Origin of the sequence: Paraburkholderia phymatum, assembly GCF_038900715.1 — a bacterium.
Classification (GTDB): Bacteria; Pseudomonadota; Gammaproteobacteria; order Burkholderiales; family Burkholderiaceae; genus Paraburkholderia; species Paraburkholderia phymatum_A.
Window position 1 is genome coordinate 1 of record NZ_JAYMRZ010000003.1, and the last position, 55692, is coordinate 55692.

56 protein-coding genes (1 of these 56 only partly in view) are annotated in these 55692 nt (G+C 61.3%); 29 read left to right on the forward strand and 27 right to left on the reverse strand.

Going from position 1 to position 55692, the window contains the following annotated elements; translation table 11 throughout:
* Nucleotides 1-322: 322 nt before the first annotated feature.
* Nucleotides 323-778, reverse strand: coding sequence for a M35 family metallo-endopeptidase (locus tag VSR68_RS06345; RefSeq protein WP_342939003.1), 456 nt, complete (start codon nucleotides 776-778; stop codon nucleotides 323-325).
* Between the two features lie 277 nt (nucleotides 779-1055).
* Nucleotides 1056-1574: a PAAR domain-containing protein gene (locus tag VSR68_RS06350; protein ID WP_342939004.1), complete on the reverse strand. Its 519-nt coding sequence runs from the start codon at nucleotides 1572-1574 to the stop codon at nucleotides 1056-1058.
* A 920-nt stretch (nucleotides 1575-2494) separates the two neighbouring features.
* Here VSR68_RS06350 and VSR68_RS06355 point away from each other — a divergent pair.
* Entirely contained in the window at nucleotides 2495-2929 is a 435-nt protein-coding gene (locus VSR68_RS06355; protein ID WP_342939005.1) for an HIT family protein, read from the forward strand.
* Between the two features lie 27 nt (nucleotides 2930-2956).
* On the opposite strand, the gene VSR68_RS06360 is transcribed toward VSR68_RS06355, so the two are convergent.
* A complete protein-coding gene (locus VSR68_RS06360; RefSeq protein WP_342939006.1) occupies nucleotides 2957-3460 on the reverse strand; it encodes a hypothetical protein in 504 nt (167 codons plus the stop codon).
* 687 nt (nucleotides 3461-4147) lie between these two features.
* On the opposite strand from VSR68_RS06360, the gene VSR68_RS06365 reads away from it, so the two are divergent.
* From VSR68_RS06365 to VSR68_RS06380, 4 genes are all read left to right on the forward strand, one after another.
* On the forward strand, nucleotides 4148-5302 hold the full coding sequence (locus tag VSR68_RS06365; RefSeq protein ID WP_342939007.1) for a porin: 1155 nt from the start codon (nucleotides 4148-4150) through the stop codon (nucleotides 5300-5302).
* 264 nt (nucleotides 5303-5566) lie between these two features.
* Complete coding sequence (locus tag VSR68_RS06370; RefSeq protein WP_342939008.1) at nucleotides 5567-5989, forward strand: hypothetical protein; 423 nt, start codon at nucleotides 5567-5569, stop codon at nucleotides 5987-5989.
* 224 nt (nucleotides 5990-6213) lie between these two features.
* Nucleotides 6214-6552 (forward strand): sugar ABC transporter ATPase, encoded by a 339-nt coding sequence (locus VSR68_RS06375; protein WP_342939009.1) that lies wholly within the window; start codon nucleotides 6214-6216, stop codon nucleotides 6550-6552.
* Nucleotides 6553-6680: 128 nt separating this feature from the next.
* Nucleotides 6681-7190 (forward strand): metal-dependent hydrolase, encoded by a 510-nt coding sequence (locus VSR68_RS06380; RefSeq protein ID WP_342939010.1) that lies wholly within the window; start codon nucleotides 6681-6683, stop codon nucleotides 7188-7190.
* A 40-nt stretch (nucleotides 7191-7230) separates the two neighbouring features.
* Here the strand turns inward: VSR68_RS06380 and VSR68_RS06385 are convergent, their stop codons facing one another.
* Nucleotides 7231-8403 carry an FAD-binding oxidoreductase gene (locus VSR68_RS06385; protein ID WP_342939011.1) on the reverse strand — a complete coding sequence of 391 codons (1173 nt, stop codon included), beginning with the start codon at nucleotides 8401-8403 and terminating at the stop codon, nucleotides 7231-7233.
* 131 nt (nucleotides 8404-8534) lie between these two features.
* Nucleotides 8535-10034: an L-piperidine-6-carboxylate dehydrogenase gene (gene amaB / locus VSR68_RS06390; protein WP_342939012.1), complete on the reverse strand. Its 1500-nt coding sequence runs from the start codon at nucleotides 10032-10034 to the stop codon at nucleotides 8535-8537.
* Between the two features lie 337 nt (nucleotides 10035-10371).
* Between amaB and VSR68_RS06395 the strand changes: the two genes are divergently transcribed.
* Nucleotides 10372-11010: an XRE family transcriptional regulator gene (locus VSR68_RS06395; protein ID WP_342939013.1), complete on the forward strand. Its 639-nt coding sequence runs from the start codon at nucleotides 10372-10374 to the stop codon at nucleotides 11008-11010.
* 28 nt (nucleotides 11011-11038) lie between these two features.
* Here the strand turns inward: VSR68_RS06395 and VSR68_RS06400 are convergent, their stop codons facing one another.
* Together VSR68_RS06400 and pcaQ are read right to left on the reverse strand one after the other, a co-directional pair.
* Complete coding sequence (locus tag VSR68_RS06400; RefSeq protein ID WP_342939014.1) at nucleotides 11039-12166, reverse strand: 4-hydroxyphenylpyruvate dioxygenase family protein; 1128 nt, start codon at nucleotides 12164-12166, stop codon at nucleotides 11039-11041.
* 131 nt (nucleotides 12167-12297) lie between these two features.
* Nucleotides 12298-13353: a pca operon transcription factor PcaQ gene (pcaQ, locus tag VSR68_RS06405; RefSeq protein WP_342939015.1), complete on the reverse strand. Its 1056-nt coding sequence runs from the start codon at nucleotides 13351-13353 to the stop codon at nucleotides 12298-12300.
* Between the two features lie 108 nt (nucleotides 13354-13461).
* Between pcaQ and pcaH the strand changes: the two genes are divergently transcribed.
* Both pcaH and pcaG read left to right on the forward strand, forming a co-directional pair.
* Complete coding sequence (gene pcaH, locus VSR68_RS06410; protein ID WP_342931293.1) at nucleotides 13462-14166, forward strand: protocatechuate 3,4-dioxygenase subunit beta; 705 nt, start codon at nucleotides 13462-13464, stop codon at nucleotides 14164-14166.
* A 3-nt stretch (nucleotides 14167-14169) separates the two neighbouring features.
* Nucleotides 14170-14760 (forward strand): protocatechuate 3,4-dioxygenase subunit alpha, encoded by a 591-nt coding sequence (gene pcaG / locus VSR68_RS06415; protein ID WP_342939016.1) that lies wholly within the window; start codon nucleotides 14170-14172, stop codon nucleotides 14758-14760.
* Nucleotides 14761-15013: 253 nt separating this feature from the next.
* Here the strand turns inward: pcaG and VSR68_RS06420 are convergent, their stop codons facing one another.
* The 3 genes from VSR68_RS06420 to VSR68_RS06430 form a co-directional block, all read right to left on the reverse strand.
* Complete coding sequence (locus VSR68_RS06420) at nucleotides 15014-15268, reverse strand: H-NS family nucleoid-associated regulatory protein (protein ID WP_342931295.1); 255 nt, start codon at nucleotides 15266-15268, stop codon at nucleotides 15014-15016.
* Nucleotides 15269-15607: 339 nt separating this feature from the next.
* Entirely contained in the window at nucleotides 15608-17260 is a 1653-nt protein-coding gene (locus tag VSR68_RS06425; protein WP_342939017.1) for an acyl-CoA synthetase, read from the reverse strand.
* A 360-nt stretch (nucleotides 17261-17620) separates the two neighbouring features.
* Complete coding sequence (locus VSR68_RS06430) at nucleotides 17621-17929, reverse strand: hypothetical protein (protein ID WP_090866828.1); 309 nt, start codon at nucleotides 17927-17929, stop codon at nucleotides 17621-17623.
* Nucleotides 17930-18355: 426 nt separating this feature from the next.
* Here VSR68_RS06430 and VSR68_RS06435 point away from each other — a divergent pair, with 426 nt between their 5' ends.
* From VSR68_RS06435 to VSR68_RS06445, 3 genes are all read left to right on the forward strand, one after another.
* The gene (locus VSR68_RS06435) at nucleotides 18356-19255 is read left to right on the forward strand and encodes a DUF72 domain-containing protein (RefSeq protein WP_342939018.1); all 900 of its coding nucleotides are present in this window, start codon (nucleotides 18356-18358) and stop codon (nucleotides 19253-19255) included.
* A gap of 188 nt (nucleotides 19256-19443) precedes the next feature.
* Nucleotides 19444-20907: a hypothetical protein gene (locus tag VSR68_RS06440; protein WP_342939019.1), complete on the forward strand. Its 1464-nt coding sequence runs from the start codon at nucleotides 19444-19446 to the stop codon at nucleotides 20905-20907.
* Between the two features lie 20 nt (nucleotides 20908-20927).
* Entirely contained in the window at nucleotides 20928-21749 is an 822-nt protein-coding gene (locus VSR68_RS06445) for a hypothetical protein (RefSeq protein WP_342939020.1), read from the forward strand.
* A gap of 8 nt (nucleotides 21750-21757) precedes the next feature.
* On the opposite strand, the gene VSR68_RS06450 is transcribed toward VSR68_RS06445, so the two are convergent.
* The 4 genes from VSR68_RS06450 to VSR68_RS06465 form a co-directional block, all read right to left on the reverse strand.
* A complete protein-coding gene (locus VSR68_RS06450) occupies nucleotides 21758-24202 on the reverse strand; it encodes a penicillin-binding protein 1A (protein WP_342939021.1) in 2445 nt (814 codons plus the stop codon).
* 227 nt (nucleotides 24203-24429) lie between these two features.
* Nucleotides 24430-25905 (reverse strand): monocarboxylate uptake permease MctP, encoded by a 1476-nt coding sequence (gene mctP, locus VSR68_RS06455; protein WP_342939022.1) that lies wholly within the window; start codon nucleotides 25903-25905, stop codon nucleotides 24430-24432.
* Nucleotides 25902-26099: a DUF3311 domain-containing protein gene (locus tag VSR68_RS06460; protein WP_342939023.1), complete on the reverse strand. Its 198-nt coding sequence runs from the start codon at nucleotides 26097-26099 to the stop codon at nucleotides 25902-25904. The genes mctP and VSR68_RS06460 overlap by 4 nt, the downstream gene beginning before the upstream one ends.
* 201 nt (nucleotides 26100-26300) lie before the next feature.
* The gene (locus tag VSR68_RS06465) at nucleotides 26301-27191 is read right to left on the reverse strand and encodes a LysR family transcriptional regulator (protein ID WP_342939024.1); all 891 of its coding nucleotides are present in this window, start codon (nucleotides 27189-27191) and stop codon (nucleotides 26301-26303) included.
* A gap of 157 nt (nucleotides 27192-27348) precedes the next feature.
* Between VSR68_RS06465 and VSR68_RS06470 the strand changes: the two genes are divergently transcribed.
* The 7 genes from VSR68_RS06470 (at nucleotide 27349) to VSR68_RS06500 (ending at nucleotide 33161) form a co-directional block, all read left to right on the forward strand.
* Entirely contained in the window at nucleotides 27349-28074 is a 726-nt protein-coding gene (locus VSR68_RS06470) for a pirin family protein (protein WP_342939025.1), read from the forward strand.
* A gap of 43 nt (nucleotides 28075-28117) precedes the next feature.
* On the forward strand, nucleotides 28118-28528 hold the full coding sequence (locus VSR68_RS06475; protein ID WP_342939026.1) for a DoxX family protein: 411 nt from the start codon (nucleotides 28118-28120) through the stop codon (nucleotides 28526-28528).
* Nucleotides 28529-28853: 325 nt separating this feature from the next.
* A complete protein-coding gene (locus tag VSR68_RS06480; protein WP_342939027.1) occupies nucleotides 28854-29990 on the forward strand; it encodes a porin in 1137 nt (378 codons plus the stop codon).
* A 177-nt stretch (nucleotides 29991-30167) separates the two neighbouring features.
* Nucleotides 30168-30302 (forward strand): hypothetical protein, encoded by a 135-nt coding sequence (locus tag VSR68_RS06485; protein ID WP_087737313.1) that lies wholly within the window; start codon nucleotides 30168-30170, stop codon nucleotides 30300-30302.
* Between the two features lie 203 nt (nucleotides 30303-30505).
* Nucleotides 30506-31537: a fatty acid desaturase gene (locus VSR68_RS06490; protein WP_342939028.1), complete on the forward strand. Its 1032-nt coding sequence runs from the start codon at nucleotides 30506-30508 to the stop codon at nucleotides 31535-31537.
* Between the two features lie 32 nt (nucleotides 31538-31569).
* Nucleotides 31570-31917 carry a non-heme iron oxygenase ferredoxin subunit gene (locus VSR68_RS06495; RefSeq protein ID WP_342939029.1) on the forward strand — a complete coding sequence of 116 codons (348 nt, stop codon included), beginning with the start codon at nucleotides 31570-31572 and terminating at the stop codon, nucleotides 31915-31917.
* Nucleotides 31914-33161, forward strand: coding sequence for an NAD(P)/FAD-dependent oxidoreductase (locus VSR68_RS06500; RefSeq protein WP_342939030.1), 1248 nt, complete (start codon nucleotides 31914-31916; stop codon nucleotides 33159-33161). The genes VSR68_RS06495 and VSR68_RS06500 overlap by 4 nt, the downstream gene beginning before the upstream one ends.
* 56 nt (nucleotides 33162-33217) lie before the next feature.
* Here the strand turns inward: VSR68_RS06500 and VSR68_RS06505 are convergent, their stop codons facing one another.
* Nucleotides 33218-34255 carry a LacI family DNA-binding transcriptional regulator gene (locus tag VSR68_RS06505; RefSeq protein WP_342939031.1) on the reverse strand — a complete coding sequence of 346 codons (1038 nt, stop codon included), beginning with the start codon at nucleotides 34253-34255 and terminating at the stop codon, nucleotides 33218-33220.
* A 128-nt stretch (nucleotides 34256-34383) separates the two neighbouring features.
* Here VSR68_RS06505 and VSR68_RS06510 point away from each other — a divergent pair, with 128 nt between their 5' ends.
* Entirely contained in the window at nucleotides 34384-35211 is an 828-nt protein-coding gene (locus VSR68_RS06510; RefSeq protein WP_342939032.1) for an SDR family oxidoreductase, read from the forward strand.
* 65 nt (nucleotides 35212-35276) lie between these two features.
* Here the strand turns inward: VSR68_RS06510 and VSR68_RS06515 are convergent, their stop codons facing one another.
* Entirely contained in the window at nucleotides 35277-36194 is a 918-nt protein-coding gene (locus VSR68_RS06515; RefSeq protein WP_342939033.1) for a LysR family transcriptional regulator, read from the reverse strand.
* A gap of 797 nt (nucleotides 36195-36991) precedes the next feature.
* Between VSR68_RS06515 and VSR68_RS06520 the strand changes: the two genes are divergently transcribed.
* The 3 genes from VSR68_RS06520 to VSR68_RS06530 all read left to right on the forward strand — a co-directional run bounded on the left by VSR68_RS06520 (nucleotide 36992) and on the right by VSR68_RS06530 (nucleotide 39165).
* Nucleotides 36992-37192, forward strand: a complete 201-nt coding sequence (locus VSR68_RS06520; protein WP_342939034.1) for a hypothetical protein — start codon at nucleotides 36992-36994, stop codon at nucleotides 37190-37192.
* A 143-nt stretch (nucleotides 37193-37335) separates the two neighbouring features.
* Nucleotides 37336-37848, forward strand: coding sequence for a phasin family protein (locus VSR68_RS06525; RefSeq protein WP_342939035.1), 513 nt, complete (start codon nucleotides 37336-37338; stop codon nucleotides 37846-37848).
* A 249-nt stretch (nucleotides 37849-38097) separates the two neighbouring features.
* Nucleotides 38098-39165 carry a hypothetical protein gene (locus VSR68_RS06530; protein WP_342939036.1) on the forward strand — a complete coding sequence of 356 codons (1068 nt, stop codon included), beginning with the start codon at nucleotides 38098-38100 and terminating at the stop codon, nucleotides 39163-39165.
* A 90-nt stretch (nucleotides 39166-39255) separates the two neighbouring features.
* On the opposite strand, the gene VSR68_RS06535 is transcribed toward VSR68_RS06530, so the two are convergent.
* Together VSR68_RS06535 and VSR68_RS06540 are read right to left on the reverse strand one after the other, a co-directional pair.
* On the reverse strand, nucleotides 39256-39594 hold the full coding sequence (locus tag VSR68_RS06535) for a DUF4148 domain-containing protein (protein WP_342939037.1): 339 nt from the start codon (nucleotides 39592-39594) through the stop codon (nucleotides 39256-39258).
* Between the two features lie 102 nt (nucleotides 39595-39696).
* Complete coding sequence (locus VSR68_RS06540; RefSeq protein WP_342939038.1) at nucleotides 39697-40389, reverse strand: TetR/AcrR family transcriptional regulator; 693 nt, start codon at nucleotides 40387-40389, stop codon at nucleotides 39697-39699.
* A 71-nt stretch (nucleotides 40390-40460) separates the two neighbouring features.
* On the opposite strand from VSR68_RS06540, the gene VSR68_RS06545 reads away from it, so the two are divergent.
* Nucleotides 40461-41090, forward strand: coding sequence for a glutathione binding-like protein (locus VSR68_RS06545; RefSeq protein WP_342939039.1), 630 nt, complete (start codon nucleotides 40461-40463; stop codon nucleotides 41088-41090).
* A gap of 31 nt (nucleotides 41091-41121) precedes the next feature.
* The gene (locus VSR68_RS06550) at nucleotides 41122-41475 is read left to right on the forward strand and encodes a VOC family protein (protein ID WP_342939040.1); all 354 of its coding nucleotides are present in this window, start codon (nucleotides 41122-41124) and stop codon (nucleotides 41473-41475) included.
* A 49-nt stretch (nucleotides 41476-41524) separates the two neighbouring features.
* Here the strand turns inward: VSR68_RS06550 and VSR68_RS06555 are convergent, their stop codons facing one another.
* Together VSR68_RS06555 and VSR68_RS06560 are read right to left on the reverse strand one after the other, a co-directional pair.
* Nucleotides 41525-42412, reverse strand: coding sequence for a 2-dehydropantoate 2-reductase (locus VSR68_RS06555; RefSeq protein ID WP_342939041.1), 888 nt, complete (start codon nucleotides 42410-42412; stop codon nucleotides 41525-41527).
* Nucleotides 42413-42505: 93 nt separating this feature from the next.
* A complete protein-coding gene (locus VSR68_RS06560) occupies nucleotides 42506-43396 on the reverse strand; it encodes an alpha/beta hydrolase (RefSeq protein ID WP_342939042.1) in 891 nt (296 codons plus the stop codon).
* Between the two features lie 267 nt (nucleotides 43397-43663).
* On the opposite strand from VSR68_RS06560, the gene VSR68_RS06565 reads away from it, so the two are divergent.
* Nucleotides 43664-45052, forward strand: coding sequence for an MFS transporter (locus tag VSR68_RS06565; protein WP_342939043.1), 1389 nt, complete (start codon nucleotides 43664-43666; stop codon nucleotides 45050-45052).
* Here VSR68_RS06565 and VSR68_RS06570 read toward each other — a convergent pair.
* From VSR68_RS06570 to VSR68_RS06580, 3 genes are all read right to left on the reverse strand, one after another.
* Entirely contained in the window at nucleotides 45049-45309 is a 261-nt protein-coding gene (locus VSR68_RS06570; RefSeq protein ID WP_342939044.1) for an H-NS family nucleoid-associated regulatory protein, read from the reverse strand. The two genes, VSR68_RS06565 and VSR68_RS06570, sit on opposite strands and share 4 nt — an antisense overlap.
* A 69-nt stretch (nucleotides 45310-45378) precedes the next feature.
* Nucleotides 45379-45609: a hypothetical protein gene (locus VSR68_RS06575; protein ID WP_342939045.1), complete on the reverse strand. Its 231-nt coding sequence runs from the start codon at nucleotides 45607-45609 to the stop codon at nucleotides 45379-45381.
* A 256-nt stretch (nucleotides 45610-45865) separates the two neighbouring features.
* The gene (locus VSR68_RS06580) at nucleotides 45866-46684 is read right to left on the reverse strand and encodes a hypothetical protein (RefSeq protein ID WP_342939046.1); all 819 of its coding nucleotides are present in this window, start codon (nucleotides 46682-46684) and stop codon (nucleotides 45866-45868) included.
* Between the two features lie 80 nt (nucleotides 46685-46764).
* Here VSR68_RS06580 and VSR68_RS06585 point away from each other — a divergent pair, with 80 nt between their 5' ends.
* A complete protein-coding gene (locus VSR68_RS06585; protein WP_342939047.1) occupies nucleotides 46765-47106 on the forward strand; it encodes a helix-turn-helix transcriptional regulator in 342 nt (113 codons plus the stop codon).
* Between the two features lie 216 nt (nucleotides 47107-47322).
* On the opposite strand, the gene VSR68_RS06590 is transcribed toward VSR68_RS06585, so the two are convergent.
* On the reverse strand, nucleotides 47323-49113 hold the full coding sequence (locus VSR68_RS06590) for an acyl-CoA dehydrogenase (RefSeq protein ID WP_342939048.1): 1791 nt from the start codon (nucleotides 49111-49113) through the stop codon (nucleotides 47323-47325).
* A gap of 181 nt (nucleotides 49114-49294) precedes the next feature.
* On the reverse strand, nucleotides 49295-50308 hold the full coding sequence (locus VSR68_RS06595; RefSeq protein WP_342939049.1) for an AraC family transcriptional regulator: 1014 nt from the start codon (nucleotides 50306-50308) through the stop codon (nucleotides 49295-49297).
* A 506-nt stretch (nucleotides 50309-50814) separates the two neighbouring features.
* On the opposite strand from VSR68_RS06595, the gene VSR68_RS06600 reads away from it, so the two are divergent.
* Both VSR68_RS06600 and VSR68_RS06605 read left to right on the forward strand, forming a co-directional pair.
* Nucleotides 50815-51306: a hypothetical protein gene (locus VSR68_RS06600; protein WP_342939050.1), complete on the forward strand. Its 492-nt coding sequence runs from the start codon at nucleotides 50815-50817 to the stop codon at nucleotides 51304-51306.
* 284 nt (nucleotides 51307-51590) lie between these two features.
* Entirely contained in the window at nucleotides 51591-52745 is a 1155-nt protein-coding gene (locus tag VSR68_RS06605; RefSeq protein ID WP_342939051.1) for a patatin-like phospholipase family protein, read from the forward strand.
* Between the two features lie 73 nt (nucleotides 52746-52818).
* Here the strand turns inward: VSR68_RS06605 and VSR68_RS06610 are convergent, their stop codons facing one another.
* Both VSR68_RS06610 and VSR68_RS06615 read right to left on the reverse strand, forming a co-directional pair.
* Complete coding sequence (locus tag VSR68_RS06610; protein ID WP_342939052.1) at nucleotides 52819-53163, reverse strand: hypothetical protein; 345 nt, start codon at nucleotides 53161-53163, stop codon at nucleotides 52819-52821.
* A 129-nt stretch (nucleotides 53164-53292) separates the two neighbouring features.
* Nucleotides 53293-54846 (reverse strand): hypothetical protein, encoded by a 1554-nt coding sequence (locus tag VSR68_RS06615; RefSeq protein ID WP_342939053.1) that lies wholly within the window; start codon nucleotides 54844-54846, stop codon nucleotides 53293-53295.
* 810 nt (nucleotides 54847-55656) lie between these two features.
* On the opposite strand from VSR68_RS06615, the gene VSR68_RS06620 reads away from it, so the two are divergent.
* A protein-coding gene (locus tag VSR68_RS06620) for an ABC transporter permease (protein WP_342939054.1) crosses the window boundary here: on the forward strand, nucleotides 55657-55692 show its 5' portion. The gene runs 684 nt beyond the window's last position; only the first 36 of its 720 coding nucleotides appear in the window; its start codon is at nucleotides 55657-55659; the stop codon falls past the right edge of the window.

Here is a 55692-nt window from a genome sequence, read left to right on the forward strand (position 1 = left end):
CCATCTGCACCTCATCAGGAATTGCAGGATTCACGCATCAATATGCCAGGTCCCTGCAATTCCCACAACACCATTTCCGACTCAAAGCCCCACTGTAGAAGGCTCCGCTGATTGTTCAGGGTCGACTGATTAAGTCGCGCAGCCTCCGAATTGCTCACCGTCGTGGTATTTGGCTGAAATGCGATTTGTATTTGCTCCGGCGGTAGATTTACTGATCCCTTGCATTCGGCAAAAGCGCTGGATGGATATATGACTGAAGTTAAGATAATTATTAACGGAATTAAAATTCGCGTTTTCATTTATTCAGACTCCTCGATCTCAATCAAACCGGAAAAAGCGGTTCGCCATACAGAACATAACCCGCGAGAGTATCTGCATTATGCAGCGCTTGCTCGGGATTATTGCGGCTCCATTCCGCCGCCGTAGGGTCGATCCCGTATCGAGAATCACTGCTTGCAAAGGTATCAACGAAGTGGGTCACTTCGTGAATAAGCGTGGATAAACGTGAGTCCGCGTACATATTTTGATCTCTTAATCCACTGCAAAACTTCATTCCTATACTTATTAAACGCCGCTCCGTATTCGGACCGCATACATGCGCTGCCTCTCTCTCGATGTTTTTGAGATTCGGCGTGCATCCTAACATTCTGTCCAATTTCGGATCAGAGCGCACAAGACTTGTAGGCGCAAGAGACTGAAGCGCTGCCAAATGACCGGAAAATCCGATAAGAAGGTACTGCCTAGTAACTTCGTCGCCCCGATTAAACCAATACATCATTCGTTCTTTCGTCTTAGTATCGTTGCGATTCAAATCAGCGATGCGTCTCTCTACGGCGACAACAGCCCATTTTAGAAGTCGCCTTGTCATCTCCCGAAACTCACTATCGGTCATATTTGGGCAAATTGGCGTTGTGTCAATGGAGACATACACCACTGAGCCAGGATTCGTATTGCTAACGGCCAGAATGCACCTCAAACCACTCGACGTTTTCTTCTTGCTTCAAACGATATTTGTTCGTCGAGTCACCATTATCATTCTTACCGAAACCAAACATTTACTGGTCCTCCGCTATTTCCAGCTTCAAACCGGTAGCCGCGTCTGTAATGAGACGCACGGTCGCGCCTTCGCTATCGGTGACACCTGACGCCAGTACGGCACCCGTCCTGCTGCTCACGAGCCGGTAAGCCACACCCAGCAAAGGCTCCCCAGTAGTCTGGTCCCGCAGCACGAACCGCTCATCGAAGGCCGGAGCGGCAGGCGGATTGGGCGTGGATACTGCCGTCACAGACACGTCGCGGTCCATGCCGTAGAACAGTGACATGCGACCCGATGCCAGTACGCGGTTCTTCCTGCACGGACATCCCACATGATCAAGGTCCAGCACCATCGGCTTGCCTTCGTCAAGCCAGGTACGTGCGGTGCCGTAGATGGGGTACGCACCCTTGCAGTTCCCGCAGGTCGCCATGTCGCCGTCGCGACATAACGCTTGGCCATCTTCGTACTGCGTCGATGTTCCCCTCATCACACATCCCCCGGTCGTCGTTCTATCTCCCGCTTTGACAAGTCGTTCCATACATTCTCCCTGTGCTGTTTCTTCGATGTGGAGCGTTAGTTCTTCGTGATGTGCGTCTTCCTGCGCCCCTGTTGTTATGCCATCACTTTTATGCCCCGGCAAAGCTCGCCGCGATTCGAGCACACGACAAGGCAAGCCGGTATCAGAAGAATTCGAAAATTGCCCGAGCGGGCGAAAGCTATGCGCTCCGCGTCCGAAAGCCGTCAGAAAAAAGGCCCGCTTATGGCGGGCCCAGGGAAAGCGACGAAAAGGTGCAAGCCGCCGTCACCGCAGCGGGCAGCACGGCGATCGTCCATCACGTTGCGCCGCATGTGACGGCGATTTTCTGCAAGCGCAGTTAAGTCAGGGCGCCTGCGGCTCCTTCTTTCTGCACGCATGCCGAGCGCGCCGGTTATCAACACTTTTCGTGGGTAAGGCTGTGAGTAACCTGCGCATGAATGCGACAAGTCGTTGATGCGGCTCGGAATATAGAGACTGCATCCGTCTGCGCTTTCGTCATCTGTCGATGGGCTTGTGCAGCGTGTATCGGCAGTGGGGTTGTCCACACTTTCTGTTCAAAAGGCTGTGAGTAACCTGGGCAAGACCGAAGCAAGTCATTGATGCGACTCGATTTGCACACGATGCACGCGCCGCCGCGTCGCTCGTGAACCCTTGCCTGCGCCGATGCGCAACACCGGCTTTGTCCACAGAATTCGTGGGTAACGATGTGGACAACCTGAGCACACGCCACGCAAGTACCGGGCGCGAAAGAGAAATCGATGCGCGTTGCGGATCGATGCAACGAGTCGATGCAACAGGTCGACGCGTTGAGTCGATGCGCCGGCAAATGCGATACGCGCGATCTCGTCGGCTAAAATCTCCGGACCATTCATGCACGGCCTTCGACCCACAGCCGATGGGCCCGACCACCGGAGACTCCCATGCCCTACGATCAGCAGAACCCGTTTGCCCGCATCCTGCGCGATGAACTGCCGTCGATCCGCATCTATGAAGACGAGCACACCGTCGCGTTCATGGACATCATGCCGCAGGCCGAAGGTCACGTACTGGTTCTGCCGAAAGAGCCTGCCGCCGAGCTCTTCGAACTGTCCGAGGACGCAACGGCCGCCGCGATCCGCACGACGCGCAAGGTAGCCATCGCCGTGAAGGCCGCGCTCAATCCGCCCGGCATGATGATCGCGCAACTGAACGGCGCCGCTTCCGGACAGACGGTGCCTCACGTGCACTTCCACGTGATTCCGCGCCACGACGGCATCCCGCTCAAGATTCACGCAGCCGAACGCGCCGACCTCGATGAATTGCGCGTGCTGGCCGAGCGCATCAGGACGGAGCTGGGCAAGAGCGCGTCCGCCTGAGCACAACTCGCCACGATTAAAGCGGCGTCAACCGGGTCGGCGAAACTCGTTCTCGACCCACGACGCCGCGCTCGCCCTGCTGAGCTTGAAGTTCGGCGCGACTTTGACCTGCGCCAGTTGCTCGCCGAGTGCATCGAACGCGGTGAGCAACGCATAAGGGTCGTCCTCGTCGGGGACGATATCGAGCGTGACTTCGACGCTCCCGTCACCCGATTCCACCGTCAGCCGCTTGTGCAACTGCGCGTGCAGTTGCTGCTCATGCCGGCGCAGCACTTCCGATGCCGTCTTCACCAGCGTATTGAAAGCGCCGACATCGAGCGGCTTGGGATTCTTCTTGTCGCGGCCCATCGTCCACGGGCCCACCAGCGCAGGCTCAGCCTCGCCGTCCTTGATCATCTCGACGGCCCAGCCGTCGTCGTCCTCGTTCTTGATGATGCGCGCGGTCCAGCCGTTGTCGCACCACAGGCGGTCTTCATGCACGGCTTCGGATGCGTTGCCAGCGTCGGATTCGGGAAGAAGCGTATCGGTCATTGCGGGGATGCTCGCGTTTCGTCGGGCGCCATCGGGAGATTTCGGCGCGAAGGCACGCATTCTACCCGCGCATGCCGTCGCCAATCCGGCCAAGGGCGATGCCTATAACGACAGGACAAGAAAACGATGGCCATTCGCGGCGCTAATAAAAGGTTCAATTGAATTGCTATCGATTTACGAAATAATCCATTCCCCTTTATTCAAATGACCCGACCCGAATTTGAATAAGGCAAAAAAAAGCGGCCCGAAGGCCGCATAAAAACAGATGAAAAAGACAACCCTTGGTCAAAGGGGTGAAACGAATTCTATAAGGTAAGCACGACCGCTTCGAGCCCATTCGCTGGAACAGTACCTTTCCAGAAATCGCATGAATCGATGCTTGCGGATGCCGCTGAAAACGGTTTACAACGGGTTAACCCGAGCAATTTCGGTCCTTCATCGTCGCGCTAGCGCAACAATCGACTGGTTGACAATGTCACACCCAATGCACGTCGGCTTCAAAAAATCCTTTAAACAAAAATACTTAGCCACGTTAATTCATCTATTCCCGATTCTGGAAAGTATTGTTGCACCGGATGGAAATAAGCGAATGCATATTGGTAATACACTTCGCTCCGGATCGACAGCACGCATTGCAGCACGTGTTCTGTATTGCGATCTCCACGCAAAGTCTCGGAGTAATAAAGCATGAAAAAAACCCTTATCGTCGCGGGCGTTCTAGGCGCATTCGCAGCAACGGCCAACGCGCAAAGCAGCGTGACGCTGTACGGCACGCTGGACGCCGGCCTCGTCTACACGAACAACCAGGCTGGCCACAGCAACTGGCAGCAAGGCAGCGGCACGGTTTCGGATACGTACTTCGGCCTGCGCGGCAGCGAAGACCTGGGTAACGGCCTGCATGCAATCTTCACGTTGGAAAACGGCTTCGACCTGAACAACGGCGGGCTGAAGGAAAACAATACGTTGTTCAACCGTCAGGCTTACGTCGGCCTGCAGAGCAACCAGTTCGGCACGCTGACCCTCGGCCGCCAGTACGACTCGATGGTCGACTACCTGGCGCCGCTATCGGCAGCAGGTTCGGGCTTCGGCAACAATCTGGCCGGCCACCCGTTCGACAACGACAACCTCGACAACTCGTTCTCGATCAAGAACGCAGTCAAGTACACGAGCGCGAACTACGCTGGCCTGCAATTCGGCGGCCTGTATGGCTTCTCGAACGAAGCTAACGGCTTCGCTGACAACCGGGCATGGAGCGCGGGCGCTTCGTACAAGAACGGTCCGCTGAACATCGCGGCCGCTTATCTGCAACTGAACAACGCGGGCAGCAACAACACCAACGGCGCGATCTCGGCGGGCCAGGGCGGCGCGGCGCAACTGGCGGCACAGACGCAACGCTCGTATGGCGTCGGCGCGAACTACACGTATGGTCCCGCAACCGTCGGCCTGCTGTGGACGCACACGCAACTCGACAACCTGCAGAGCGCGAACGTCGGCGGCACGTTCATCAACGGTCTGGCGGGCACGAACCTGCACATGGACAACTACGAAGTGAACGGCCGCTACGAGCTGACGCCGGCTCTCGCGTTCGCCGCTGCGTACACGTTCACGGACGGCAGGGTGTCGGGTTCGAACGGCTCGGGCTCGCCGAAGTGGCACACGGTTTCGCTGCAAGGCGACTACTCGCTGAGCAAGCGCACCGACGTCTACCTCGAAGGCGTGTACCAACATGCTTCGGGCAACCTCGGCAATTTCGGCGAGAACGTCGCGGCGATCAACACGCTGACGCCGTCGTCGACGCAAAACCAGACCGCCGTGGCAGTGGGTCTGCGTCACCGCTTCTAAGCAGGTATCGCGAAGGCGGAGGCGGAAGATCAACCGTCTCCGTCCTCGACGAGAAACCGAAGACAAACGCGCGCGTGCAGTCCGACGCGCGCGTTTTATCTTTCACGCGGCAACTTTCGCCTATACTCGCCGCCGCTCGACACATTGTTTAACACATTTCCTTCGGCTTACTAATAAATGCTCTTCGATTGTCGTTAAATGCGTACACGCGCAGGAAGTCTCTGACAGAAGACGCGCGCGACTCAAAACAACATCGGAGAGCGTATGACGACGACATTGAAGCGGGCAACCGCGCTTGCCCTGATGCTGGCCGCCAGTTCGGCGGCCGAGGCGGGTTTCGATTGCAGCGGCTCACACGGCGGCTGGCGTGTGCAAACATCGGATAGCTGGACGGGTACGGACAAGCTCAAGCACTTCGCGGTATCGGCGCCGTTCGGCGCAGTGGGCGCGTACCTCGCGCGCGACACGCAGCACCCGGTTGTCTACGGAACGTTGATCGGCACGGCGCCGGGCTTGCTGAAAGAGATCGTCGACGGCACCTGCCGCACGTCCGGCTTTTCATACAAGGACTTGACGGCGGATGCACTGGGCGCATTGACGGGCGCGCTGCTGGGCAACTGGGCGATCACCTACAGCCGTAATGCGGGCGGCACGATGGTTGGCGTCGCGTACTTCAATCGCTTCTAGGCGGTTGGCGACGTTGCGCTTCGATTCAATTTCTAACACGATGTGGCAATTGCGCGCGACCCGCATGGCTATACTTGCACTTGGGCCGTTTGCAATCGTCCGCGGATCATTCGATGAATGGACGTTGAATGAACGTCGTAGCGACGCAAGCGGTCTTGTCGCGACGCATTGCATCCCGCTTGCGCCCCACGATCACGCCGCATGGAGACGCCGACGACACCATCATGAAACGACTCATTCTTCTCGCCCCCCTGGCTGTTCTCGCTGCATGCGGCTCGTCGCGCGGCCCCGAATCCGGCGCTTCGGCCGAACCGATGGTCTATGCGTCGTCGGCGCGGCCCGCATCCGAAATCGCGCGATGCCTCGACAGCCGCCTGTCGCGCGTGCACGTTTCGAAGAACAATGGCGTGACCGATCTCACGATCGGCTCTTCGTCGAACAGTTCGTATTTCATTTCATTGACGCCTTCGGGTCACGGCTCGGTCATCAAGGTCGTGCGCGGCACAGGCGACGATCCGCCCGAAGAAGAACTGCGCTTTGCGATCGCGCGCTGCACGACCTGATGTGTAAGTCTTCGTAACAGCACGCCCCACGCACGAGCCCGCGAGAATCGCGGGCTATTTTTTTGCGCATGCTTCTGCGAAGATGGCTGCCCGTGTTTTTCCGCGTCATGCATCGGCGCGCGATATCAATGGCATCGAGCAACGCACATCACGCGACGGGTTGGGCGGCCGGAGCGATCTCCGCTGCGCTGGCCGCGCGCTACGGATACCGCGGCTCTTTCCACGTATGGATCTGGCTGGCGTTTGCAGCGGGTCTCGCCGGCGCGACGGCGCCCGACTGGCTCGAAGTGGCGTGGTGGTCACGCAAGCGGCGTCTCTGGATCACGCATCGCACGGCGACGCATTGGGGTGTCGGCTGGATCGCGCTGCTGTTCTTTTCGTGGCATGCGATGCCACATCATCCTGCTGCTGCCGTCGCGTTTGGATTCGCTTGCGGCGGCGTGATGCATCTGCTCGCTGACTGGCCGAATCCTTTGGGCGTGCCCTGGCTCCTCGGACGTCATTCGCTGAATCTGTGGAATAGCGGGCATTGCGATCTGATTGTTGTCGCCGCGTCCTGGGTGGGGGCCTGGTTCGTGGTGTCTCGCGTGTGGGTGCCGGGCGGTGGGCCGTTGGGCTTGCTAAAGCATCTGTTCTAGCCTGCTACCGCAGACACCGCCGCGATCATCGACACTACCGTCAAACGACATTCTTCTCCACGATCGGCCTGCTTTCCAGCACACGATCAAAGCCAAGCGCCGACAGATCGAGCGTCACATAACGCCCGCGTAAAATGAGTTCGCTGATGCCGCGTCCCGTAGCCGGCCCCTGCTGCAATCCGTGCCCACTGAACCCGTTGGCGAAAATACAGTTATCGACATCGGGATGATGTCCGATGATCGCGTTCTGATCGAACACGTTGTATTCGTAGTACCCGGACCAGCAATGCTCGACGCGCAACGCCTCGAACTGCGGCACGCGATGCGCGAGCGTCGGCCAGATCACGTCGTCGAACAGCGCGTGATCGACTTCGTCGAGCGGCAGATCGTCGGGGTCGTTGTCGGGCGATGGCGAAGTCCCGCAGATGAACGTCGCGCCCTCGGGACGAAAGTACACGCCCGTCGGGTCGATCAGCAGCGGACAGCGTTCGAGCTTCGCCGGCGAACTCACGTTGAAGATACTGCGGCGCCGCGCGAACACAGGCATGTCGATGCCCGCCATCGACGCCACGCGCCGCGCCCACGCACCCGCCGCGTTCACGACGACATCGCATGCATACGTCTCGCCACGTGACGTCACGACGCCCGTGATGCGGCGGCCTTCGCGATTCAACGCGCTCACGTCGTCGGCGATATAGCGCGCGCCGAGCGCTTGCGCCTTCTTGCGCAGCGCCTGGACGAGACCGTAGCCGTCGAACCAGCCCTCGCCCGTTTCGCCGAATGCGCCTGCGCTCAGATCATCCGTGTTGAGCCATGGAAAGCGCGCGCCGAGCGAAGGCTTGTCGAGCAGCGTGATATCGGCGCCAAGGCGCTTTTGCAACGCATGGTTCTCGCGCAACGTCGTCTCGCCGGAAGGAGTCGCGAGAAACAGATAGCCGCCTTCGTGCAGATCGATTGAAGGCTTCGCGCCGTCGACCTCCAGCCGCTCGCCGATCGATCGCAGGAACTCGATGCCATACAGCGACATCTGGATGGATAGCGGCGTCGAGAACTGCTGCCGGATCGATGCCGCCGACAGCGCCGACGAAGACCGCGCATAAGCCGGATCGCGCTCGATCACCGTGACGCTGACCGTCGGGTCCGACAGCCGCAAGAAATACGCGATCGAACTGCCGATCACGCCTCCACCGACAATGACGACTTTCGAACTCACGTGCCACTCCAGACGAAGCGGGTCAGCGGACATCGAATGCGCAAGTCCGCGACAGGTTGAAGAATGCGAGGCAGCTGAAGTACGAGAAGCGGCGCGCAGTGTGGAAAACGCGCGCCGCCCTTCACGATCGATCAGCCGAGATTGAAGTCGATGCCTTGAGCCAGCGGCAGTGCCGACGAATAGTTGACGGTGTTCGTCGCGCGTCGCATGTAGGCCTTCCACGCATCCGAGCCCGATTCGCGTCCGCCGCCCGTTTCCTTCTCGCCGCCGAATGCGCCGCCGATTTCCGCGCCGCTCGGTCCGATGTTCACGTTCGCAATGCCGCAATCGCTGCCCGAGTCCGACGTGAAGCGCTCGGCTTCGCGCAGGTCGGTCGTGAACACGCACGACGACAGCCCGTGATGCGCCGCGTTGTTCGCCGCGATCGCATCGTCGAAGTCCTTGTAGCGCAGCACATAGAGAATGGGCGCAAACGTCTCCTTGAGCACGACGGCCGTTTGCGACGGCATTTCGACAAGCGCGGGACGCACGTAGTAGCCGCCCTCATAGCCCTTCACTTCGACACGCTCGCCGCCGAACACCTTGCCGCCTTCGGCCGTCGCCTGTTGCAGCGCTTCCTGCATGCGCGCGAACGACTGCTTGTCGATCAGCGGTCCCATCAGCGTGCCCTTTTCGAGCGGATTGCCGATCGGCACTTTCGCGTAGAGCTGCTTCAGCCGCTCGACGGTCTGCTCGTACACGCTCTCGTGCACGAACAGGCGCCGCAGCGACGTGCAACGCTGCCCCGCCGTGCCGACCGCCGAAAACAGGATGCCGCGCAGCGCGAGTTCCTGGTCCGCCGTCTGCGTGACGATGCCCGCGTTGTTGCCGCCGAGTTCGAGCAGCGAGCGGCCGAAGCGCTTCGCCACTTCGACCCCGACCGTGCGGCCCATTTCCGTGCTGCCCGTCGCGCTGACGACCGACGCGCGCGGGTCCGCCACCAGCTTCGCGCCGACGTCACGCCCGCCAATGACGACGGTCGTGAGGCCTGCGGGCGCATCGCCGAATTCCTTCAGTGCTTCGTCGAGGATGTGGTTGACGGCGAGCGCCGTCAGCGGCGTCTTCTCCGACGGCTTCCAGACCACGGCATTGCCGCACACGAGCGCAAGCGCCGCATTCCACGACCACACGGCCGCCGGGAAATTGAACGCCGAAATGACGACGCAGGTGCCCATCGGATGCCACGTTTCGGCCATCCTGTGGCCGGGGCGCTCCGAGGCGATCGTGAGGCCGTACAACTGGCGCGACAGGCCGACGGCGAAATCGCAGATGTCGATCATCTCCTGCACTTCGCCGAGACCTTCCTGAAGGATCTTGCCCGTCTCCAGCGTGATGATGCTGCCGAGCGCCTGCTTCTTCTCGCGCAGCTTCTGGCCGAGGATGCGCACGAGTTCGCCGCGGCGGGGCGCGGGCACGTTGCGCCACTGCTCGAATGCCTGCTTCGCGTTGGCCAGCACCGTGTCGACTTCCGCCGCTGTGCGGCTCGCCACGCGGCCGATGAGTTCGCCCGTGATGGGGGAATTGACGGCGATATCGCCTGCTTGCGCGGCGTTCGCAATGCCGAGATCGGCAAGGATGCTCGATGCGTTCATCTGGATTCCTTTGATTTCCGATACGAAACAAAAGTAAGTCCGGAAACTATACACGCCGCGATTTCTGGCGACAAGCGGCGCTGCGACACGTTCTTGCGAGATTCCGCTCGTGCGGAAAACAAGGGAAATATGAGGGTTTTCCCGGGTTTTTGCACCAGGCGCTTCTCAGCGTGAACGGCGCTCGTGCACACTGTGCGGGCGGGTTTCAGATCGGAAATTCATCTGCACTGCACCAGTTGCGGGAGGCCGCGCAAGGGTGCGCGGGCACACGGATGTTATGATCGGAAACAGCCCTGAAATGCCCCAAAAGCGCCACGCTGCATTGTCATTCACGCTCATGGACACCTCACTCACCAAGTCGCCCGAAACCCCGACGTCGGACCTCGGCCGGCGCGTGCGTGCCGCGCGGCTCGCACACGACCTGACGCTCGAAACGGCGAGCCGCTTGTGCGGCGTGTCGCGCTCGACGTTGTCGAAAATCGAAAACGGCCTGATGTCGCCCACATTCGACGTGCTGCAAAAAATCGTCGTGGGCCTGAAGATCGATCTCGGCGAACTGTTCGGCTCGACGCCGAAGGTCAACGCGAGCGGCCGGCGCGCGCTCACGCGCAAGGACGCGGGCCAGCGACACGCGTATCGCGGCTATCAGATGGAACTGCTGGCGACGGACCTCGCGCATAAGGCGATGCTGCCGTTTCGCATCCGCATCACGGCGCACACGCTCGACGCCTTCGACGACTGGGGCCGTCACGAAGGCGAAGAGTTTCTGTACGTGATCAGCGGCAGCGTGTGCCTGTATTCGGAGCTGTATGCGCCGACGCATCTGAACGCGGGCGACAGCCTCTATTTCGACAGCCGCACGGGCCACGCGGCCGTCTCGACGAGCGAAGAAGACGCCGAAGTGCTGTGGATGGCGACGAACGCCGATCTGCCGCATGCGGGCAAGGGCAACACGTCCAATACGTCGAAGAAGTGACGCGCGGCAATCGCCTGAAACAGGCCGCTCATGAAGCGGCGCGCGCCTGCGCAAGCGCGCTGAGATTGCCTTCGCCGAAACCGTGATGGCCTTTGCGCTGCACGATTTCGAAGAAGATTTCCCCTTCGCGCCGCAGCACGAAAGTCTGGAAGAACAGTTGCGGCACGCCGTCCGCGCCGATCTCTCCATCAACGAGTATCCTGCCCTGCCTGAGCCGCTCGATATCGAGCCCATGCCCCGGCAAGCGCGCATCGATCTGATCGTAGTAGCGCGCCGGCGGCTCCACGAGTTCGATGCCGTTCGCGAGCAGCCGGTCGACGCACGCGAAGATATCGTCGGTGGCGAGCGCGATGTGCTGCACGCCTTCGCCCGGATGATCGGGCAGATACTCGTGCATCAGGCTCGTGCGCGGCGTGCCTTCCTCATAGAGCGGAATGCGGATCGCGCCGCACGGCGACACCATCACGCGCGATTCCGCCGACACATGCCAGTTCGCATGCAGCTCGTGAATCTCGCGGAAGTTGAGCAGATCGCGATAGAAGTCGAGCCATTCCTGCATGCGGCCCGCGCCGACCGTTTGCGTCAGATGATCGACGCCGACGAGGCCCATGCCCGCGTGACTCAGATCGGCCTGCGCGGTGGCGACTTCGATCGGACGAAAGTCGATGTCGAAAATGGAAATGTCGCCGAGGCCGCCCTTCTGGCCGCCGCGTCCGCGCCATCGGTCGACGAAATAAATGTGCGAATCGCCGATGCCCTGTATGGCCGGGATGACGAGCTCGCCCTTGCCGACGCGCTCGCCTTCGAAGGCCCACGCGCCCAGTTCGATCGCGCGGTCGTAGGCGCGCTGCGCATCGGCGACACGAATGCCGATCGCGCAAATGCCCACGCCGTATTCCTCCGCGTAACGCTCGGCGAACGAATCGGGCTCGGCGTTCAGCAGGAAATTCATGTCGGCCTGGCGGAACAGCGTCACGTCCTTGCTGATGTGACGCGCGATCGGCTTGAAGCCGAGCTTCACGAAGGTATCGGCCAGCACCTGCGGATGGCGCGCGGCGAATTCGACGAACTCGATACCGGCCGTGCCGAGCGGATTGTGCTCCGGGTCCGCGACGGCCTTGAGCGCGTCGGTGGGGGTCGGCAGGTCGCTGGGCATGTGCGTCTCCATGGCTCGTGCTGGTTCAACTCGACAGGCAAACGGATCAGGTTGCCGCGCCCCGTGTTTTACACCGCGCGCCGTCCCTCCCGCAACCTCGATTTTGTACTAATTGGTTCAAAGATGCATCTCTAGCGTGGCGCTTTCTCGATTTTTGCGTTGCGACGCGGCTTCGCGCTCTTCGTCGTCGCCTTGCCGCGCCGCCCTTGCGCGCGCGCATTGCCCACGGTGCCCGTCGCGCCCATATTGCCATTGCGCGCGAGACGGTTGCGCGCGACCTTGCGCACCGCGTCGATCAGCGCACGGCCCACGGGCGTGGGCTGCGTGTCCGAACGCAGGATCAGCCCGACGGGTTCCTCCGTGCCCGCAACGGGCAACGGCAACGGAACGAGCAAGCCATGCGCCAGTTCGTATTCGATTGCGCTGCGAGGCACGAACCACACGGCATCGTTCTCGAGCGCGAGCGCGCGCCCCACCGACACCGACAGCACCTCGACGAACGACGACAGCGGCGGCACGGCCCACGCGCGCAGCAGGCTTTCCGCCGACTGCCGGATCAGCGTGCCATACGGCGGCACGACGACGGTATAGCGATGCAATTGCGTCGCGGGCGTCGCGGCGCCCGAAGCCATCGCATGCCCGGCGCGCACGACGGCCACGAGCGGCTCGCTAAACAGCTGCTCGAACGTGAGGCCGACCATCCGCTCGGGATCGGCGAGCCTGCCGACCGCGAATTCAATCGCGCCCGCCTTCAGGCGCTCGAGCAGTTCGGTGTTCGAAGCCGTCTTGAGCCGCACGATCGCATTGGGCCACTGCTCCGCGAAAAGCCGCATCACGGGCGGCACGAGCGACGTGGCAACCGTCGGCAGCACGCCGATATCGAGCGTCGCGGCGGCCTCGCCTTCCGCGCGCGCGAGCAGATCGACGCCCTGGCGCAGCGCACTCACACACGCGCTCGCGTGCGGCATGAAAAGCAGCCCTTCGCGCGTCGGCACGGCGCCGTGGCGGCCGCGCTCGAAAAGGCGCACGCCGAGTATGTCTTCGAGCTCGGCGACCGTCTTCGATACGGCAGGCTGTGTGATCGACAGGCTCTCGGCCGCCTTCTGCACGCCGCCGAACTGCGCGACAGCGAGAAAGCACTGCAAATGACGGAACTTGACGCGGCTATCGGCGAGGCTGCGTTGCATAACGGTTCGTTATACGAGACGGGAAAAAACGTCATTTTGCATAACTTCTTCGCTTCTATAAAGTCACGTCATCCACTACCCATAATCGAATCCCCAAGGAGACATCTGATGGACGATTCCAGTCTGAGTCCGCGCGACTTCGCTTCGCATCCCGCCTATGTCCATTCGCCGTATGGCTCGTCCGTCAAGCGCGGCCCGACGCGTCCGCTGATTCCGCTGAAAGAGCGGCTGCGCGACCAGCGCGTGCCCGTCTATGGCGCGGAAGATCTCGGCGCGCTCGATCACGACCTCACGCGCAATGCGGTGAAAAACGGCGAGCCGCTCGGCGAGCGCATCATCGTGACGGGACGCGTGCTCGACGAAGGCGGCCGCCCGGTGCGCAACACGCTCGTCGAAGTGTGGCAGGCCAATGCCGCCGGCCGCTACGTGCACAAGAACGATCAGCACGATGCCCCCCTCGATCCGAACTTTCTCGGCGCGGGCCGCTGCCTGACCGATAACGAAGGCCGCTACCGCTTCCTGACGATCAAGCCCGGTGCGTATCCGTGGGGCAATCACCCGAACGCATGGCGCCCAAATCACATCCACTTCTCGCTGTTCGGCGATTACTTCGGCTCGCGACTCGTCACGCAGATGTACTTCCCCGGCGATCCGCTGCTGCAATACGACCCGATCTTCCAGGGCACGCCGGAACAGGCCCGCGACCGGCTGATCTCGCGCTTCACGCTCGACGTGACGCAGGAAGGCTTCGCGCTCGGCTACGAATTCGACATCGTGCTGCGCGGCGCGAACGAAACCCCGATGGAGCGCTAAATCATGACGACGCTTAAAGAAACCCCTTCGCAAACGGTCGGACCGTACTTCGCATATGGCCTGTGCCCGCAGCAATACGATTTCGATTTCAAGAGCCTCTTCACGGGAACGTTGGCCGGGCGCGAAGCAGCGGGCGAGCACATCGCGCTCGTCGGTCAGGTATTCGACGGCAACGGCGAGGTGATCGGCGATGCGATGCTCGAAGTGTCGCAAGTGGATAGCGAAGGACGCTATCCGCAATCGCGCGAGGAAGTGGCGAACACGGGCTTTCGCGGCTTTGCGCGCTTCGGCACGGGCACCGATCCGCACAGGCGCTTCATCATCGAGACGGTGAAACCCGGCCGCGCCTCGCCCGACGCAGCGCCGCATCTGGACGTGATCCTGACGATGCGCGGCATGCTGCTGCACACGTTCACGCGCGTCTATTTCGACGACGAAGCCGCGGCGAACGACAAGGACCCGGTGCTCGCGAGCGTTCCCGCAGAGCGCCGCGCGACGCTGATCGCAAAGCGCGAGGAGCGCGGCGGCAACGTCGTGTACCGCTTCGACATTCACATGCAAGGCCCGAACGAAACGGTGTTCTTCGACCTGTGACCTGTAATGCGGCGCACGCCGCGTCGACATCGCGCGAGCCTTGCATGCATTCCATGCAAGGTTCATCGCGTATTCACAAATGAGCGTTAGGATGCGGTGCGCGAGTCAAATCGCGCAACGAAACTCCGAGCAGTATTTTCAAAGCCCGCTGCATTGCGGGCCTTTTTTCGTTTCGGCTCGTTTGGCTCTTCGGCTCATTTGGCTCTTTGGCTCGTTTGGGCCCGCTTCGGCCCGACAGCGTGACGAGCCACGCTCAGACGCGGAAGTGCTCGATGTCCTGCCCTGCGTTGATCGCGCGCGTGAGCCAATCGGGGCGCTCGCCCGTGCCGTCCCATTCGTGTCCAAAAGCATCGCGGTATCTGGGTATGGCGGCGTCGGCGATCAGCGCTGCTTCGAGCGCTTCGAGCGTAATGCCGAATTCGTCCATGCGGCGCCGAATCCACAAGATCAACCGTTCACGCGCTTGACCGTCGAGGTCGAGCGTCCGTTGTTCCTCTCGCTCTTTCATAACGTGCCGATAACGTTTAGAACGACGCGGCCTATAAGCTCGCATCAAATAGATTAAAGGCCTCGCGCTTGCAGCGAAGCCTTAATACAACTCTGCCAATATTTGCGGCCCGCAGATAATCGGCCCGGACTAACTGATTTCCGGCCGATTGAATGGTCGTGAAAACCCGCACGGTGAGTACTGGATCTCATCAACGGACCTTGAAGGGCCAAGGCCGGTTCCCTGAATTGAACCCGATTCTAGCATTCATTCCCGCGTTCGCGCCGCTTTCCCCATGATACGCGCGCCGCGAAAAGCGGCGCAGGCTCTCGCTTTTCGCAGGATGCGCGGATTTGCGCGCTAGGCATCGCCGCGCGTCTGGTCGATTGCACTCGACGACTTCACGCGCGCGCGCAATTCGAACTTTTGAATCTTGCCGGTAGACGTTTTCGGTAATTCGCCAAATAGTATGGCTTTCGGCAATTTGAACCCGGCGAGGAATTGCCGGCAGTGCGCGATGATTTCTTCGGCGCTCGCGTCCATGCCCTCTTTCAGTTCGACGAATGCGCACGGTACTTCGCCCCACTTCGGGTCCGGCATCGCGACGACGGCGGCAACCGATACGGCGGGATGCCGGTACAGCGCATCTTCGATCTCGATGCTGGAAATGTTCTCGCCGCCCGAAATGATGATGTCCTTGCTGCGGTCCTTGATGCGCACGTAGCCGTCTTCCGTGATTACGCCGAGATCGCCCGTATGGAACCAGCCGCCCCGAAATGCGGCGTCCGTCGCGCGCTCGTTCTTCAGATAGCCCTTCATGCAGATATTGCCGCGAAACATCAGCTCGCCGATCGTCTCGCCGTCGCGCGGCACGGGCTCGAGCGTCTCGGGATCGCAAACGTCGATCGCCGCCTGCAGGTGATAACGCACGCCCTGACGCGCATTGAGCCGCGCGCGTTCGTCGTCGGAGAGCGCTTCCCACGCGTCCTGCTTCGCGCACACGGAGGCAGGCCCATACACTTCGGTGAGGCCATACACGTGCGTCAGATCGAAACCGATCGCCTTCATTCGCGCGATCACGGCAGGCGACGGCGCCGCGCCCGCGACCATCGTCGACACGCGATGCGCGATGCCCTCGCGCCATTCGGCGGGCGCATTCGCGAGCGCGCTTTGCACGATGGGCGCGCCGCAATAGTGGGTGACGCCTTCGCGCCGGATCAGCTCGAACACGAGCTTCGGATCGACCTTGCGCAGACAGACGTTGACGCCCGCGCGTGCCGCGACCGTCCACGGAAAACACCAGCCGTTGCAGTGAAAAAGCGGCAGCGTCCACAGATACACCGCGTGCTTCGGCATGTCCCATTCGAGGATGTTGCTGAGCGCGTTCAGATACGCGCCGCGATGGTGATAGACGACGCCCTTCGGCTCGCCCGTCGTGCCCGATGTGTAGTTGAGCGCGATGGCGTCCCATTCGTCGGCGGGCGGCGTCCACGCGAATTGCGGATCGCCTTCTTGCAGGAACGCTTCGTAGTCGGTCGCGCCCGCGAAGTGTTGCGCACGCGCGGGCATCGCGTCGCTCACGCTGACGATGCGCAATTGCGGGCATTCCTGCGCGGCGCACTGCGCAAGCTCGCCGAATTCCGTATCGACGATCAGCACTTTCGCTTCGCCATGACGCAGCATGTAAAGGATCGACGGAATATCGAGCCGCGTGTTGAGCGTGTTCAGCACGGCGCCCGCCATCGGCACGCCGAAATGCGCTTCGATCATCGGCGGGATATTGGGCAGCAGCGCCGCGACGGTATCGCCACGGCCGACGCCCGCGCGTTGCAGCGCGCTCGCGAGTCGACGCGCGCGCTCGTAGGTCTCGCGCCACGTGCGGCGCATGTGGCCATGCACGACAGCGAGACGGTCGCCATAGACATCAGCGGCTCGCGCGATGAAGTCGATCGGCGTCAGCGGAACATAGTTGGCCTCGCGGCGCTCGAGGCCCGCGTCGAACATGTGCGTCATGGCTGTGTCTCCCGCGGAGCGCGTGCGGCTCCGTCAATCACGTGAAGCATTATGTGAAGCATGGCCGCAGCGCCCGATGCATGCAGCAGTTGAAAGCGGCACGCGAATCGACATGCGATCGCGCGCGCTAGATCGCCACCGGACCAGCGCCGTAATAACCCGCGCCGATTACCGGGTACGAGCGCCGCAAAAGAATCTGGTGCCGGAACGTGGCTGATCGTGCAATGCGAAAACGCGTGAAGCCGACGCGCGCGGCGTTCGAAATCACGCGCGCATCGCACGCGTGAAGCACGCGAGAAGCGCAATACCGCGTAATGCCTTTTATTGAATCAGCGGCTGAAACGCGTGCTAAACGCGCAATCAGACACGTGGCAGATCGTCGATGAACTTTTCGACGTGGCCATCCGGAACGTCGGTGTCGATCCCGTCGATGCCATCGGCGTGCGAAACCGTTTTGATCTTGGGACCCAGCAGCTTCATGCCGCCGAGCGTGAAGAGTGACCAGACGGCATTGCCGGAATGAATTGCCGTTACGACGTCCGAGACTTCAACGATTTCGTGCGGCGAGAGCCATTCATTCGTTTTTGGATTGACGAGGGCCCACCGGACGTGGGTGACGCGATCCGTCATAGGGTTAATGCGTACGGCATCGATAGCATAGGTTGCCATTTCCACCTCCATCGTCGTCTGAAGGCATCGTAGCACTTATGTCTGGTTAGACGAAGTGAACCAGCGTGATCGGTACTTTTGGGGCGGTGTAGAAGCGACGCGAACGCATCGGGCGCGATGCGCGGCTAGAGAGAGGAAGACGGACGCGGCCCGCGGGCCGCATACCGATGGAACCATCCGAATGCGGGCGCTTCCCTGCACGGCCGTTGCCCGGATGTACTCTGCGACGCCAACCGCCGCGTGACAGCCGCTGTGCGCGGAATTGACTGCAATTTCGAATGGCTTCCATTTCGTATAACGGTCGTGCGCAAATCGGAATGAACCCGGGTTTGCCCCAATAGAGGATGCAGCGCAGAAGATCTTCCGGGAATGCATCGACGCAACATGCAGTACGATGGCCGCACTGACCCGCACACAAGGCCCGCCATGTCGATCGAAGTCGGGACGGCGTCGTGGACGGACGCCACGCTCATCAAATCCGGCCGCTTCTATCCGAAAGGCTGCACGAGCGCGGAAGCGCGCCTGCGTTTCTATTCGAGCCAGTTTTCGATGGTCGAAGTCGACGCGTCGTACTACGCGATGCCAAGCGTGGCGAACTGCGCGCAGTGGGCCGAGCGCACGCCCGAGCACTTCACGTTCAACGTCAAGGCGTTCCGGCTTTTCACGGGCCATCAGACAGAGCGCAAGTTCTTTCCGCCGGACATCCAGCCGCTATTGCCGCAGAACGACAAGCGGAACCTCTATTACCGCGACGTGCCGCCCGACATCGTCGACGAGATGTGGCGTCGTTTCTTTGAGGCGCTCGAACCTGTGCGCGCAGCGGGCAAGCTCGGCGCGATCCTGTTCCAGTTCGCGCCGTGGATCTCCACCGCGCCGCGCGACAAGGCGCACGTGAAGCACTGCGCGGACCGGATGGGACCGTATCTGACGGCCTTCGAGTTTCGCAACGCGAGCTGGTTCGATGAGCGGCACCGCGAATCGACGCTTGCTTTCGAGCGCGAACGCGGCCTCGTGCATGTCGTGATGGACGCACCCGAGGGCGTCGCGAATCGCGCGCATACCGTGTGGGAAGCGACGTCGCCGGAACTGGTGATCGTGCGCATGCATGGCCGCAACGCAGAAACGTGGAGCGGCAGCACGACGGCGTCGGGCCGCTTCAACTACGACTACTCGGAGCGCGAACTGGAGGAGATCGCGGTGCCCGTGCGCGAGATCGCCAAACGCGCGGGTCGCACGCATGTGGTTTTCAACAACTGCTTTGAAGACTCCGCGCAGCGCAACGCGCATTCGATGATTCGCATCCTTCAGCAAGAGCGCTTCGCTTAACCCGTTGCATTGCCACTGAATAGCCTTTAACGAGCCGCGCATTCGCGCGCGGCATTCGTTGCGCTACTTTCCCGGTTGCAATTCAATCGGCATCGACTAGCCTCGTCTTATTCAAAGCAATTACAAGAAGCTTTCATAAGACGAATAAGGCAAGCGACGCTCATGAATAACGACGCCAGGGTGTATCGATGCTATTGACCGGCTATGTGCAGGCCAGCGAGCCGGGCGTGCTGCAATTGTGGGTGGGTATATTCGGCGTCGCCGCGCCGCCCGCGCCACAGGTTTTCATCGACCGGCAAGCGGCCGTTCCTCTCGCGCCCGCGCAGTTCTTTCCGATCCGCGATTTCAGCATCGACGACGCCGGCCAGCCGATCAATCACCAATGCGTGATGCGCTTCAACGTGTCCGACGAATCGAGGCCGCGCCAGATCCGAATCGACGCCGCCGGCGAATCGTTTGAATTCGCGAGTACTTCATTGCCTCGAGAAGTGCCGACGCTGATGAACGGCAGTTTCAATATCCTGCTGTCGTCGTGCTATTCGCAGCCGGAAGATCTCGATGGACTGCTGGGTACGATCGTCTCGCAGATCAAGGTGCAACCGCATCTGACGGTACTCGCGGGCGACCAGGTGTATCTCGATCTGCCGCTCACGCAGCATGTGCCCGATCAGAACCCGGACCGCGCGCATCTGCTTGCCAACAAGTACTACCTCAACTGGCTCTCGGGCGCGCTGCGCGTTCCGGGCTTGCAATCGGTACTGGAGCGCGCACCCGTCGTGTGCATTCCCGACGATCACGAGTTCTGGAACAACTACCCGTTCGCGCAAAAGCAATTGCCCGACACATGGACGGATGCGTCGCGTCAAGTGCTCGGCGATACGGCGCGCGCGCTATACGAGGACTATCAGATCGGCGGGCCGCCCGGTAGCGCGGGCGGCGCAACACGGCTCGACGTCGACCCGTTGAAGATGCTCTTCGTCGATATGCGCTGCGATCGCGACAGCACGCTCACGTCGTTGATGGGCCCCAGGGCTGTCGCCGCAATGAATGCGTGGGAAAAAGATCTGATCGATGCGCAGGCGGCGGGCAAGCCCGTCGTCGGTCTGCTTGCGTCGGGCCAGGCGCTCTTTATCGATCCGCCGCAAAGCGACTGGGCCACGAAAACCTTCGATGCGGAAATGCCGAATTACAAGCAGTTCAGCGTATTGCAATCGACGCTAGGCCGGCTTGCGGATAACGGCATTCCCGTCGTCTACATGACGGGCGACGTGCATTGGGGGCGCGTCGCATCGGGCCACGATCTGCCGACGAACACGGCGCTGTATGAAGTGATTGCATCGCCATCGCGGCTCATTCGCGTGCCGTTTCTCGACACAGCAAAAGAAGCGGCCAATTCGATCAAAGGCATTTTCGGCGCGAAGGCTCCGTGGCCGCGCCATTCCGATCCGGAGCCGGTGCCCGACCGCTTCGGCATCAATCATCGCTTCGCGCTTAAGCAGGAATATGGGCAGCGCGGCGATCAGGTGGCGATCGTGTCGTTCACGCGCGTCGGCAGCGGCGTCGATATGCAGGTCACGTACTACGGCATTTCCAGCGACAAGGCGATTTCGCAATCGGTATCCACGACGCGCTTCGAACTGCGCGCACGCTAACAAAATAATGAGGCGAGGTCATGCTCAAGATCGTACGATCGACAACGACGCAATCGAATCCGCAGTTCGTTTCATTCGCCCGCAAGGACGGCGAGAGCAATACCGCATGGGGCGAGCGCGCGGTGCTCGACATGAAAGCCGGTGGTCCCGACGAGTGGACCTATGTGGTGCTGCTCGGCGGCAGCGATACGCTGGCGTTTCGCGTGCGCGTCGCGCAATCGCATTTGCGGCACGACATGCTGCCGTCGTTCTGGTCCGAGTCGATACTCGTCAAGCTCGCCGATGCGTCGCTCGCCAACGCTCAGGCGCTGCATGTGCCTTTGCATCAGCCTGAAGGCCCCGCATTCGCGGCGCGCGTGAATGGCGTCGTCGCGCGGCCGCTCACCGATTTCGACGACACGAAGCGCTTTCCGAACATCGCCGTCATTGCATTGCCCGTCGCGCAAGAGAAAGTGATCGGCAAGGTGCCGAGCTTTCAGCAGTCGCGCGCGACGCTCGATGCGCTCGAACACGTGTTGCGCTGGCTCGCGTATGCATGGGGCGCGGCGCGCACGCCGAATCCGTTGCACGACAACTATGGCTTGCCGTCGACGTGCATGATCGAAACAGTCTGCGCTGCCGCCAATTTCGACCTCACGCCCGGGCTCGAATCGAGAGCGTCATGCCCCGAAGCGATCTGGGCCGCCGCGAACTACTGGCACGAGTACTTCGAGAAATTCAACGGCAGAGAACCGATAGGCCGCTATTTCACGCCGCATACGTATCCGATCGTCGAGCCGTCCGCGCCCGATGCGCCTTCGCCTTCGCAGTCATCTGCGCCTAAGCGCAAGGCGAAGCGATGAGCGCCAGCTTAGGGCTGTGAAGCGGGCTGTGAAGCGGGCTGTGAAGCGGGCGCACTGTCGGACGGCAGAGCGGGCGTCGGCGCGAGCACGGGTGGCTGTGATTCGCTCGTGCCCGCAGCAGGCGCGCTCGCCGATGCCGTCGCGCCCGCCTGGCCAGGCGTCGGAAGAATCGGCGGCTGCGATGCGGCAGGCGAGATGATCTGCGGCGGCTCGACATCCGTCGGCGCGGACGCGTCGGAAGCGGGCTGCGCGTTCTCGACGACAGGCGCCGCGGGCGCGGTCGGCGCCGGACGCGGCTTCGCGCGCGGAGCGGGCGCAGGCGTTTCGCTCTTGCCCGTCGACGGGAACAAGTGCTGCATCCATGCGCGCAGCTTCTCGCGGAACGTCTCGAACATGCCGGGCGGCGGCTCTTGTTCGAACTTCACGTGCGAATCGACGAGACGCGAGCGCAGCGCCCGCTGGAAAAAGTCGCCGACGATCGGCAACGCGCTATGCGCGCCCTGCCCCCAGTAATCGCTGCGCAACGTCACGCGGCTATCGTTGAAGCCGACCCATGCGCCCGCAACGAGCTGCGGATGCATCAGGATGAACCAGCCGTCCGCGTTGTCCTGCGTCGTGCCCGTCTTGCCCGCGACGTCGGCGCGAATGCCGAAGCGCGTGCGAATCGCCGAGCCCGTTCCCTTGTTGACGACCGAGCGCATCGTATCGATCAAGGTCAGCGCGCTCGCGACGGGCATCACCTGATCGGCGCGCGACGGCTGAAATTCGGCGAGCACTTCACCTTTGCGGTCTTCGATACGCGTGACGGTCATCGGCGCGAGCCACGCGCCTTGATTCGCGATCGTGCTGTACGACGACACCATCTCCTTCAGCGTCACGGGGCTCGTGCCGAGCGCCAGCGACGGCACCGCTTCGAGCGGGCTCTCGCGCACGCCCATCGCGCGCGCGAGCCGCGCGACCTTTGCAGGACCGACCGTCTCCATCAGTTGCGCAGTGATGCGATTGCGCGAATACGCGAGACCGTCGCGCAACGTGATCGGACGGCCGCTCGGCGCGTCTTCGTCGCTCGGCCGCCAGACCTCGCCGCCCGCGAGCGGAATTTCAACGGCCTGATCGGGGAACGTATCGTCGGGTTTCGCGCCCTGCTCGAATGCCGCGCCATACACGAAGGGCTTGAACGTCGAGCCCGGCTGACGCCGCGCCTGCGAAACGTGATCGTACTGATCCTGCGTGAAGTCGCGGCTGCCCACCCACGCCTTGATCTGCCCGTCACGCGGGTCCATTGCGATGAATGCCGCCTGCACGCGTGTCTTGCTTTCGCACAGCGACTTCATGAACGCGCGATCCGCCGACAGATGCTTGAGCGCATCCTCATCGCTCGTGCCCGCGTCTTTGGCGCGGCGATATTCGGGTGTCTCGCGAATGAACGCGTCGAATAGATCCTTATGGCCGGCGCATCCGCCGCGTGCATTCCACGCCGCATTTGCAATCGATTGCAACTGATTGCCCTGCCACGTCAGCGCTTGCGTGGCCATCGTCTGAAGACGCGCGTCGATTGTCGTGCGCACGACGAGGCCATCCGAATAGATGTTGTAGTCGTTCGCATCGGCCCATGCAATCAGCCATTTTTTCAACTGTTGCGCGAAATGCGGCGCGGGACCGGGCGGCTCCGTCTGCCGTTCGAAATCGACACGCAGCGGCCGGCCCTTGAGCGAATTGAATTGCACCACCGAAAGACGGCTGTATTTCACCATCTGTCCGAGCACAATATTGCGCCTGTCCAGCGCGCGCTCGGGATTGATCACCGGGTTGTAATAGCTGTTGCCCTTCAGCATGCCGATCAGCGTCGCGCTTTCGAGCACGGTGAGATCGTGCGCGGACTTGTCGAAATAGGTGCGCGCCGCCATTTCGATGCCGTAAGCGTTATAGAGAAACGGCACCGTGTTCAGATACGTTTCGAGAATCTCGCTCTTCGTATAGACGGCTTCGATCTTGAATGCCGTGATCGCTTCCTTGATCTTGCGCGTGAGCGTCGGCGCGCGGCCGATGTCGTCGGGATAGAGATTGCGCGCAAGCTGCTGCGTGATCGTCGATCCGCCCTGGCGGTCGCCCGAAAACGTGTGCAGCGCGGCGCCTGCCGTGCGGCGAAAGTCGATGCCGTGATGCTCGTAGAAGCGGTGATCTTCCGTCGAGATCAATGCGTCGATAACGTGCGGAGAAATATCGGCGAGCTTCACCCACACGCGGTTGGTTGGCTTGAATTCGGCGAGCAGCTTGCCGTCAGCCGAATAGATTTGCGCGGGCTGCTCGATCTTCGCCTTGCGAATGTCCCCGATACCCGGCGTGAACGGAATCAGGATCAGCACGTAAAGCAGCGCGAGCGCCGGAATGGCCGCAATCGACAACGCCACGCCACGCCATGTCGGGTGACGCAAACGTTGCACCGCGCTCATTGCGTACGGCTTTAGCCAGGCCCACGCCCTGAAGAAGATTACCCGGAGAAACGACAGTATCGATCGTCCCACGCTAACGCACCATCGGCAGAAAAGCGTGCATCCTACCAAAAGAGCGGGAAAGGACAGGCGTTTTGCAAGAATCGCGGCGATGCAATGCCGGAAAAGACAACGGCCGAACCTGCTTGCGAAGACGGGTTCGGCCGAAGCGTCGTGCTAAAGCGTTATCAGGCGTGCGCGCGCTTTGGCGTGATCATCGAGACGACGAACGTCACGACGATATTCACGACGAGCGCGATCAGACCGATATAGATCGGCCACGTCGAACCGCCGATATGCAGCGCGAACACAGGCTTGAGACCTTGCGAAATCGCGAGCCCCGTGCCGACGACAATGCCGACCAGCCAGCCGAGGAACAGCCCCGGCGTATTCAGGCGGCGCGTGTACAGCGTGAACACGATGGCCGGGAAGATCTGCAGAATCCACACGCCGCCGAGCAGTTGCAGGTCGATCGCGTATTGCGTCGGCAGGAACACGATGAAGAGCAGCGCGCCGAACTTCACGACGAGCGACACGATCTTCGCGGTGGACGCTTCCGCAGCCGGCGCCATGTCCGGCGACACGATGGGACGCCACAGGTTGCGCGTGAACAGGTTGGCCGCGCCGATCGACATGATCGCGGCGGGCACCAGCGCGCTGATTGCAATCGCCGCCGCCGCGAAGCCGATGAACCACGACGGGAACAGCGTGCCGAAGAGCATCGGCACGACGTCGGATGCCGACTTCACATGCACGCCGGCCGCAATCGCCATATAGCCCAGCAGCGCGATCAGGCCGAGCAGCAGCGTGTAAGCAGGCAGGAAGATCGCGTTCTTGCGCACTGTCTGCATCGAAGAGGACGACAGCACGGCCGTCATCGTATGCGGATACATGAAGGCCGCGAGCGCCGAACCGAGCGCCAGCGATGCAAACGCAGTGAATTGCGAAGGCTTGAGGATGATGCCCGTCGCGCCGCCCTTCGCCTGGAAGTACTGGTCCGCCGCATCGAACACATGACCATAGCCGCCGAGCTTCAACGGAATCAGCCACACCGCCGCGATAACGACGATATAGATCATGATGTCCTTGACGAACGCGATCATCGCCGGTGCGCGCAGGCCGCTCGTATACGTATAGAGCGCGAGGATCACGAACGCGATGACGAGGGGCGCCTCGCCCGTTACGCCAAGCCCCTTGATGACGACCTGCATGCCGACCAGTTGCAGCGCGATATACGGCATCGTCGCGACGATGCCCGTCAGCGCGACGGCAGCGGGAAACCATTTGCCGCCGTACTCGCCGTGCACATAGTCGGCAGCCGTGATGTGGTTCTTCGCGTGCGCGATCTTCCACAGTTTCGGCATGACCGCAAACACGAACGGATAGACGATGATCGTATAAGGCAGCGCGAAGAAGCCATACGCGCCGACCGAATAGACCAGCGCGGGAACGGCGATCACCGTATAGGCCGTATAGAAATCGCCGCCGACGAGGAACCACGAAATGATCGTGCCGAACTGGCGTCCACCGAGGCCCCACTCGTGCAATTGGGTGAGATCGCCTGCTTTCCATCGCGCGGCAATGAAGCCGAGTACCGTGACGAGAAGAAAGAATGCGATGAATACGGTCATCGCGACCGGGTTCACGGGGTTGAGTTCGCTCATTTAATACCCCGGTAAACGATGTAGATCAGCACCGACGTGAGCGGGACCCACAATAACTGATACCAGTAGAAGAAAGGAAAGCCCGCGAACGAAGGGCGCGTGTCGTTATAAAACGGCAGCCACAACAACGCGATATAGGGGATCAGCAAGATGAGCCATAGCCACGAGCGGCCGGCCGGTTCGTTAGGTTCCACGATTGTCCCTCTTTGGTCTATCTGATTGATTCAGCCTTGCTGTGGCGCTGCGTGAATATGCGCGCACGTGCATATTTCGGCGGGCACCCGCAAAGGTACGCGCATTATCTGCGAAAACTTTCAAAAGTGCTGGCAGGGCAACCGGTCCTTAGGGTCTCTCGACAGATCGACCGGCCCCTCTGCGTGCAAATGGATTGCAGGTTAATTGCGCAATGCCTTCGCAAAACGGTCGCGCAGGAACTGCGTGAACGCGCGGATCGTCACGGAAGCCTGCCTGTGTTGCGGGTACACGGCATAAAGCGTCAACGGCGGCGAGACGAACGTGTCGAGTACTTCGACGAGCTTGCCGCTTGTCAGCGCATCGGCCACGATGAACTCCGGCAGGCGCGCAATGCCGAGCCCTGCGATCGCAGCGTCGCGAATCACTTCGCCATTGTTCACGCGCAGCGGACCGTGCACTTCGATCGTCTTGCTCGCGCCATCGACGATGTACTCCCAGCCGGTGCGCCCTTCCTGTCCATATAGCAGGCACGCATGGCGCGCGAGATCGTCAGGCGTCGCGGGCGGCCGGCGCGCCTTGCGATAAGCGGGACTGCAACACGACACCATGCGCATTTCCGCGAGCTTCTGCGCGATCAGCGTCGAGTCCGCCAGCGTGCCGATGCGCAGCGCCATGTCGAAGCCCTCGCCCACCACATCGACGACGCGGTCGCTCAGATCCATGTCGATGCGCACATCGGGGTTCGCGCGCAAGAATGCGGCGACGAGCGGCGACAGATGAATCATGCCGAACGACATCGGCGCGCTGACCCGCAGCAGCCCGCGCGGGTCCGAGCGCCCCGACGACATCGCCTGCTCGGCGTCTTCCACGTCCCCGAGGATGCGCGTCGCGCGCTGATAGAACTCGTAGCCCAGGTCCGTCACGGCGAGCTTGCGCGTGTTGCGCACGAGCAGGCGCACGCCGAGGCTCGCTTCGAGCGCCATCACGCGCCGGCTGACGAACTGCTTCGACAGTTGCAGGCGGTTCGCGGCGGCCGTGAAATTGCGTGCGTCGACGGTGGCGACAAAGATTCTCAAATCGTCTAGCTGCATCGGGCTACGCCTCTTTTGTCCACAAAAACGCGACAGTGATTCCCATTTTACGCCGATTACAGTCACCTGGATTGACCTACACTTCTTTCACTGCTTCTGGCAACGACACCGTCGCTGTCATGAGAAGCAAAGGCAAATCGAAAAGCGGAGATGGGAAATGATCGACATCAGACACGCGAATGAACGCGGGCGCGCCGAACACGGCTGGCTCAGCTCGCGCCATACCTTCTCGTTCGCGAACTACTACGACCCGAAGCAGATCGGCTTCTCCGACCTGCTCGTGATCAACGACGACCGCGTGGCCCCGGCCCGTGGCTTCGGCAAGCACCCGCATCGCGACATGGAGATCTTCTCGTACGTGCTGGAAGGCGCGCTCGAGCACAAGGACTCGATGGGCACGGGCTCGGTGATCGTCCCCGGCGACGTGCAGCTGATGAGCGCGGGTACGGGTGTCGCGCATAGCGAGTACAACCATTCGGCAAGCGAGCCGGTGCACTTCCTGCAGATCTGGATTGCGCCGTCGGTGAAGGGCGCGACGCCGCGTTATCAGCAAAAGAACTTTGCTGCGCAGGACAAGCGCGGCACGCTGCGCCTCGTGCTGTCGCCCGATGGCGAGAACGGGTCGCTCGAATTGCGCCAGGACGCGCGTGTGTATGCCGGTCTTCTCGACGGCAACGAAACGGCAGGCGTCGATATCGCCACCGATCGCTACGCGTATGTCCATGTCGCGCGCGGCAGCGTGAAGATGAACGGCGTCGAGATGAAAGAAGGCGACGGTGCGCGCATTCGCAACGAACGCCGACTCGAATTGACGGATGGGCAGGACGCGGAAGTACTCGTATTCGACCTGCGCAATAACGAAGTATCGGAACTGTGGTCGTAAGCGACAGCGCCGACAACTCAACTATATTGAAAGAGGCTTTGAAATGAACGCATTTATCGAACAACGCAAGGATGCACTGTTGCTCGTCGGACGTGTGCTTCTGGTCGTGCTTTTCGTGCTGTTTGGCTGGAGCAAGCTCACCGGCTTCTCCGGCACCGAGCAGTACATGGCGGCAACGGGCGCGCCCGCGCCCGCCGTGTCCTCGATCATTGCGATCGTGATGGAACTGGCGGTCGGCATCGTGATCGCCATCGGCTTCAAGACGCGCCCGCTCGCGCTGCTGCTTGCCGTCTATACGCTCGCCACCGCGTTTATCGGCCACCACTTCTGGACGCAAACGGGCATGGAGCATTTCGTCAATATGATCAACTTCTACAAGAACATCAGCATCATCGGCGGGCTGCTTCTGTTGTTCGTGACGGGCCCGGGCAAGTACTCGATCGATCGCGTCTAAGCAGAGTTAGAGAGTTGTCGAGCAGGGCGGCCACTGGCCGCCCTTTTTCGTTGTTGAAATCCCAAACAGGCGCAATTCGCGGCAATTGAGGCATCGGCGCAACACTATTGTCATGTTCGCGGCGCCGCCGAAATCGATGTGATAAAAGTCCGCCTGCCTGCATCGAGCGAGGCGCGCACGGGCCAGGAGACGCTCGCAATCAGCCTGTCGGCTTGCAATGCGCGATGTGCAACTCACGCATCGGCGACGCAAATGCACACCGGCGCACTCGTCGCGCGTAAAACAAAAAGCTCACGCAGGGTTCTCAACAGATGAAAAGACAACCATGAACAAACAACTCAAACGGGTCGCTGCGACATTGGGCGCATCGGCGATCGCCCTCGCCTGCCAGTCCGCATTCGCGCAAAGCTCGGTCACGCTCTACGGCGTCGCGGACGTCGGCATTCGCTATCTGACGCACTCCAACGCGAACAACGACGGGCGCCTCTTCATGACCAACGGCGCGATTACGAACAGCCGGTTCGGCGTGAAGGGGTCCGAAGATCTGGGCAATGGCCTGAAGGCGATCTTCCAGCTGGAAAGCGGCATCGATCTGCAAAGCGGCGCGCAATCGGATAGCAAGCGCCTCTTCAACCGCGCCGCCTATGTCGGCCTGTCGAGCAACTATGGCACGCTGACGCTGGGCCGTCAAAAGACGCCGCTGTTCGATCTGCTCGGCGATACGTACGATCCGCTCACCGTCGGCAACTACTTCGAAAATGCGTGGCTGCCCGTTGCATTGGGCGCAGGACTCTACGCCGACAACGCCGTGAAGTACAACGGCACGTTCGGCGGCCTGAACGTCAAGGCGATGTACTCGTTCGGCACGGACTCGACGTCGACGGGCGCAAATGGCTTTTCCGGCCAGATTCCGGGCCATCTCGGCGCGGGCAACATGTACGGCTTCACCGCGTCGTATGCGTTCGGTCCTCTGAGCGTCGCTGCGGGCGTGCAGCAGAACAGCGACAACTCGAATCACAAGCAGACGATCTTCAACGCGAACGCCGTCTACGCGTTCAGCACCGCGAAGATCTATATCGGCTATCTGCATTCGAAGGACGACACGGGCTTCGTCGACAGCACGCTCTCGCAGCGCGATCTGACGCTCGGCGTCGACATCCTGAAGGGCTCGGGCCGCAAGGACGACGGTCCGTTCGCAGGCGTGACGTGGCAAGCGACGCCCGCGCTTCTGCTGACGGGCGCGTTCTACTACGACCACATGAAGAACGCGGCAATCGGCGGCGGCGCGCTCGGCAGCGGCAACCGCTACACGGGCGTGGCCGTGGCGGAATACGCGCTGTCCAGGCGCACGGAAGTGTATGGCACCGTCGACTTCAACAAGGTCACGGGCGCAGCGACGGTGGAACTGCCCGGCACGTCGAACCAGACGGGCGTTTCGGTCGGCATCCGCAATATCTTCTGATGACGGCCGGCACGCGCATTCGGTAACGCGCGTGCATGCCTGAACGCGGGCGACATGACTTTTCAAAGGCCATGTCGCCCGCTTTTCATTTCGGCCGCACAAAAAACCTGCCGGAAAGAACTATGATATATAGGGAAAACCCTTGATTCGCAGTTGCTCTATTCGAGCCGTACCCGCATGAAACGCATTGCCGCCTTTTGCCTGACGACGTGGTCCGCCGCAGCAGTTCTCTATTTCGGCCAGCACTCGGTTTCACTGATCGTGTTGAGCGGTGTGATCGTGTTCGGCGGCTTCGATCTGCTGCGCCCCTGACCGTCCCAAGCCCCGCTTAACCGCGCCATCCATTTTCTTCGTGACATGATGGAAATCCATCATTTTTGCGCGTGAGGCCAAGCTCTCCTTCTACTATCTTTGTGCAAACGGAATAAGTCCTGAAGCGTCCCGCTGAAGGAAAACCCGCAAACGCAAAGCATGCAACAACAAACTTGCATGGGACCCGAGTAAGGAGACAACTCATGTCCTCGACTTCAGCCGTCGATGGCCGCGCAACGGCGCCCGAGGCGGACGACCCGTCGTTCGACGCGCGCATCGCTCAGCAGTGGTATCAGCCGCGTATTTCGCGCGCGGTACTCAAGGAACTGATGAAGCGCGACGATGCCGCGGGCCTGCGCAATTTCATTCCGTGGCTCGTGCTGCTCGTCGCGTCCGGCGCCGTGGCGGCCTTCGCGTGGGGCACGTGGTGGGCCGTGCCTGCGTTCTTCGTCTACGGCACGATCTATTCGTCGAGCGACGCGCGCTGGCATGAGCTGTCGCACGGCACGCCATTCAAGACACGCGGGATAAACGACGCGCTCTATCACCTGTCGTCGTTCATGACGATCCGCGAAGGCTACTGGTGGCGCTGGAGCCATGCGCGCCACCACACGCATACGTACTTTCAGACGCGCGACCCGGAAATTCAGGTCACGCGCCCGACGAAAGTACTGCCCATCATCCTCGATTTCGTCGGACTGGTCGGCAGCTCGCTCGAAATCAGGAAGATCGTGCGCCACGCATTCGGCCGCGTCGATGCCGCCACCGACGCCTTTCTGCCCGCAAGCGAAAAACCCAAGATGATCTGGTCGTGCCGAATCTATCTGGCCATCGTGATCGGCACGATTGCACTGGCGATTGCCATGCGCAGCTTTCTCCCGCTGATGTTCGTATGGACGCCACGCTTTTATGGCGGCTGGCTGCATCAGTTGCTCGGCCTCACGCAGCATGCGGGGCTTGCCGTCAACGTAAAAGATCATCGGCTGAATACGCGCACCGTGCATACGAACTTCGTGTTCCGCTTTCTTTATCTGAACATGAACTATCACCTCGAGCATCATCTGCTGCCGATGGTGCCGTTTCATGCACTGCCGCGTCTTCACGAAGAAATCAAGGACCAGTTGCCGCCCGCGTATCCGAGCGTGTATGCCGTGTACCGCGAAATGGTGCCCGCGTTGTGGAAGCAGCGCACGGACCCCACGCATGTGATCGAACGAAGCCTTCCCGCTGCTTGACGTAGAAGAACACTAAAGGAGAGAAGAGCACCATGAGTGTCGAAACGAATGCAAAGATCCACTGGATTGCGGCGTGCGCGCCCGACGATATCGACGAAGAAGACGTCATGCGCTTCGATCACGATGGCGCGAGCTACGCGGTCTATCGGATCGCGGATCGCTACTATGCGTCCGACGGCTGGTGCACGCATGAGCAGGCGCATCTCGCCGATGGCTTCGTCGTGAACGGCGAAATCGAGTGTCCGTTGCACCAGGGACGCTTCGACATTCCCAGCGGCAAGGCAATGAGCGCGCCCGTATGCGTGCATCTGAAAACGTACCCCGTGCGCGTCGAAAACGGCGAAGTACTGCTTGGCCTTCCCGTGCAGGAGGCGTCATGAGCACAAGTCCCGCGATGGTGATCATCGGCGCCGGCCAATGCGGCGCGCGCACCGCGCATGCGCTGCGCGAAAACGGCTGGGACGGCGAGATCACGCTGCTCGGCAACGAATGCACGGCCCCTTACGACCGGCCGCCGCTGTCGAAGGCCGTGCTGCTCGGCGAGCGAAGCACGGCGCAGTGCGCGTTCTATGACGAAGCGTTCTATCGCGACCGGCGCATCGATCTGCGTGTCGATGCATGCGTGCAGCAGATCGATCGCGGCGCGCGCAAGGTCATCCTGAAGGATGGACGCAGCATCGACTATCAGCGTCTGCTGATCGCGACGGGTGCCGAGCCGAGGCGTCTCGACGTGCCGGGCGCGAATCTCGAAGGCGTGTATCTGCTGCGCACGGCAGACGATGCGAACGCGCTCGCCGAGGCATTGCGGCCTTCGCGTCGCATCGCGATTGTCGGCGCGGGCTTCATCGGTCTCGAAGTCGCGGCGTCGGCCGTGGCGCGCGGCTGCGAAGTGGTCGTCATCGAAGCGGGCGCGCGTGCGTTGATGCGCGCGGTGCCCGAAGTCGTCGCGGGCTATCTGATCGACAGGCATCGCGAGATGGGCGTGAAGATCCACTTCGCCGCGCAGATCGAACGGCTGCTCGGCACGACACGCGTGACGGGCGTCAAGCTCAAGGACGGCACACAGATCGCGTGCGATTGCGTGGTCGTCGGCATCGGCGTGAAGCCGCGCACTGAACTGGCCGAAGCCGCGGGCATCGACGTCGCGGACGGCATCGCCGTCGACGATACGTTGCGCACGAACGACCCGCATATCTTCGCAGCAGGCGACGTGTGTTCGTTTCCGCATCGTCTGTTCAGGCGGCGCATGCGGCTCGAATGCTGGAAGAACGCGGAGGACCACGCGCGCATCGTCGCGCGCAACATGCTGGAGCGTGGCGAAACGTATTCGGAAGTGCCGTGGTTCTGGTCGAATCAATATGACATGACGATTCAGATTGCGGGCATGCCCGCATTCGGCGTGCAAACCGTCGTGCGCGAAACGGGCGCGACGTCGCGCATTTTCTTCGCGCTCGATCGCGACGGCGTGCTGGTCGGCGCGAGCGGCGTCGGCAAGCTCGCCGAGATCGCGCGCGATGTGCGCGTCGCGCAAGCGCTGATCGCGCAACGTGCATGCATCGAGCCCGCAAAGCTCGAAGATCCCGCCGTCAAGTTGAAAGGTCTCGTCGCCGTGGAGGCGGCATGACTTGATATGCGATCTGTCGAATGACGTGACGTGGGATTAAGCATTGGCGCCCGAGATCAATCGGTAAGCGGCAGATTCTCGCGCAACAGTACCGACACGGGAATCTGCTGCGCCAACGTCACGCCCGGATCGCGATGATAGTGACGCAAGATGATCTCGATCGAATGCAGCGCTTCTCCGATCGGGTTTTGATCGAGCACGGCATCGAGCACGCCTTCGATCAGAAGACGTCGCGAAGTGTCGTTGAGTTCGTGTCCGATCAGCACGGTCTTGTGAACACGGTCCGTTGCGCGCAGCGCGTTGCCGATGCCTTCGTCGCCGACCGAGATGTTGTAGATGCCGCGCAGATCCGGATAGCGGCGAAACGCATCGCGCGTCAGGCTTTCGGTGATCGACGACTGTTCGCGGCTCTCGACTGTCTCGACGATGTCGCAAGCCGGAAAGCGTCGCCGCAGCACGGAACGAAAGCCGCTTTCGCGCTCTTCATGGCCGAGAAAATCATGCATGCCCGTCATCACGAGCACCTTGCCGCCCGCATCGCCGAGAAAGCGGCCCATCAGCTCGCCGGCGACGCGTCCCGCGCAGCGGTTGTCGATGCCCACATACGCGAGCCGGCCTGTGCCCGGCAGATCGCTTGCAAGCGTGACGACAGGCATTTTGTGGCTCACGTGGCGCAGCGCCGCCGTGATATCCGGATGCTCGTATGCGACGATCACGAGCGCATCGGCCTTGCGCGTCGCCCGCTCGATCGCTTCGACGACGGCATGCGGTTCGAGGCTGTCGAAGTACGTGACCGCGCAAATCACACGCTGCGTTTCGAACGTCTTTTGCGCGAGCTCGAAACCCTGCTTCAAATGCACGTAGTACTGCGCGACGGGCTGCTGCAACAGGATCGCGATGCGCAGCCAGCGCACCGACACGGACTCCAGCGCACGATCGATTTTCAGCTTGCGCGCCCATTCGAGCACGCGGGTTTCCTTGTCGCGCGATACGCCGCCGCGCCCGTTCAATACGCGATCGACAGTCGCCTCGCTGACACCCGCCGCGCGCGCGATGTCACTCATGCTCGTCTTGCGGCGGCGGGACTCGGTCATGATCGGATTCGTTGTGATCGGAATAGCGCAATGATCGCATCGACGCCGCGCGCGCAGCAAGCCGCGTGATGCCGCTATTCATCGCAGTACCTTGCTCTCACCATTGAACGAATGACAGGAGACAACGCATGGGCCAATTCGATTCGAAGATCGCCATCGTCACGGGCGGATCGCAAGGGCTAGGCGCCGCCATTGCCGCGCTGTTCGTCGAGCGCGGCGCGCGCGGCGTCGTCATCTGCGGCCGCGCGAAAGAGAAAGGCGAAGCGAAAGCGCGCGAACTGAGCCAGCTCGGCGAAACGCGTGGCGCAAAGATCGTGTTCGTGCAGGCGGATCTCGCGAATGTCGATGAGTGCCGCAACGTCGTCGCCACTGCCGATCAACAATTCGGGCGTATCGACGTGCTCGTGAATGCGGCGGCACTGACCGATCGCGGCACGATCCTCGATACCGATCCCACGCTCTTCGACCGCATCTTCGCAACCAATGTGCGCGCACCGTTCTTTCTGATGCAGGAGACGATTCGCGTCATGTTGCGCGAGCGTATCGAAGGGACGATCGTGAATATCGGCTCGATGTCCGCGAAGGCTGGGCAGCCGTTCATTTCCGCGTATTGCGCATCCAAAGGCGCGCTCGCGACGCTCACGCAGAACGCCGCATATGCGCTATTGCGCAACCGTATTCGCGTGAACGGGCTGAACCTGGGCTGGATGGCTTCAGCGGGCGAAGACCGCATTCAACGCGAGTTTCATGGCGCAACCGACGACTGGCTGCACCAGGCGGCCGCCATGCAGCCGTTCGGCAGACTGATCGATCCAGCCGAAGCCGCGCGCGCCGTCGCGTTTCTCGCGAGCGATGAATCGGGCTTGATGACGGGCTCAATCGTCAACTTCGATCAGACGGTGTGGGGCGCATATGAAAATGCGCCGCATCCGGCCGAGCCCTTGAAGTACATCTGAGTTGAGTAGCGTTGCCTGCTGCGTAGCCTTAAAGTTGCATTTCGCAGCAGGCAAGCGCGAGAGCGTCACTCTTGCGTAATGCGCAGGTCGGGGTTCTTCTGCGCGATTTCCGATACCCAATCGACGAACGCGCGCAGCCGCGAACTGAGATTGCGGCGATGCGGATACACAACCGAAAGCGGCGTCGACGGAATGTTGTATTCGCTCAGGATTTCCCGCAGCGCGCCCTGTTTGATGAGTTCGGCCACCATGAAGCGCGACGGCTGGATGATGCCGTGCCCCAATGCGCCCGCATTGATATAGACCGAGCCGTCATTGACGGCCAGCACGCTCTTCATCTGCACTCTCACCACTTCTCCGCCGACGCTGTACTCGAATGGAAAAGTTCTTCCCGAGCGCGCCGACACGTAATTCACCGCCTGATGCTGGCTGAGTTCTTCGAGCGTTTTAGGCGTGCCGTGCCGTTCCAGATACGCCGGCGACGCGCACGTGACAATGCGCGCATTGCCGATGCGCTTTGCGACGAGGCTCGACTCTTCGAGCATGCCCATGCGAATCACGCAATCCACGCCGTCCTGAATCAGATCGATATTGCGATCCGCGAGACCCAGGCGCACGTCGATTTGCGGATAGCGTTGATAGAAGTCTTCGAGCGAAGGCAGCAGCAGCGCCCGCGCAAGTGTGCCCGACGTATCGACGCGTACCGTGCCTGTCGGACTCTCCCGCTTGTTCGACAACGACGATTCGGCGTCCGCCACTTCGGCGAGAATGCGCACGCATCGCTCGTAAAACAGCGCGCCGTCTTCCGTGACGCTGACCTGACGCGTCGAACGATTCAACAGACGCACGCCGACGTGCTCTTCCAGCGCCTGAATCGTCCTGCTCACCTTTGCGCGCGGCAAGTCGAGCATTTCTGATACCTTTGAAAAGCTGTTCGCATCTACCACACGCGTGAAGATCTCCATTGCCTCGAAGCGGTCCATTTCCTGTGCCCTGTCATTGTTTGGCGGCGAAAACATCCGGCGTGGCGGTTCTGCCATGTCGGAGGGTTCGACGTGCCGTCGGTCCGGCTGCCCGACTGCCTATTGCGCGCAGCCTGGCTGACGCAAAAATAACATGGAGAAAATCGCCATGCGCGAGAAGGGGCGCGAACAGCATGGCTTTATCCGCGGACAGCGGATCGCTCGCAGCCGTTTTTAAACGGCCTTATAAACGCTGCCGATTTATTGCCTTCGCGCACAGGGCATTAGTCCGGTTATGACTAATATTATTTCCTTTCCGAGGATAGTATGGATATTTACTGTTAAAGCGGCGCTTTATCTATGATCCAGATCGAGCGCTGCCGGTTTTAAGTAAATACCCAAAAATGATTCGCCTTAATGCCCGCAAACACAGTTATCTGAAATCGCGTACCGACGAGCCTAAAAGTGTGACTATCTGATGTCATGCTTCACATAATGCCTGTGAGGCACGCAGAACGCCCGCGCCCGCCGCAAGGCACAGGCAAACGATTGCCAGTCAGCCGAAACGATGCCGGTACATTTTCCTGTTAATCGCGTTTTGCGCAGGCAATAATTGCCGCGCATTCCCACGACAAAACCTGCGCAAATATACTGCTAATTCCGATTGAAATTTGACAATTGCCGCATTAGTATGAGTTCCCCGTCGATGTGCCGCATCTTCAGACGGAAAACTTCGAATCAATATTTACCGCTCGCAAATGCGCTCTCAGGTCACTTATGCATGCGAGCGGGCGCGATGCGCCTTTCAGGAGACACACGTGCTGAGCCCACACGAATTTGCGACGCTCATGCTTATCAAGGACGCGAAACACCAGTCGGACTTCGATCGGGCCGACCTGATCGCGCTGGCCGATCGCGAGCTGATCAACATCGGCCTGCCCGACGCGCCCTGCATCGTTCCGTGCGTCACAGACCGCGGGCATGCGCTGCTCGCGCGGCTTGGCGCTGCGCAGCCATGACGTCACCCGGCGCGAATACGCGCCGTCGCCGTACGGATAAACGCGTTACGGCAAATCCCATGCAACCGGTTGGCGCCGATCATCCAGCGATCGATGCCAGTCAATCTTTCGCGCATTCAACCTTGCGAGGCCCTGCGATGTTCATGTCCATCGACGAAGTGACTGCCGCACAGAAAGCCCGGGTTCAGACGTTCTACGACATCGCGAATGAAGCGGTGAGTGGCTTTGAGAAACTTGTTCAATTGAATTTCCAGGTATTGCGCGACGGCTCGCAACGCGCGATGAATGCACTGGCGAATGGCGAGATGCCGGGTGCCGGCGCGTTCAAGGCCGGCGATCTGTCCGTCGTCGAGCGCACCGCGCTCTACAACCAGCAGGTGTACGACATCATCGCGAGTACGCAGGCGGCCATCATGAAACGCGCGACCGCGCAGTACGAATCGCAGATCGGCGCGGTCAAGGCCGATCTCGATGACGCCGCGCAGCGCGCGCCGGCGGGCGCCGAGGTCGCCGTGACGGCGATGAACACTGCCATTGCAGCGGCCAACGAGTTTTACGAGAGCATCTGGAAGACGGCGCGGCAAGCAGTCGAAACCGCGGAGAGCAATCTGAACGTGGTGGCGCGCAATACGAAAAATATTTCGCACGCGGCCTGAATAGAGAGGCTCGCGGCAAAAAGGAGTAGGAAACCGGACGCGATTCCCCGCATCAGGCGCATTTTGCGGCCCGCTTTCGAGCGGGCTTTTTTTCGTCTCGCAGTCGTACCGGTCGTACATCTTTCGCCGTACATCTCCCGCTGAACGTCGCATGTCGAGAGCGAGGCACGCGACGTGCTACCTCGCCACGGACGTCTTTACCGGCACATGCCGTCCGCCCATGCCACCCACGCAAATATTTCTACACCGATGAAAAGACTTCCAGGTCTACTCGTCTGTTGCGCAGCCAGCCTGCTCGCGGCATGCAGCAGCGTCGGCCCGACGCGGCTAAAGGCCGATCAGGTCGACTATTCACGCGCACTCGGCGAAGCAAAGAAGCGGGAAATACTCGCGGCGATCATCGCTTTGCGCTTCGCCGATGCGCCTTCGTTTCTGACAGTGAGCCAGATCATCGCCGCCTATAACGTCGATGCATCCGCTTCTTCCACGCTCAATGCCGGTTCGGGCGCGGTGCCGAACTACGCGTCCGTGACAGGAACCGTGTCGTATTCGAATCACCCGACATTCACATTCACGCCGACGACAGGCGAAGCCTATGCACAGGCGTACATCCGCCCGCTCGCGCCGACGCTCGTCCTTCCCCTCGCCGAAGGCGGCATACCAATCGATCTGTTGCTGCGCATTTCGGCGCAATCGATCGGTGGCCTGCAAAACGGTAGCGCGCTCGGCGGAGAAAACAGTGCGGGGTCGCCGCAGTTCTTTCAACTGATCCAGGCATTGCGCCGCCTGCAAATGGCGGGCGAACTGAATGTCGAATCGCGTACTGTGAAAAACGAGCAGCACGTCTATCTGATACTGGGCACGGCAACGACGACGGACGCCCAAAAGGCCGCGCCCGATTTGCAGCTGGTACGCAAGCTCCTGCATCTCAATGCGAAGACGGGCGACTATGAAATCGTTTACGGTCAGTCGTCGCGCGGCGGCAATCAGATCGCAATGCTGACGCGCTCGGTGCTCGGCATCCTGACCGATCTCGGCGCGCAGGTGCACGTGCCCGATCACAAGATCGAAGATGGTTCGACGAAGCCGACAGTCACGCTAGTCGGCGGCGAAACGCGGCCGACGATCATCGTGCAGAACGGCGACAAGCCGCCCGCCGATGCATACGCCGCCGTTCGCTATGGCCCGTCGACGTACTGGGTCGACCGCGCGGATTTCGATTCGAAATACGCGTTCACGGTGGTCCAGAATCTGATGGCGCTCGCCGAAGCGGAAACAAGCAGCAAGGCGCCTATCGTGACGATTCCAGCGAACTGATGCATACGCCGATGCGAGCACAACAGAAGAACCGGGCCGCATTTTCACGCGGCCCGTCCTTGCTGATGCGCTTACGCGCGCAGCGACTCTTTACCGGCCGAAATAAACGCCCTTCGTGCCGTCGTTATTGCGCTGGCGCATCGGCTGCGGCACCATGCCCGACGCCGTCGCGCCATTCGTCACGCCGCCGTAGCCTTCCGTCTGGCCTTGCTGTTTCGACAGACGGCGTTCGGCCGCCTGCGCGTTTTGCGGATAATCGGTGCGGTCGCCATCGCCGGGACGATAGCCTTCGCTTTCGACGTTTCTCAGGTCCTGTTTCACTTCGCCGCGAGTAACCGGCTGATTCTGCTGGACGGCTGTTTGCGCGTAAGCTGCGGCGGAAATACCTGTCAGTGCTGCAAGAATAGCGACATGCTTGACCAGTTTCATGACTCCCTCCATGAAGTAACCAGTACGAGTGTTATTGCGCAAACCCTGTACCAGTGAACATCATGAAAGGAACATGAAAAGACGCTAATCGGCGCGCATTGTCTATTTCCTTGCAGCCTTTACCGGACGCGCAATCGATGCGCTTTTGGCAGGTTTCAACGTGCTTTCGTTGCATGCGCCACAAATCAACGCGACACCTTCTGCCGCCGTTGCGCGCAGCGACGCCCGCGAATCGCCAGCACGCGAACGTAGCGCGAGACTATGCATGATCGCGGACGCGACGCGCGCCAAAACGGCAGCATCCGCATTCGCGGAAAGTTCTCCATCGGCCTGCGCACGCCGTATGCGCCTTTCGAACGCGCGATCAAACGATTTGAGTCCTTGAGTCAATCTGATACGCACTTCTTCATCGACTTTCGATTCAACGACCGCCGTGCCGATCAGAAAGCAGCCACGCGGCGCGCCGCCCGCTGGCAAGTAAAGCGCGAGCGAGCCGTCATAGACGCGTTGCAATGCCTGCGCCAACGGAATGTCGTCGCTCAATGCAGATTCCATTGCCTGCACACCCGCTTCGACATAGCGATCCAGCGTGTTCAGATAGAGCGCATGCTTGTCCCCGAACGCGCCATAGAGACTCGGGCGGTTCATGCCCGTCGCCTCGCTCAGCGCGTCAAGCGACGTGCCCGAATAGCCGTTCATCCAGAATGCGTCCGTGGCATTGCTCAGCGCTTCGTCCGCATCGTAAGCGCGTGGCCGGCCGCGCGCGCGCTTCTCGTTTTTTGTACCGTCTCGCATAGAAATATTTGACACCGTCGATTTTTGTTCACTATAGTACAAAAACAATCCAACGATCAGGAGACGTCGCCATGGATCTCTATTTTTCGCCGCTCGCGTGCTCGATGGCCACGCGCATCGCGTTTTACGAAGCCGGCGCGCTGGCCGGATTCATTCAGGTCGACACAAAAAAGAAGAAGCTGCGTGACGGCTCCGATTTCTATGCGATCAACGCACTCGGCCAGGTGCCCGTATTGCGCACCGACGAAGGCTGGCTGTTGACGGAAAACACGGCTATCCTGCCCTATGTCGCCGACCTGTTTCCCGCCGCAGGGCTCGCGCCTTCGCCGGGCACACCGGAGCGCGCGCAACTGCAGCAATGGCTCGGCTTTATCAGCACGGAATTGCACAAGGGCGTGTTCGTGCCGGTGCTCGATCCCACCGCGCCGCCCGAAGCGGCGGAATATGCGCGGCAGAAGCTCGCGCGGCGGTTCGATCTGTTGCAGGCGCATCTCGCGGCACACGAGTACCTGGTCGATCGTTTCAGCGTCGCCGATGCGTATCTGACGACTGTACTGAACTGGGCGAAGTACTGCGGCGTCGATCTCGCGCAATGGCCGGCTGTCGATGCGTACTTCCAGCGCAGTGTCGCGCGGCCGCATGTGGCGAGAGCATTGTCGGAAGAGATGGCGCTGTTTCGTGAAGAACAGGCCCAGCAATAGCGGGCTAACGGGCTACGTGGGGCTTTGATCGATGAAAGTGAACCGGATCGTCTCGAACATCGAGGTCAAGGACACGGCTCGGGCGCAGCGTTTCTATCAGGAGATTCTCGGCCTGGATCTGCTGATGGATCTCGGCTGGATTCGCACATACGGTTCTTCGGACCAGTCGATGACCGTGCAAATCAGCTTCGCGGAGGAAGGCGGTTCGGGTACGCCGGTGCCCGATGTTTCAATCGAAGTCGACGATGTGGACGCCGCATTCGACGCAATGAACGCAGCCGGATTCGCGGTCGAATACGGCCCCGTCGACGAACCGTGGGGCGTGCGGCGTTTTTATGTGCGCGATCCGTTCGGCAAGCTCGTGAACATCCTCGCGCATCGCTAGCATACGAGCGCTTGCACGCGTGCGGGCGTCGTGAGGGCCGAAGGCCGCGCTACTTGCTCTCGATCAGCTTGACGAGCGTATGCAACAGCCGGTTCGACGGCGTCGCCACGCCGAGCGCATCGCCGCGCCGCACGATCAGCCCGTTCAAATGGTCGATCTCGCTGCGCTTGCCGCGAGACAGGTCCTGTGCCGTCGACGAATACTGCCCCGGCATCGTCTCTGCGATCATGCGCACGGCCGCGTCGACGTCGCCGGGAACGGTGACGCCGTCCGCCTTCGCAACGGCGAGACATTCGTCCACGATATTCCGCATCACGGCCTTCACGCCCTCGCCCTGCACGAGCTGGCCATAGGGCAACTGCGTAATCGCCGACAGCGCGTTGTACGCGCAGTTCAATATCAGCTTTGCCCACAGCGCGCCGCGCACGTTGTCGGAGATTTCCGTCGGCACGCCCGCCGCGATCAGCGCCCGCGCGACTTCCGCGCTTGCCTTCGATGGCTCGATCACCAGCTCGCCGCGCCCATGATGACGGACGTGCCCCGGTCCCGCCATTTCGGTCGCGACGTAGACGACGGCCGCGGCCACTTCCTGCGGCACGACACTGCGCACTTCGTCGGCATTCTCGACGCCGTTTTGCAGCGAGAGAACCAGCGTATCGGGCGCAAGAAAGGGCTTGATTGCGAGGGCGGCGCTGCGGGTGTCGGTGGACTTTACGCAGAACAGCACGAGCTTCGCGCCCTGCACGGCACTCGCATTCGTGCTGGCGGCGAGAGGGATCTGCTCGTCGAATGCCTGCGTTTCGAGCCGAAGGCCGCGACGCGCGATCGCGTCGACATGCTGAGGGCGTCCGATCAATACCACTTCATGTCCCGCGCGCGCCAGCATCCCGCCGTAGAAGCAGCCCACTGCGCCTGCGCCCATCACCGCAACTTTCATAAGCAACGCTCTTTCGAATGGATTTGAACCGTCAAAAGTTACCACATGGCGTGCGAAAACGGATCGCCGGAGAATATGCGAAGAGGCTTCTGATCAGGCGCGTGTGCGCACGGCGAGCAGCGCGTCCGCGAATGCGGCGGGCGCTTCCTGCGGCAGGTTGTGTCCGGCGTTCGCGATCACGCGATATTCGTAAGGCCCCGTGAAATGCGACGCATGATGCGCGGTGCCGCCGACGGGCATCACGCCGTCGACGCTGCCGTCGAGTGAAATCGACGGCACCCCGATGGGCGGTTGCGCCGCGAGCCGCCGCTCGATGTCGTCGTAACGCGGATCGCCTTCGACGAGCGCATAGCGATGCCGGTACGAATGAATCACGACATCGACGAAATCGGGGTGATCGAACGATGCCGCCGTGCGTTCGTAGCACGCGTCGTCGAAACGCCATGTGGGCGACCAGAGCGTCCACAGCAGGCGGCACAGCGCGCGCCGGTTTTCCGCGAGCCCCGCGCGGCCCCGCTCGCCGTGAAAGTAGTACTGGTACCAGTGGCGCAGCTCGTTTTCGGGCGGCTCGGGCTTGCCCGACGCCGCGATGTCCTGGATGTTGTAGCCATTGCCCGTCACGAGCCCCTGCACACGCTGCGGATACAGCGCCGCGACGATGCAGCCGGCGCGGCCGCCCCAGTCGTAGCCGCCGAGCAGCGCGCGCTCGATATGCAGCGCGTCGAGCAGCGCGAGCAGATCAGCGGCGAGCGCGGCCTGCTGGCCGGAGCGCGGCGTGTCGGCGGAAAGAAAACGCGTGGGCCCATAGCCTCGCAGATAAGGCGCGATCACGCGCGCGCCCTGCGCAGCCAGCAGCGGCGCGACCTCGTCGTGTGCACGGATGTCATAAGGGAAGCCGTGCGACAGCACGACAGGCCAGCCTTGCGCATCGCCGGTTTCTTCGTAGGCGATGTCCAGCAGTTCGGTGTTCACGTGCTTCAGCATGATCGGCGGCTCCGCATCAAGCGCTGACGGCGACAACGCAGCGAGCGTTCATGGTAGCGCCGCCGCGCGAAATGCGCTGACGGCCGCGCGCATGCGCCTCGTCAAAGACCAACGTAAAAGAGCGGCGCGAAAGAGAAGTCGTTTTACCGCAAGCCGATGTCGGATTCGTGCCATGCCGACGACGCACGCGCCCGCTACATTCGACGAGAGAAAGCCCGCAAAACGTCGCGATCCGGGTGCCGCGAAAGACGAACGAGACTGAGCACGATGACACAGGCACACGAATCGGCGGCCCGCGAGCCGCGCGGCGCATTCTCTCTGTCGGATGCGCAGCCGCGCGCCGATTTCATCGAAAGCGGTCCTTCGTCGAACGCATGGGTCGCGCCCGTTCATGAGGCCGTTCATGAGGCCGGTTATAAGGCCGCGCATGAGCCGGCTTATGAATCCACTGCGGCGCCCGTCCCCGCGCCGTTGCCTCCCGTCAGCAGCCTGCGCTCCACCGCGATCCTGCTGCTCGGCTACGCGATCCTCATCACAGGCAATGGCCTGCTCGGCACGCTGATCTCGCTGCGGCTCATCCAGCAACAGGCGCCGTCGATCGTCGTCGGCGTCGTGCAGTCCGCGTACTACGTCGGCTTCATGCTGGGCGCCGTGTATGGCGGCTCGCTGATCGGGCGCGTCGGCCATCATCGCGCGTTCGTCACGTTCGCCGCGGCATCGGCGTGTTGCGCGCTCGGCTATGCGGTGTGGAGTCATGCCGCGACCTGGGCCGCGCTGCGCTTCATCACGGGCTTCTGTCTAGTCGGCATCTTCACGGTGATCGAGAGCTGGCTGCATCAGGTTGCGAGCAACGCGCAGCGCGGACGCGTGTTCTCCGCGTATCTGATCACGAACTATCTCGGCGTCGGCACGGGCCAGTTTCTGATCGGCCTTGCGGACCCGGCGGGCTTCGAACTCTTTAGCGCCGTCAGCGCACTGTTTGCGGCATCGCTGATTCCCGTCGCGCTCGCGGGCACAGCGCCCGCGCCCGCCGCCGCTCACGATGCTCACGGCTCGCGTCTCGCGCGCGGCCTCTCGGGGCCGCGGACGATCTATCGATGGGCGCCGCTCGGCGTGATCGCGTGCCTTGCGGCGGGGCTGCTGAACAGCGCGTTCTACACGATGCAGCCGGTGTTCATGCGGCGCGTCGGCTATTCGGTGCCGGACGTATCGCACTTCATGGGCTTTGCGCTGCTCGCGGCGCTCGTGCCGCAATGGCCCGTCGCGCGCGTCGCCGATCGGTTCGACCGGCGCAAGGTGCTGCTCAGTCTCGCCGCGAGCGCCGGCACATTGAGCATCCTGCTGTTCGTGCTGCGCGACGGCGTGCTGATCGAGGCACTCGGTTATCTGTATGTTGCCGTCGCGTTTTCGATGTATGGCGTCGTCGCGTCGTATGTGAACGACTGCATTCCCGCCGACGAGCGGATCGCCGTGAGCGCCGCGCTGCTGCTGATCTTTTCGTTCGGCGCGAGCGGCGGCCCGACGCTCGCATCCGCGATGATGGCGATCGCGGGCCCCGCCGGCCTCTATCTGTTCACGGCCCTCGTGATGGGCGTGCTCGTTCTGCTGACGCTGCGCAGCCTGCGCGCGTCGGGATCGGTGAACCGTTCGGTCTAGCCCTGCTCGCAGCGGAAAAAGTCGATGCTCTGGCCTGATGCAACAGCGCGGCGCAGCCAGTCCGGCAACTCGCCGCGGCCGTCCCAGACATGCCCGAGTGCATCCTGATAGCGCACCGCGCGCGCCGACTTTTCGTCTTCGGCCAGCGACTGCTCGATTGCGTCGACCGTGATGCCGAACTCGGTCATCTTGTGCCGTATCCACGCGATCAGGCGCTCTCTGGCCTGGCCGTCGAGTTTTGCGATTGATGTAGACATTGCTCGTGCGATTCGAAAGGTGATGGGTTCAACAATCCATTCGTACGGGCGTAGCCATGCGTGACGAACTCAATTGCGCCGCCGCGCGTCGTTGCGAACCGCCGAGTCGAACAGTGCCTGCGCACGCGCAAGCTCGTCGAGCGCGCGGTCCAGTTGCGCGACGGCGGCCGCATATTCGACATTCGACGCGCCGTCTTCCGGATCGCCGCGCACGGCGCGAAACGCCAGATCGACATTTCGCGTCGCCTGGACAAAGCGCTGCGCGGCCTGAGCCTGCCGCGAATGTGTGATCGCCGACATGGGCATTCCTCCATTTCGTTTCAGGTTCGAGTGCTTCACTTGCGCTAGCTCACGGTGCAGCAATAGCTACGGCGTAGAGCCAGCGAGTTGAACGGATATCGGTTGCAATGCATTGCGGCGATACGCCGATTTTCTCTCCGCTTGCGGCGGAGCGCCAGGGCGGGAATACAACAACACGCGCTTTTTTAAAGCGAGTACTGGAAATTCAGTGTTCCCAGGTTCCATGCAACGAATAAACGCTGCCTGTCCGCGTCTGTCAGGTCGCGAAGCTCGGCTGTACATGTGCCGCATTGCTGAATGCAGCCACCGCTTCGACGGGCGCCATATCGAACAGGTCGCGCGTAAAGCCGCGCACCCGCTCTTGCGGCGGCCGGCTGCGCAAACGCCCGACCATTTCGATAAACGTTGCGAGATCGCCGTCGCGCGTGGCCTTGTTGATCTCCGCGAAGTCACGTGCCTTGAGCACGCCGGGTTGCGTGAGCCGCACGAAATACGGCGCTTCGAGTTCGACGGCGAGCGCAATCGGATAGCTCTTGCCCGTCTTGCCGCTCTCGCCAGTCAGGTTTCCGGCGCGCGCGATGCAATCGACCACGGCCGTGCCATGCGCGGCACCGAGCGCTTTGCCCGTGCTCACGCTGCGCAGATGTTCCGGGTACACGCGCAAGCGCGTGCCCATGCTCAGTTCCGTCGGCGACGAGCACACCAGCGCGTAATGCTGTTCCCTGCGCTGCCCGGACGGCAGCGTCGCGCGGCTGACGATGAACGCGTGAGGCGGAAGCTGCCGCACCTGCCCCGTGCTGTCGATCCACGCGTTCCACAACAGCATGTCTTCCTTTTTGCGGCTAACGGGTCTGGGCTTGCTCGATGCCGGCGAAAAGAGCGCGAGCAGCGAGCCCGTTCGGTGAGCCGCGACTTGCGCGCTGTTGCCCAGCGACTGCCCGACGCCCCACAGAAAACGCCCGCCGCCCAGCCTGCGCTCCCATTCCTTTTGAAGAACGACGACAGGCAGATCTTCACTGGACTCGTGGCCTGTCTTGGTCCAGCAGAACGTGGGCGGTAGGTGCTTCAGTGTCATTCACTTCCTCGGGAGGCGGCCATTCGTCAAAATTGATCGGCCAATTCAATAAGCGTTAATGTATAGATATAATGCGTCGAATGGAAGCCCCGAAGAGCGATTTTCCCGTGCAGGACCTGATGCGCCGCTTGTTGGCGGATACGCGTTCGTCCAGCGAAATCGCGAGGCTTTCTGGTGTCAGCCAGCCTACCGTGTCGCGGCTTCGGTTGTCGGAGGGGCAGCGCGTGCGCAAGAGCGCGTCATTCAATAAGCTATGCAGTTTCTACGGCGTGGAGCCGCGCCGCGCGAGCGGCCGGGCAGCGGGCTACAACGAGCTGCTGCGCAATGCGATCGTCGACGCGTGGGACGGCTCGGAAGAGCACGGCCGCGCACTGCTCGTCGTGATCAAAGGGCTGAAGGGGTTGAGCGGGAAGATTGGGTGAGCGGCGCGTGTCGGGACGCTCGACGGGCTAAGCCGTGCGGGATGAGTGGGTGCGGGACGCGAAGAAACGGCCGCGTGGCGGCCGTTGGGAAAGAAGAAGCGCGCAGATAGCGAATGCGGTCTTGCTGCTTGTCCGCATCGCCATGCATTGAGTGAATCATCACGGGCAGCGTTGGATATCGCTGCTCGCTTCGATAGGGCTCGTCAGTATCTGTCCTCAGAACTGATCTTCCGACAGCGCCAGCACGCCATCCGCGCCCTTCGCACTGACAATCGACGCTTCCAGCGCCACTGCCTGCGGCAGCACGTGCTCGGCATAGAACTGCGCGGTGGCGATCTTCGCGCCGTAAAACGACGGGTCATTTGACTTCTTCGCTTGCGCGACGAGCATCGCGCGCGCCATCTGCCAGCCGCCCAGCACGATGCCCGCGAGCTTCAGATACGGCACGCTGCCCGCAAACACTGCATTCGGATCGCGCTTCACGTTTGCGACGACAAAGGCCACCACCGATTGCAGCGCATCGTGTCCAAGCGACAGATGCTTATGCATCGACGCGAACGCCGCGCCATCGTGCTGCTTCAGTGCTTCGACAGTCTGCGCGATCTCCGCGAGCAGCGCCTTCGCGACCGCGCCGCCATCGCGCACCGTCTTGCGGCCGATCAGGTCGTTCGCCTGGATCGCCGTCGTGCCCTCGTAGATCGGCAGGATGCGCGCATCGCGGTAGTACTGCGCCGCGCCCGTCTCCTCGATGAAGCCCATGCCGCCGTGCACCTGCACGCCGAGGCTCGCCACGTCGATCGACAGCTCCGTGCTCCAGCCCTTCACGATCGGCACGAGGTACTCGTAGATCGCCTGATGCTCGGCACGTTTCGCTTCGTCCGGATGACGGTGCGCGAAATCGCAGTGCGACGCCGCGACATACGCGAGCGCACGCGATGCTTCCGTCAGCGAGCGCATCGTTGCGAGCATGCGGCGCACGTCCGCATGATGGATGATCGACACGGCCTGCTTCGCCGAGCCATCGACGGGCCGGCTCTGCACGCGCTCCTTCGCGTATGCAACGGCCTTCTGGTACGCGCGGTCCGACACGGCAACGCCCTGCATGCCGACCGAGAAACGCGCCGAGTTCATCATGATGAACATGTACTCGAGGCCGCGATTCTCTTCGCCGACGAGATGACCGATCGCGCCACCGTGATCGCCGAACTGGAGCACGGCCGTCGGGCTCGCCTTGATGCCGAGCTTGTGTTCGATCGACACGCACTGCACGTCGTTGCGCTCACCGAGCGAGCCGTCTTCATTGACGGCGAACTTCGGCACGATGAAAAGCGAAATGCCCTTCACGCCTTCGGGCGCGTCCGGCGTGCGCGCGAGCACCAGATGGACGATGTTCTCCGCCATGTCGTGCTCGCCCCACGTGATGAAGATCTTCGTGCCGAAGAGCTTGTACGAACCGTCGCCCTGCGGCTCGGCGCGCGTGCGCACCAGCGCGAGATCCGAGCCCGCCTGCGGCTCGGTGAGGTTCATCGTGCCCGTCCATTCGCCGGAGATCAGCTTCGGCACGTAGGTGCGCTTCTGTTCTTCGCTGCCGGCCGTGAGCAGCGCCTCGATTGCGCCGTCCGTCAACAGCGGGCACAGTGCGAACGCGAGGTTCGACGCGTTGAGCATTTCGATGCAGGCCGCCGCGATCAGCTTGGGCAGCCCCTGGCCTTCGTATTCGACGGGATGCTGCACGCCCTGCCAGCCGCCCGCGGCGAACTGGCGAAACGCATCGGCGAAACCGGGCGTGGCCGTGACCACGCCGTCTTTCCAGCTGCTCGGGTTCCGGTCGCCTTCGACGTTCAGCGGCGCCAGCACTTCGCCGCACAGCTTCGCGGATTCTTCGATCACGGCCTGGGCCGTTTCAAGGCCGGCCTCTTCGAAGCCGGGCAACTTTGCAATGTCTTCGATGCCGCTCAGCTCGCTGAGCACGAAAAGCATATCTTTGACGGGGGCGGTGTAGCTCATGGTGATTCGTCCAATCAAGCGGTCGATGAATAACTGCCACGACGCCTGAAAAGGAAATGGGCAGGCCGTGACGATGCAAACGATCGTACCGGCATATGCCGCGCACAAGCTGTCCAAACCTGCCCACGTAGTGACAAATCCGGCCAGGACGAGCGGGCGCGCCCTTACCGGCTCAGGGTTTTCACCCAGCCTCGACGGGCCGTCGGTAGGTGCCTGGCGTGCTGCCCGTCCAGTGGCGGAACGCGCGATGGAAGGCGCTTGGATCGTCGAAGCCGATGTCGCCGGCAATCACGGCGATCGTATCGTGTGTCTCGATCAGCCGCTGGATCGCGATGTCGCGCCGCAACTCGTCCTTGAGCATCTGAAAGGTCGTCTCTTCTGAGGAAAGACGTCTGCACAGCGTGCGCACCGAGCAATGGAGATTCTTCGCGGCCTGCTCGATCGTCGGCAGATCGGGCAGGTCGCTCGCGAGATATTGGCGAACGCGATGACTGACGAGTTGCTCGCTGAACGACTCGAAGATCCATTCGCCCGGAGAGCGAGCAAGAAACTTGCGCAGATTGCGCTTGCGCTGGCGAATCGGCATGTCGAGAAAGGCCGCGCTGAAGCGCATCAGCGTGGCATCGCAGCCGAAGCGCACGGGGCCCGAAAAGAAGTAGCGGTGATCGACGGCATGCGGCGGTTGCGGACACGCGAAATCGACCCGCAGCAGCGGTATTTTCTGGCCGACGAGCCACGACGAGACGCCATGCACGAGCTTGAGCATCAGCTCCTGGCCGAACGGTCCGATGTTCCCATACGCGGGATTCGGTCGCAGTTCGACCTGAGCCATCAGATCGCTGCGGCGCGATTCCAGACGAAAGTCATCGAGAACGATATGAAAGAACTGGCCGAAGCGATGCAGCGCCGTTTCGAGGTTCGGCGCATCCAGCAGACTGAGGCACAGAAACTTCAATGTGCCGCTGCGCAGCGGTCGACTGAAGATGCCCGGCATTTCGTCATCCATTTCGATCGCGAGCGTGCGATACAGCGTGGAGAACTGCTCCTCGGTCACGCGGGCGCCTCGCTCGCCGAGTAGTGCGGGCGTGATGCCCGCCCCGTGGAGATAGCGATGCGTAACCTCGGGCTGCGCGCCGGAGGCCTCCAGGAAGCCGTTGACGAGCGAGATCGGGACAGTTGCACTTGGTGTTTGCATTCGTGATCCCGTCGAGTTGGGGACTTCACGCTTCACGGCACGCGTCGCTGCATCTGCGGTTCACGCATCATTGTGGATCAGCGACTTTGATGGCTTCGAGTTTTTGTTTTGTCGGTACTCGTCGGCGGTCGATGAACGGGTGCTCGACGAATCGGAATGTTATCAGCGAAAGCATGATTGTCCTATGAAAGTCTTCCATGAATTCCGCACGCACGCGTTAAGCACGAAACGGAACAAGTGGGCCGGCTGCTCGAACGCCGCTTTGCAATTTCACGCTTCCTGTTCGTCTTCCTGGTGACGCGATCGGAGAACCGGTGTCGCGCAGTTCCTTTCCTGCCGTATGACAGCCAGCAAATGTGCGGCCCCATCGACGTCGCACGGAGAAAAGCGTTGCACGACGAGAGCTGTATCGCCAGGACAGAAGGAATGTCACCGTGAGCAGAGAACGCAGAGAGAACACTGGCCGCCCCCTTGCGGCCGGCGCGTTTTGATCAACGGAGGACAACATGAATCTCAAGGAGCTTGTCTCAGTCGCGGAAGATGGCCCCTGGTGCGGCACGAAGCCACCAGGGCGCCGGCCCGTTCCCCAACCGCATCCCACCGCCTTTGCGTTGAAGGTCTTTGAGCAAAGACCGCAACCCGAAATGGTCTCGCCAGAACTGGTTGCCAGCATGTGGCAATCGATCCAGTTATTCCAGGCCGGCCAACGACTCGAAGGCCTGGAAGGCGACATCAGGGAGTTGGGCTCGACGGTGGCACGCGCGGCCTCTGTTTTCTTCGACGACCAGTGCGGCTCCGTGCCGTGGTCGGTGATCCTGTACTGGCTGTTGCACAATCCTCCGCCTCCTCCGCCGCCGTGGCTCCAGCTCGTGACGGACTCGGTCAGCATGGTGTCGATTGCCGCGAAAATCGGCGGCGCTCTCGGCAGCCAGATGTTCGATGGCGCGCAGGCGGTGATCAAGGAAAACCTGCCGGGCGCGTCTGCTGCGGAAGGTTGAGTTCCTGTCAGCCCCCTGCGGCAGCCCACCGATGCATGCGCGAGTTGGCCGATCCCGCCGGACGTCCTGCGAAGCGGGAGCGTCCGACGGATTCCGCCGCATCAAAAATCTTCGTGTGGAATAGCAGTCGGTACGACGTTCGGGCCGCACAACGGTGACCCTATGGCGCGCGTATCGCGGAAACGAACTTCAACGCCGTTCTTTCTCATCGCGCGCCAACTCGATACGTGTCTTATGAGCGCGCAACGCGAGCGCGTTGAACATCTTATGAGCCGAGGCATCCTATGGACGCACATGATCGCAAACGTATCGCAGTTGCCGTGCAAGGTGGCGGTGCACATGGCGCGTTCAGCTGGGGCGCGCTCGACCGACTGCTGGAAGAAGTGGAACGCGACCGGCTCGATATCGTCGCGTTGAGCGGCACCAGCGCCGGTGGCTTCAACGCGACCCTGTGTGCCTACGCGCTCGGCACGGACGATGAACAGGTATTGCGTGCGCAAAATGCAAGGAAGCTGCTGAAGGAATACTGGCTATCGGATGCGGCCGATGCGCCATTCAGCCCGTATACGGTGACGGCAAAAGCCTGGCACGAGACGACGGGATCATGGAACATCGACTCCTCCCCTGTTGCATTGACAGCCGCGCTAAGCAACCAGCTCTGGTCTCCGCTCTTCTTTCCGCAATACGACTGGCTGGCGCAGGTACTCGGCAACAAGATCGACTTTCCGACACTGCAACTTCAACGCGAGCCGCCTCATCTTTACATCGCGACGACGAATATCACACTGGGACGTCGCGATATCTTCGCGAAGAGTGCTGTTACGCTCGAAGTACTCAAGGCATCGGCGAGCATCCCGCAGATCTTCATGCCGGCACACTACGGCGACTACGACTACTGGGATGGTGGATTCATGGGCAACCCGCCCTTGAGCCCGTTGATCCCTCACGCGACGGACGTGGTCATCATTCAGCTCAACCCGTTCGCGCGCAGCGAAAGGCCCTTGACGGCGATGGCGATCAGCAATCGGGTCAACGAGGTGACGTTCAACTCGTCGCTCATACATGAGATCAACGCGATAGAAGCCATGAATAAAGTGCTCGACTATCTCGATGAGAAACCAAAGGACAATGCATCGGTCAGGCAGGCGCTGGAGACGCTCGGGCCGCTCCCGTTCAACCGCGTGAACCTCTACCGGATTACCGATGAACCATACATGAGGACACTCGGCTATGCATCGAAGGCTGTAGTCGTGAGAGAGTTTCTCCGAGAGCTTTATGAAAAAGGATGGAAAGCGGCAGATGACTGGCTGAACAAATACTATTCTTCGCTCTCCAGCACTGCGCCGCGAGTGACTGGACTACCGAGCGCGCCTCCAGCGAAGGACTTTCCCGATCAGGTTCTGGACGACCTGTTGAGCAGAAAGAATACTTTCAGATGAGCCGAAAGGACTTCGCACGCAAAGAGTATGGTCGATGCGAATGGCCGGATAGCGAACTGTAGCCCCGCTGCTTTCAGTTGCGGGGCGAGGCGGTTTTCAATGAGCGGTTCTCACCGAGAGCGAGCCTCGGCAACGCATCGGCGGCAATGGGAAAGAAGTACAACGCCGCGAGTCCCGCGACGGTGCCAGGCGTCGCGCCGATGGTCTGTCCGATGCCGCTCTTCAGGCTACGGTCGAGATTCACTTGCAGCGTAAAGAGGCTGGAGAAAACGCACCAAGTGAGGCTCGGCGAATCGACGAGCTTCATGCTCCCATACGCAAGCGCGCTTGCGACAAGAGACTGCATGCAGAGGCGGAACGCATCGGATCGGGCGATGCGCAGGCGATGGTTGCGGTTGCGGTTTCGGCTGGCTGTCACGTCGGTTACGTGAGCACGCGTCGTTCCGCACAGTTCGATCGGGTTGCACCGGCCACGCGCCGGCATGTTCAGAGACCCGCCCAGACGCATCCGTTGATGCGCCTGGGCCTGCACGAACCGATTAGTCCATCAGACGTCAGGGTTGCCGGCGACGAAAGCGGTAAATGCGTTATACGGCTGAGCCACCACGGCTCCGTCGATCATCAGGCCGTAAGTCGTATCCCCGCTGTCGAGCACGTAGTACATCACCGACTGGATGTTCTTCGTCTTCCGCGCGCGATAGTAGTTCGCGAACTGCGTGCTGATGTAGTTCGCGCGATAGGCTTCCGTGCTTTCCGGTCCGGTGTTCCATTCCGTGATCAGGAACGGTACGCCGTAGCGAGCCTTGCAGTAGCTCGGCAGATCGAATCCAGGGCCTGCTCCATCCGTGCCGACGTTGAAGATGTCGCCGTAGACTTCGTAGTTGTGCCACGTCGTCATGTCCCAGCGCACTTGCGGATAGCCACCCGTGCCGTCCGGCTGCATGCCGTCCCACAGTGCGTCGGATGCGCCGACGTCCGCGACGCAAAAGTTGACGCCGCATTTGGCCGTGGGCTGCACCGACTTCACGCCGTCGATCATGCCGCGCATCGCGCCGCGCATGATCGGCCAGTTCGCGTTGTTGAAGTCGACTGTTTTCGATCCCGCAGTGGTCTGATCGAGGATGATCTCGCTTTCGCGGGTCAACTCGTTGCCGCATTCGTACATCGTGACGCCCCACGGTGCGAGCGCAGCCGCGATAGTGGCCGCGCCTGCGCGTGTGCGGTTGTAGGCAGCCGATTCGCTCGAGAACATCACGCCAGGCGATTCGTGGATGCCGAAATTGACGAGCACGAACAACGTGAGACCCGCTGCCTGGAAGGCCTTGGCCAGCGCGACGACTGCGCCCAGCGACACCGGATCGTCGATGCAACCGACGCGGTAAGTCGAGCATCCCATGCTCTTCATGATCGACACGATCTGGTCGGGCGTGTAGCGGTAATCGTAATGTCCGTTGATGCCGTAGAACGTGCCAGCCGTCGCCGCCGACACGATGCGCGGATCGTTGCACGGCAACCAGGTGCCCGAGTCCGTATAGACATAGAACTGCCCACCCGTGCCGCGATGCCAGATCTTGCTGCCGTACCACAGCAGCAGCGAAACGTTGTAGGTATTGCCGACGGTATTGTTATTCCGATAGATGACGCCGTTCACGACGGTCCACACATTACCCAGCTTGTCGATGATGTACGAGGCGGACGGAATCGTCGTGCCATCTGCAGAAGTGCCGCCCAGACGCGGATCGTTGCATGCGATCCACGTGGTGCCGTTCCATCCGTAAAACTGCCCGCCCGTGCCCTGGTGATAGACGCCGCCGCCGTACCACAGCACCATCGACACGTTGTAGTTGTTGTTGGCCTTGACCCCATCTTTGTAGACCGAGCCGCCAACCAGGGTCCAGACGGCGCCCTGATTGTCGATGATCGAGTTGGCGGGCGGAATCGTTGTGCCGTTGGCGGAGGCCGCTGCCGCTCTGGCTGCTTTGGCTGCTTTAGCCGTAGCGGTGTCGCCCGCGCCGAAATCGGATGAGCCGCCACATGCGGTGAGCACGTAGCTGCCACCAAGTGCCGCGACGCGGCCTAGAAATTGACGTCGATTAGTCATGGAAATGGTCCGCTGCCGAAAAATGGCTAAAAAAGGGAACGGTTGATACAGCGGCACATATGGCGAGTGACGACCGATGCATTTACTTCGGATGCCGAAATATTTGCCATTGACCTCCGCGAAAACTGTGAAGCGGAGACCAGTAACTTTTATCGGTAATTACTGCCTTGGTGCTCGCGAATGCGCGTAATTAATTCCTGGTTTTCGGCAGCGGAAAGCGCGCACATTAGGGCGAAAACTCAAATAAGTCGTTTCTTCTGATGAATGCAACGTCAAGAGATTTTTTTCACCTAAATGATGATTAGGAGTCGTGTTACCGCGCTGTGTAACACAATGTTACGAGGAAAACGTTTATATGCTGTGTTTAGAAGACTTGCTTCCCAATTGTCGGAATTTTATTCTTTATAGATCCCCATTTATTTGGCACCTAATTAGGGAGCGATATCGTGTTGAATTAGGGAATGATCTGATGGAAATGCCGGCTTCCGCATCGAGTTCGTCAGCGCGGTCGGGCACGCTGCTTGCTGACTCGCTCCCGGTGCTCATCGCGAAGCACTCGAGTTCACAGCAACAAGGGAAACCAACAACCACACCTTTGAAATCCGCGGAACGTCGCCACCCGCGCGTTCCTCGTTCAACGAGCGGCAGGCCATCGGCCTGACCGTATGCAGCATCCGGTCGCCTCCGTGCCGCCGACGCTGCCGCCTTCGTCACCGGTCTGAGCCGTCGCCACCCGAATGGACCACGCGCTCTGCCGGATGCTTCCATAGCGGCCACAGGTTCCGCTTCAGCCAGAAAAGGGAGGCCATCTTGCCTAACCGACGCACTGTCCGCTTTGCGGGCAGC

Excerpts from the sequence above, each read along its gene's own strand:
- VSR68_RS06580 (WP_342939046.1), bottom strand. The coding sequence starts at position 46,684 with ATGACACTGAAGCACCTACCGCCCACGTTCTGCTGGACCAAGACAGGC.
- VSR68_RS06370 (WP_342939008.1), top strand. The coding sequence starts at position 5,567 with ATGACGACGACATTGAAGCGGGCAACCGCGCTTGCCCTGATGCTGGCC.
- pcaG (WP_342939016.1), top strand. The coding sequence starts at position 14,170 with ATGACGACGCTTAAAGAAACCCCTTCGCAAACGGTCGGACCGTACTTC.
- VSR68_RS06535 (WP_342939037.1), bottom strand. The coding sequence starts at position 39,594 with ATGAAACTGGTCAAGCATGTCGCTATTCTTGCAGCACTGACAGGTATT.
- VSR68_RS06345 (WP_342939003.1), bottom strand. The coding sequence starts at position 778 with ATGATGTATTGGTTTAATCGGGGCGACGAAGTTACTAGGCAGTACCTT.
- VSR68_RS06600 (WP_342939050.1), top strand. The coding sequence starts at position 50,815 with ATGAATCTCAAGGAGCTTGTCTCAGTCGCGGAAGATGGCCCCTGGTGC.
- VSR68_RS06475 (WP_342939026.1), top strand. The coding sequence starts at position 28,118 with ATGAACGCATTTATCGAACAACGCAAGGATGCACTGTTGCTCGTCGGA.
- VSR68_RS06355 (WP_342939005.1), top strand. The coding sequence starts at position 2,495 with ATGCCCTACGATCAGCAGAACCCGTTTGCCCGCATCCTGCGCGATGAA.
- VSR68_RS06540 (WP_342939038.1), bottom strand. The coding sequence starts at position 40,389 with ATGCGAGACGGTACAAAAAACGAGAAGCGCGCGCGCGGCCGGCCACGC.
- VSR68_RS06500 (WP_342939030.1), top strand. The coding sequence starts at position 31,914 with ATGAGCACAAGTCCCGCGATGGTGATCATCGGCGCCGGCCAATGCGGC.
- VSR68_RS06490 (WP_342939028.1), top strand. The coding sequence starts at position 30,506 with ATGTCCTCGACTTCAGCCGTCGATGGCCGCGCAACGGCGCCCGAGGCG.
- VSR68_RS06445 (WP_342939020.1), top strand. The coding sequence starts at position 20,928 with ATGCTCAAGATCGTACGATCGACAACGACGCAATCGAATCCGCAGTTC.
- VSR68_RS06550 (WP_342939040.1), top strand. The coding sequence starts at position 41,122 with ATGAAAGTGAACCGGATCGTCTCGAACATCGAGGTCAAGGACACGGCT.
- VSR68_RS06510 (WP_342939032.1), top strand. The coding sequence starts at position 34,384 with ATGGGCCAATTCGATTCGAAGATCGCCATCGTCACGGGCGGATCGCAA.
- VSR68_RS06495 (WP_342939029.1), top strand. The coding sequence starts at position 31,570 with ATGAGTGTCGAAACGAATGCAAAGATCCACTGGATTGCGGCGTGCGCG.
- VSR68_RS06480 (WP_342939027.1), top strand. The coding sequence starts at position 28,854 with ATGAACAAACAACTCAAACGGGTCGCTGCGACATTGGGCGCATCGGCG.
- VSR68_RS06515 (WP_342939033.1), bottom strand. The coding sequence starts at position 36,194 with ATGGACCGCTTCGAGGCAATGGAGATCTTCACGCGTGTGGTAGATGCG.
- amaB (WP_342939012.1), bottom strand. The coding sequence starts at position 10,034 with ATGAACGCATCGAGCATCCTTGCCGATCTCGGCATTGCGAACGCCGCG.
- VSR68_RS06365 (WP_342939007.1), top strand. The coding sequence starts at position 4,148 with ATGAAAAAAACCCTTATCGTCGCGGGCGTTCTAGGCGCATTCGCAGCA.
- VSR68_RS06450 (WP_342939021.1), bottom strand. The coding sequence starts at position 24,202 with ATGAGCGCGGTGCAACGTTTGCGTCACCCGACATGGCGTGGCGTGGCG.
- VSR68_RS06590 (WP_342939048.1), bottom strand. The coding sequence starts at position 49,113 with ATGAGCTACACCGCCCCCGTCAAAGATATGCTTTTCGTGCTCAGCGAG.
- VSR68_RS06400 (WP_342939014.1), bottom strand. The coding sequence starts at position 12,166 with ATGCCCAGCGACCTGCCGACCCCCACCGACGCGCTCAAGGCCGTCGCG.
- VSR68_RS06440 (WP_342939019.1), top strand. The coding sequence starts at position 19,444 with ATGCTATTGACCGGCTATGTGCAGGCCAGCGAGCCGGGCGTGCTGCAA.
- VSR68_RS06595 (WP_342939049.1), bottom strand. The coding sequence starts at position 50,308 with ATGCAAACACCAAGTGCAACTGTCCCGATCTCGCTCGTCAACGGCTTC.
- VSR68_RS06565 (WP_342939043.1), top strand. The coding sequence starts at position 43,664 with ATGACACAGGCACACGAATCGGCGGCCCGCGAGCCGCGCGGCGCATTC.
- VSR68_RS06420 (WP_342931295.1), bottom strand. The coding sequence starts at position 15,268 with ATGAAAGAGCGAGAGGAACAACGGACGCTCGACCTCGACGGTCAAGCG.
- VSR68_RS06465 (WP_342939024.1), bottom strand. The coding sequence starts at position 27,191 with ATGCAGCTAGACGATTTGAGAATCTTTGTCGCCACCGTCGACGCACGC.
- VSR68_RS06525 (WP_342939035.1), top strand. The coding sequence starts at position 37,336 with ATGTCCATCGACGAAGTGACTGCCGCACAGAAAGCCCGGGTTCAGACG.
- VSR68_RS06570 (WP_342939044.1), bottom strand. The coding sequence starts at position 45,309 with ATGTCTACATCAATCGCAAAACTCGACGGCCAGGCCAGAGAGCGCCTG.
- VSR68_RS06470 (WP_342939025.1), top strand. The coding sequence starts at position 27,349 with ATGATCGACATCAGACACGCGAATGAACGCGGGCGCGCCGAACACGGC.
- VSR68_RS06360 (WP_342939006.1), bottom strand. The coding sequence starts at position 3,460 with ATGACCGATACGCTTCTTCCCGAATCCGACGCTGGCAACGCATCCGAA.
- VSR68_RS06615 (WP_342939053.1), bottom strand. The coding sequence starts at position 54,846 with ATGACTAATCGACGTCAATTTCTAGGCCGCGTCGCGGCACTTGGTGGC.
- VSR68_RS06430 (WP_090866828.1), bottom strand. The coding sequence starts at position 17,929 with ATGGCAACCTATGCTATCGATGCCGTACGCATTAACCCTATGACGGAT.
- pcaH (WP_342931293.1), top strand. The coding sequence starts at position 13,462 with ATGGACGATTCCAGTCTGAGTCCGCGCGACTTCGCTTCGCATCCCGCC.
- VSR68_RS06350 (WP_342939004.1), bottom strand. The coding sequence starts at position 1,574 with ATGGAACGACTTGTCAAAGCGGGAGATAGAACGACGACCGGGGGATGT.
- VSR68_RS06585 (WP_342939047.1), top strand. The coding sequence starts at position 46,765 with ATGGAAGCCCCGAAGAGCGATTTTCCCGTGCAGGACCTGATGCGCCGC.
- VSR68_RS06575 (WP_342939045.1), bottom strand. The coding sequence starts at position 45,609 with ATGTCGGCGATCACACATTCGCGGCAGGCTCAGGCCGCGCAGCGCTTT.
- VSR68_RS06605 (WP_342939051.1), top strand. The coding sequence starts at position 51,591 with ATGGACGCACATGATCGCAAACGTATCGCAGTTGCCGTGCAAGGTGGC.
- VSR68_RS06375 (WP_342939009.1), top strand. The coding sequence starts at position 6,214 with ATGAAACGACTCATTCTTCTCGCCCCCCTGGCTGTTCTCGCTGCATGC.
- VSR68_RS06530 (WP_342939036.1), top strand. The coding sequence starts at position 38,098 with ATGAAAAGACTTCCAGGTCTACTCGTCTGTTGCGCAGCCAGCCTGCTC.
- VSR68_RS06485 (WP_087737313.1), top strand. The coding sequence starts at position 30,168 with ATGAAACGCATTGCCGCCTTTTGCCTGACGACGTGGTCCGCCGCAGCA.
- VSR68_RS06545 (WP_342939039.1), top strand. The coding sequence starts at position 40,461 with ATGGATCTCTATTTTTCGCCGCTCGCGTGCTCGATGGCCACGCGCATC.
- VSR68_RS06555 (WP_342939041.1), bottom strand. The coding sequence starts at position 42,412 with ATGAAAGTTGCGGTGATGGGCGCAGGCGCAGTGGGCTGCTTCTACGGC.
- VSR68_RS06505 (WP_342939031.1), bottom strand. The coding sequence starts at position 34,255 with ATGACCGAGTCCCGCCGCCGCAAGACGAGCATGAGTGACATCGCGCGC.
- VSR68_RS06560 (WP_342939042.1), bottom strand. The coding sequence starts at position 43,396 with ATGCTGAAGCACGTGAACACCGAACTGCTGGACATCGCCTACGAAGAA.
- VSR68_RS06435 (WP_342939018.1), top strand. The coding sequence starts at position 18,356 with ATGTCGATCGAAGTCGGGACGGCGTCGTGGACGGACGCCACGCTCATC.
- VSR68_RS06380 (WP_342939010.1), top strand. The coding sequence starts at position 6,681 with ATGGCATCGAGCAACGCACATCACGCGACGGGTTGGGCGGCCGGAGCG.
- mctP (WP_342939022.1), bottom strand. The coding sequence starts at position 25,905 with ATGAGCGAACTCAACCCCGTGAACCCGGTCGCGATGACCGTATTCATC.
- VSR68_RS06395 (WP_342939013.1), top strand. The coding sequence starts at position 10,372 with ATGGACACCTCACTCACCAAGTCGCCCGAAACCCCGACGTCGGACCTC.
- pcaQ (WP_342939015.1), bottom strand. The coding sequence starts at position 13,353 with ATGCAACGCAGCCTCGCCGATAGCCGCGTCAAGTTCCGTCATTTGCAG.
- VSR68_RS06425 (WP_342939017.1), bottom strand. The coding sequence starts at position 17,260 with ATGACGCACATGTTCGACGCGGGCCTCGAGCGCCGCGAGGCCAACTAT.